Below are 57,051 nucleotides of genomic sequence, written 5' to 3'. Positions count from 1 at the left end.
AATGACCAGCAAAGCAATCGCGTCCATGCGCACTTTGCCCGTCGCAAACAAGATAACGGCAATCGCCAGTAAGGAGAGAACCCATATCAATTCACCGTTCACAACATATCCTTGTTAAATGAGAGGGATGGACTGATTCTGCCATAAAAAAGCCCCAACAATGCGGGGCTAAATCATGTTCAGGTATTTCTAAGAACGACCACGTTTCCGTTGGGCTGTTTGGTCACGGAAATGTGCTCAAGGCTGCTCAGGGCAAAATCGACGTCCGCAATGCGGGGCGTGTCCTCAGGCGCATTGACCGCAATGACATGACACCCGGCGGCCAGCCCGGAGAGAATCCCGGCAGGCGCGTCTTCCACCACCGCGCATTCCTGCGGCGAGAGGCCAAGCAGTTGGGCGCCCAGCAGATAGGCATCCGGTTCCGGTTTGCCGCGCTTCACGCGTTCAGCGGTAACAAACACCTCTGGCGCAGGAAGGCCGGCCGCCTGATGGCGCGCCCGCGCAACCGGCATCGAGCCTGAAGTAACGATAGCCCAGGGGATACCGGCTTTATTGAGATGGTTCAGCAATTCGACCGCGCCCGGCAACGCCACAATCCCTGCCGTATCCGTCGCTTCTATCTGTTCCAGACGGGTAAACTCTGCGGCGATCTCCTCTTCCGGCTTTCCCGCCATGAAGTGTCGCAGAGAGGTGATAGCCTGCTTGCCATGAATAAAGCTCAGCACTTCATCATGCGTGAGGCCAAAACGATCGGCCCAGTTGCACCATGTCCGCTCTACAACGGGTAAGGAGTCAACCAACGTTCCATCCAGATCAAACAGAAAGCCTTTGCACTGCACGCTCACCCCCTCAGGCATTGATAATCTGATTAATTTCGTTCGAGCTCAGGTGATACTGGCGCGGGCAGGAGTGCCAGACATTCAGCATACGCTGGTATTTTTCCCACATCGGCGTCTGGGCATTAAAGCCATGCGTACCGGCATCAAAGTGGGTATAGCGCCCTTCCACGTTCACCATAAAGCGAACGTAGCCCAGATAACGCGCTTCGGTTGCGGCATCAAACCCGAGGAACGTCACGCGACGCTCGTCAATGGTCTGCGCGTCTTTCAGGTTAGTCCAGGACACATGTAAGGCGTGATACATCTCCATGATATCGATAATCGTGCGGCAGGTTTCTTCCTTCAGTTCGCCAAACTCACGATCCAGCTCACGCATCTGCAAGCCGTAGCCGCGTTCAATGATCGTTTGCAGACGGCGATAACGCTCGGCGTTGGTCGGGTCGAGCATGGTCATCATTTTATACTGGTTAGACAAAATCAGACGTTGAGCGTTGGTCATTTCCATTTTGGGACTCCTGTATCACTCTACTGCGGTCAAAAAAAGAAGGCATTGGTATGCCTTCTTTTATATGCGTAATCAGGGGTCAATTACAAATCATCAAGGAAAGTTTTATCCAGTTGTTTGAAGGCGCGCTTAAGCGTGTCAGCTAATGCCTGGTAATCCGGCTTGCCTTCTACTGGCGACAACGCCTGCCCGGCTTCCTGCAATTTTCCCCGAACCTCATAGAACCAGTTCAGGATGGAAGGCGGGAGTGGCGTAACGGAGCGTTTTCCCAGCCACCACATGCCCTGCATCGGTAAACTGAGCGCAAACAGGGCTGTGGCAACCGCCGGGCCTAACTGACCGCCCAGCGCGATTTGCCAGCACAGCGTAAACACCGCGATCGGCGGCATAAAGCGAATGGCGTAACGCGTCATACGAATCACGCGGTTCTCAACAAAGACCGGCGCAAGGCGCTTTTCCATCGGCCACGTCTTTGCGTAGTGCTGCCCCCGGCGAAACAAACTAAAAAAATTCACGGAGCGATTATCCGGTGTCGACATGGCTTTACCTCAACTTCACATATAAAAATTCAAAAATTTGTGCAAAACAACAACTGCAAGGGACATCGTTCAAAACATTTTGTCATTGATACCCACTATCAGGTATCCTGTGTCGGCCTCTAAGGCCAGTAGTCCAAAATCATTGAGTCGTCAAATTTACATATAGTATGCCATTGGCTGAAAAATACGCAAAATGGCATAGACTCAAAGGTATTTCTTCCATCATGCCGAAAAAGATTATTGCGCATGATGTTAATCATAAACGTCAGCGTCATCATGCGTTACGCTCTATGGCTCACTGACGTTTTTTTAGCCACGTATCATAAATAGGTACTTCCATGTCGAGTAAGTTAGTACTGGTTCTGAACTGCGGTAGCTCCTCACTGAAATTTGCAATCATCGATGCAGCGAACGGTGAAGAATACCTTTCTGGTTTAGCCGAATGTTTCCATCTTCCTGAAGCACGTATCAAATGGAAAATGGACGGCAATAAACAAGAAGCGGCTTTAGGTGCAGGCGCCGCTCACAGTGAAGCGCTGAACTTTATTGTTAATACTATTCTGGCACAAAAACCAGAACTGTCTGCGCAGTTGACCGCAATTGGTCACCGTATCGTACACGGCGGCGAGAAGTATACCAGCTCCGTGGTCATTGATGACTCCGTTATCCAGGGCATCAAAGACGCTGCGCCGTTCGCTCCGCTGCACAACCCGGCTCACCTGATCGGGATTACTGAAGCGCTGAAATCCTTCCCGGAACTGAAAGAAAAGAACGTTGCCGTGTTCGACACCGCGTTCCATCAGACCATGCCGGAAGAGTCTTACCTGTATGCCCTGCCGTACAGCCTGTACAAAGAACACGGCGTACGTCGTTACGGTTTCCACGGCACCAGCCACTACTATGTGACTCAGGAAGCCGCAAAAATGCTGAACAAGCCGGTTGAAGAACTGAACATCATCACCTGCCATCTGGGCAACGGTGGTTCCGTTTCTGCAATCCGCAACGGCCAGTGCGTTGACACCTCTATGGGTCTGACCCCGCTGGAAGGTCTGGTGATGGGCACCCGTACCGGTGACATCGACCCGGCAATCATCTTCTTCCTGCATGACAACCTGGGCATGAACATCGATCAGATCAACAAAATGCTGACCAAAGAATCAGGTCTGTTGGGTCTGACCGAAGTCACCAGCGACTGCCGTTATGTTGAAGACAACTACACCGCTAAAGAAGATGCAAAACGTGCGATGGACGTATACTGCCACCGTCTGGCGAAATACATCGGCTCTTACACCGCGCTGATGGAAGGTCGTCTGGACGCAGTGGTCTTCACTGGCGGTATCGGTGAAAACGCGGCGATGGTGCGTGAGCTGTCTCTGGGCAAACTGGGCGTGCTGGGCTTTGAAGTCGATCACGAACGTAACCTGGCTGCCCGTTTCGGCAAATCTGGTTTCATCAACAAAGAAGGTACCCGTCCTGCGGTGGTTATCCCAACCAACGAAGAACTGGTTATCGCGCAAGACGCGAGCCGTCTGACTGCCTGATTTTACACCGCCAGCCTAGCTGGCGGTGCTGTTTTGTAACCCGCCTGAAACCGGCGGTAACGAAAGAGGATAAACCGTGTCCCGTATTATTATGCTGATCCCTACCGGAACCAGCGTCGGCCTGACCAGCGTCAGCCTTGGCGTCATCCGTGCTATGGAACGCAAAGGCGTTCGTCTGAGTGTCTTTAAGCCAATCGCTCAACCGCGCGCGGGTGGCAATGCGCCAGACCAGACTACCGCTATCGTTCGTGCAAACTCGTCTGTCCCGGCGGCTGAACCGCTGAAGATGAGCCACGTTGAATCTCTGCTGTCCAGCAATCAGAAAGATGTGCTGATGGAAGAGATCATCGCGAACTATCACGCGAACACCAAAGATGCGGAAGTGGTGCTGGTTGAAGGCCTGGTTCCGACGCGTAAACACCAGTTCGCTCAGTCTCTGAACTACGAAATCGCGAAAACGCTGAATGCGGAAATCGTCTTCGTGATGTCTCAGGGCACCGACACCCCGGAACAACTGAATGAGCGTATCGAACTGACTCGCAGCAGCTTCGGCGGCGCGAAAAACACCAACATCACCGGCGTTATTGTTAACAAACTGAACGCACCGGTTGATGAGCAGGGCCGTACCCGCCCGGATCTGTCTGAGATTTTCGACGACTCTTCCAAAGCGAAAGTGGTGAAAGTCGATCCGGCTAAACTCCAGGAATCCAGCCCGCTGCCGGTTCTGGGCGCGGTGCCGTGGAGCTTCGATCTGATTGCAACCCGTGCGATCGACATGGCGCGTCACCTGAACGCTACCGTTGTGAACGAAGGCGATATCAACACCCGTCGCGTGAAGTCTGTCACGTTCTGCGCGCGCAGCATTCCGCACATGCTGGAGCACTTCCGTGCGGGTTCTCTGCTGGTGACTTCTGCTGACCGTCCTGACGTACTGGTTGCGGCTTGCCTGGCGGCAATGAACGGCGTGGAAATCGGCGCTCTGCTGCTGACCGGCGGCTACGAAATGGACGCGCGCATCTCTAAACTGTGCGAACGTGCTTTCGCAACCGGCCTGCCGGTATTCATGGTGAACACCAACACCTGGCAGACCTCTCTGAGCCTACAGAGCTTCAACCTGGAAGTTCCGGTTGATGACCATGAGCGTATCGAAAAAGTTCAGGAATACGTTGCTAACTACATCAACGCTGACTGGATTGAATCCCTGACCGCGACCTCTGAGCGCAGCCGTCGTCTGTCTCCGCCTGCATTCCGCTACCAGCTGACCGAGCTGGCGCGTAAAGCCGGTAAACGCGTCGTTCTGCCGGAAGGCGACGAACCGCGTACCGTTAAAGCGGCAGCCATCTGTGCTGAACGTGGCATCGCGACTTGCGTCCTGCTGGGTAACCCGGAAGAGATCAACCGCGTTGCCGCCTCTCAGGGCGTAGAACTGGGCGCAGGCATTGAAATCGTCGACCCGGAAGTGGTTCGCGAAAGCTATGTCGCTCGTCTGGTTGAGCTGCGTAAGAGCAAAGGCATGACCGAAACCGTCGCCCGCGAGCAGCTGGAAGACAACGTGGTTCTCGGTACGCTGATGCTGGAACAGGATGAAGTTGACGGTCTGGTTTCCGGTGCGGTTCACACCACGGCAAACACCATTCGTCCGCCGCTACAGCTGATCAAAACAGCACCAGGCAGCTCTCTGGTCTCTTCCGTGTTCTTCATGCTGCTGCCGGAACAGGTTTACGTTTACGGCGACTGTGCGATCAACCCGGACCCGACGGCAGAACAGCTGGCTGAAATCGCCATCCAGTCTGCGGAATCCGCAATTGCCTTCGGCATCGAACCGCGCGTTGCGATGCTATCCTACTCCACCGGCACCTCTGGCGCAGGCAGCGACGTAGAGAAAGTGCGTGAAGCGACCCGTCTGGCGCAGGAAAAACGTCCTGACCTGATGATCGACGGCCCGCTGCAATACGACGCCGCAGTCATGGCTGATGTTGCGAAATCCAAAGCGCCGAACTCTCCGGTTGCAGGTCGCGCGACCGTGTTCATCTTCCCGGATCTGAACACCGGTAACACCACCTACAAAGCGGTACAGCGTTCTGCCGACCTGATCTCCATCGGGCCGATGCTACAGGGTATGCGCAAGCCGGTGAACGACCTGTCCCGTGGCGCGCTGGTAGATGATATCGTCTACACCATCGCTCTGACCGCGATTCAGTCTTCACAGCAACAGCAGTAATCTGCTTTGTGTGCCGGATAGCGACGCTAAGGCGTCCTTATCCGGCCAGCACTTCATACCTAAGGTCTGGAAATAGCGATTATTTCCAGATTTTTTATGCCCGCCGAACCGGCATGAACGAAATCCTATTTTCCTGCTTAGCTGCGCTGTATCAATGAATAACTATTCCTCTGTTCGCATAATTATCTCTTTGCCTTGCAACAGGGATAGTGTGTTATGTCCGCAGTAACAGAATCGCAATCGCGGTCTGCCAAAAAATGGGCGATGCCCGATACGCTGGTGATTATTTTTTTCGTCGCCATTCTGACCAGTCTTGCCACCTGGGTTGTTCCCGTCGGAATGTTCGACAGCCAGGAGGTGCAGTATCAGGTTGACGGGCAGACGAAAACCCGCAAAGTGGTCGATCCCCACTCTTTTCGTATTCTCACCAACGAAGCCGGTGAAGCGCAGTATCACCGCGTCCAGCTCTTTACAACCGGCGATGAAAGACCCGGCTTAATGAATTTCCCGTTCGAAGGATTAACCTCCGGTTCTAAATTCGGCACGGCTGTCGGCATCATCATGTTTATGCTGGTGATCGGCGGCGCGTTCGGCATCGTCATGCGCACAGGCACCATTGATAACGGTATTCTGGCTCTGATACGCCATACGCGCGGCAATGAGGTGCTGTTTATCCCGGTGCTGTTCATCCTCTTCTCACTGGGCGGCGCGGTTTTTGGTATGGGGGAAGAGGCCGTCGCCTTTGCGATTATTATCGCGCCGCTGATGGTACGCCTGGGCTATGACAGCATTACCACCGTACTGGTCACCTATATCGCTACCCAGATTGGTTTTGCCAGTTCATGGATGAACCCGTTTTGCGTCGTGGTCGCGCAGGGGATTGCGGGCGTACCGGTCCTTTCCGGCTCTGGCTTGCGCATTGTTGTGTGGTTCGTTTCCACACTGATTGGTCTTCTTTTTACCCTGACCTATGCCGCGCGGGTGAAAAAGAATCCCCATCTGTCGCGCGTCCATGAATCCGATCGCTATTTTCGTGAGAAGCAGGACGAAATCGCCCAACGTCCTTTCACCGCTGGCGACTGGCTGGTGCTGATTGTGCTGACCGGGGTGATGATTTGGGTTATCTGGGGAGTGATTGTTCACGCGTGGTTTATTCCTGAGATTGCCAGCCAGTTCTTCACGATGGGCGTGGTCATTGGCATCATTGGGGTTATTTTCCGTCTCAACGGTATGACGGTGAACATCATGGCCTCCTCGTTCACCGAAGGCGCCAGAATGATGATTGCCCCGGCCCTGCTGGTCGGCTTCGCCAAAGGTATTTTATTGCTCGTGGGCAACGGCGAGGCGGGCGACGCCAGCGTGTTAAATACCCTGTTGAACAGTATTGCTCACGGTATTAGCGGTCTGAACAACGCTGTCGCTGCATGGTTTATGCTGCTGTTTCAGGCCGTATTCAATTTCTTTGTTACCTCCGGTTCCGGTCAGGCGGCGTTAACGATGCCGCTTCTGGCTCCGTTAGGCGATCTGGTAGGCGTAAATCGTCAGGTTACGGTACTGGCCTTCCAGTTTGGCGATGGCTTCAGCCACATCATCTATCCAACGTCCGCATCGTTAATGGCGACATTAGGCGTGTGCCGGGTCGATTTTCGCAACTGGCTGAAGGTTGGCGCGACGCTGCTGGGATTGCTGTTTATCATGTCCAGCGTGGTGGTTATCGGCGCGCAGTTGATGGGATACCATTGATCACAAATGCCGGATGGCGACGCTGGCGCGTCTTATCCGGCCTACGAGTCAGGTTATTGTAGGCCGGATAAGCGGTAGCGCCATCCGGCAACAACACATCGTTATTACAGCAGCGTTTTCGCCGCTTCCACAATGGCCTCTGCGGTCAAACCATACTCCTTCTGCAAGAAATCCTGCGTCCCGACCTGACCATAACGTTAACTAGTGCGTCTTATCCGGCCTACGAGTCAGGTTATTGTAGGCCGGATAAGCGGCAGCGCCATCCGGCAACAATACATCGTTATTACAGCAGCGTTTTCGCCGCTTCCACAATAGCCTCTGCGGTCAAACCATACTCCTTCTGCAAGAAATCCTGCGTTCCGACCTGACCATAACGCTCTTTAACGCCGACGCGGCGCATGGGCACCGGGCACGTTTCAACCAGCACTTCAGCCACGGCCGACCCAAGTCCATTATGAATGCTGTGGTTTTCACAGGTGACGATTCGCCCGGTTTTCTCCGCGTAATTTTTCACCAGCATGCGGTCGATAGGCTTGAGGGTAAACATATCGATAACCGCCGCGTTCACGCCATCCTGCTCCAGCTGGCGCGCCGCCTCCAGCGCCTCGGCAACCATAATGCCGTTGGCAATCAGCGTGATATCACTGCCTTCACGCAGAACATTCCCTTTACCGATGGTGAACGTCGATCCCGGCGCATAAATGCTCGGGGCCTGTTTGCGGATGGTTCGAACCCAGTAAAAACCCTCAAGATCGATAAGCTGGCGCAAAATATCCTTAAACATGACGGCATCGGTCACTTCCAGCACGACCGAATGCGCCAGCCCGCGCACAATGCCCATATCTTCAAAAGACATATGGGTGCCGCCGTTATGGCAGGCAGTCACGCCGGCATCCGACGCGATCACCTTGACGTTGTTGCGCTGGTAATCAAGCGACATAAACAGCTGATCAAAACAGCGACGGCTGGCAAAGGCGGTGAAGGTATGGACAAACGGTTTGCGTCCGGTGAGCGATAGCCCTGCCGCAGTGCCGATCACATTGGCTTCCATAATGCCGCAGTTGATCACATGCTGAGGATAATCCCTCGCAACACCGTCCATCGCCATAGAACTCATGAGATCCGCTTCAAGTGCGATAATCTGGCTTCCGGCCTCTATCTGCTCCGCCACAAATCCGGCGTACACTTTACGCATTTCCATGCTCTCTTTTTGTCCCGCGGGTGCAACCTTAATCATGCGCGGCCTCCAGTTGGCGAATCGTCTCGTTAAGCGCCTTTTTCATCTCATCGGTCAGACGCAGGTGGTGGGAGTTGCTTAATTGCTCCAGGTAGGGCACGCCCTGTCCTTTAATACTGTCGAGGATCACCACGCGCGGACGGGCATCCGCCGCCGGAACCGGCTGAACGACCTCCAGCAGCCGGGCAATGTCATCGCCTTTCACGGTGACAACATCAAAACCGAAAGCGCGGAATTTCCCTTCCAGATCGAACGGGCAAATAATCTCATCCAGTTCGCCGTCCAGCTGCTGCTTGTTCCAGTCGATAAACACCGTCAGGTTGTTCAGGCGATGATGGGCGATAAACTGAAACGCTTCCCAGCACTGCCCTTCATTCAGCTCGCCGTCGCCGACGATACAAAATACCCGATTCGGGCGCCCGGCAAGTTTGTGCGACAGCGCCATCCCCCCGGCAATCGAGATCCCCTGCCCCAGTGAACCGGTCGTCGCATCCACGCCGCGCGTTTTTAACCTGTCTGGATGGCTCGGCAGACGGGTGCCGTTCTGATTAAGCGTGTTCAGTTCTTCTGTCGGAAAGTAACCTTTAATCGCCAGCGTGCTGTAGAGCGCCGGGCCAGCATGACCTTTAGACAGCACAAAGTAATCGCGCTCCGGCCAGTCGGGGTCGGCCGGGTCAATCTTCATCACCGCGCCGTACAGCACCGCCAGCGTCTCCACTACCGACATGCTGCCACCGTAGTGGCCAAAGCCAAGCTGCGTCAATGACTTAAGAGTGGCAACGCGAATATCGCGCGCCAGTTGAGTAACTTCATTCACATTCATAATTTGGCTCCGGTATTCTCCTGCGTGCTACCCCCCGCAGATTTGTTTTTCGCAAACACGTTGTACGCCACCAGCAGCACGAACAACGCCACAACAAGCCCTGTGATGGCAAGCGGCGACAGGTAGCGCGCCAGATTGCCCAGCACAATCCCCACTGCGCCGAAATCAGCGTCTGAGAAGGTCGTATTCGCAAAGCCGATCGCCCCCAGCACGGGCAGCAGCAGAACGGGCAGGAAGGTGATCAACAGACCGTTGGCAAATGCGCCGATCATCGCGCCGCGCCGCCCGCCAGTAGCATTACCAAATACACCAGCCGTCGCACCGGTAAAGAAGTGCGGCACCACGCCCGGCAGGATCAGCACCAGCTTCATCTGTCCGAGCAGGAACAGACCGACCAGGCCGCCAAGGAAGCTAAACAGGAAGCCAATCAGCACCGCGTTAGGCGCATACGGATAGACGACCGGGCAGTCCAGCGCCGGGCGGGCGTTCGGCACCAGTTTTTCTGAGAATCCGGTAAAGGCCGGTACGATTTCCGCCAGAATCAGACGTACGCCCTGTAGGATGATGAACACGCCCGCCGCAAAGGTGATCGCCATAATGATGGCGTAGACCAGGTAGTTCTGACCGCCGCTGAAGGTGCTCTCGACATATTCACGCCCCGCGCTTACCGCCATGATCAGATAGATAATCATCATGGTCAGAGAGATAGAGATCGAACTGTCGCGCAGGAAGCTTAAGTTTTTAGGCAGGTTCATCTCTTCGGTAGAGCGGGAACCTTTACCACAAAGGCTGCCGATCCAGCCGGACAGCACATAACCCAGCGTGCCGAAGTGACCAAACGCGATATCATCAGTGCCGGTGATACGCTTCATATAGCGCTGCGCCAGCGCCGGGAAAAAGGCCATCACCAGCCCCAGAATCAGCGATCCGGTAAAGACGAGACCAACGCCGTCAAAACCGGCAACCGTCAGGATTACGCCGATCATACAGGCCATATAAAACGTATGGTGTCCTGTCAGAAAGATGTATTTCAGACGGGTAAAACGGGCGACCACAATATTCGCCACCATGCCAAAGGCCATGATCAGCGCCGTAGACGCCCCGTATTTTTCCAGCGCAATGGAAACAATCGCTTCGTTATTTGGAATAATCCCCTGGATATTAAATGCATGTTCAAACATTCCGCCGAGTGGATTTAAAGACCCGACCAGTACCGTTGCGCCGCCGCCCAGTACAATAAAACCTAAAATAGTTTTAATCGTGCCTTTCACCACATCGGAAAACGCTTTTTTCTGCGCGACAAGGCCAATTAAGGCAATTAACCCCACCAGCACCGAGGGCACTTTTAAGATATCAACAACAAAATTCAGCGTTTCAAGGATAAACATATCCGCCTCGCTTGCAATAAGGTTATTGTTTGGCGAACCAGGCGCGCAGCTGCGCTTCAAGTTCATTAATATCGATAATGTTATTAATCACCACCAGCTGGCTTTCCGGCACGCTGGCGCTGGCGGCAATATCTTTCGCCATGACAAACAGATCCGCAGCGCCAGGCGTCGCCGAGGAGAGATCGGAATGCTCAACATCGGCATCAATTTCAAGCTTCCTGAGCACTTTTTTAATATTCATTTCGACCATAAAACTACTGCCCAGGCCAGAACCGCAAATAGCCATAATTTTCATTATCATCACCTTCTTTTAAGTAGAGTACGCCCGCATCACGCAGGCGCGTAATGTGTCAGGTAATTCGGAATGCGTAATTAAATTAGAAACGTGCGATTATTGTTTTTATTTCCTCCAGCGACTTCGCCTGATGTAATTTATCCATATCGTCATCGCTGGAAAATAACTCTGCCAGCGCCGAAATCATTTCAATATGGCTGTGTTTGTCGGGTGCCGCGAGCATCACGATGATATCCACCGGATCGAACTCGCCCGCCCCAAATGAGACCCCCTGCTCCAGCTTTAACAACGACAAGCCTAATCCCTTTGCTCCCTCTTCCGGTCGCGCATGCGGCATCGCCAGACCCGGCGCCAGAACGTAATACGCGCCCAGCTTATGATGCTGCTCAACAATCGCCGTCAGATATTCAGGTGTGATAACGCCAGCATCCAGCAGCGGTCTGGCGCATATTTCCAGCGCCTGCGGCCAGTTTTCCACCCTCGCCTGCCGCATGATGGTTGCATCCGTTAGCCAGTGATTGAGCACATATCCTCCTCGCGTGATTGCCAGATATGAGCAAACTTTATTCAAGCGCTGAAACCTTATCTGTGATCATATTCACAAAGATAGCGCTATCAAAAGTTATCAATCAGATATGTGATAGCGCTATCAAAATACAATCAACGCGTGAAATCACAGCCTTAAACCGGATTTAAGGCGTATACTGCTATTCCCGTGAAGCGATGAATGACAATAAAAAAAACATCTCAATACGTTGTAATTGCGCAGGAATCTGTATGTCTATAACTCGAAAACGGCGTAGTACTGGTAAGGTGACCATCGCCGATGTTGCTCAGCTTGCCGGTGTCGGCACCATGACCGTGTCCCGTGCGTTACGCACGCCTGAGCAAGTTTCCGATAAACTCCGGGAAAAAATCGAAGCCGCAGTGAATGAACTCGGTTACATGCCTAATCTTGCCGCAAGCGCGCTGGCTTCCGCCTCGTCACGGACCATCGCGATGGTCGTCCCGAACCTCACGGAAGCCGGTTGTTCAGAAATGTTTGCCGGACTTCAGCAAGTTTTACAGCCTGCGGGATACCAGATTATGCTGGCGGAGTCCCTTCACCATCTCGAACAGGAAGAGAAACTGCTGGAGACGCTGCTGGCCTCCAACATCGCCGCCGCCATCTTACTCAGCGTCGAGCACAGCGACACGGTGCGTCACTGGTTAAAAAACGCGTCGATTCCGGTGATGGAAATTGGCGCCATTCGTACCGATCCGATTGATATGAATATCGGTATTGATAACGTCGCGGCAATGTACGAACTGACCGAAATGCTCATTCAGCGCGGTTATCAGAATATTGGCCTGCTTTGCGCCAATCAGGAGCAGTGGATCTTTCAACAGCATTTGCAGGGCTGGTACAAGGCGATGTTGCGCCACCATATGTCGCCCAATCGCGTGATTAACGCCGCCCTGCCGCCAAACTTTTCCACCGGCGCCTCACAGCTTCCCGAATTTATTCTGGCGTGGCCCGAGCTGGACGCGCTGGTGTGCGTATCCGATGAGCTGGCTTGCGGTGCGTTATATGAGTGTCAGCGCAGACGGATCAAAGTCCCTGACGATCTGGCGGTGGTAGGATTCGGCGACAGCGATGTGAGCCGGGTTTGTCAGCCGCCGTTAACGACAATGGCCGTACCGCATCGTAAGATAGGACTTGAAGCCGGACGCGCGCTGCTGGAACGTCTGAAGGATGGCAACTGGAGCGATCGGAAACAGATCGCCTCCAGTTTATGCCTGCGGGATAGCTGTTAGAGACCTTATTCCGTCTCTTCTTGCTTCTCTTGCTTTGCCGATTCATTGTTGGCATTGCGGGTCATCCACAACGCCAGCGCTTTCAATGAGTCCGGGGTGAACTCATCGCAACGCGCCGTAATTTCTTCCGGCGTCAGCCAGCAGACTTCGCTGATCTCTTCTTCCTGAAGCGCGAATGGCCCATGAGAAACGCAGCTAAATAATCCGCCCCAGACACGGCAATTATCATCTTCAAAATAGAACTGACCGTGCTCAGCAAACGGCACGCCTGCGATACCCAGTTCTTCTTCCGCTTCACGTCGTGCAGACTCCAGCAGTTGCTCATCGGCCTGCACCACCCCACCTGCGGTGGCATCTAACATGCCGGGCAAAAAGTCTTTTGTCTCAGTACGGCGTTGAACCAGAATTTTGCCCATACCATCATGCACGACGATATACGTTGCACGATGACGTAAGCGCTGCGCTCGCATTTGCTCCCGGCTGGATTGCGCAATGACTTCGTTCTCTTCATTCACAATATCCACCCATTCAGTACTTGCCAAACGACGCTGTTCCACCATCAGGAAACCTTCTTTTTCTGGCGCTCTTACGGCGCATTTACAATTGTGGGGTAAATTACGGATTAATCGCGACCTGCGCAATGATACTTTGATCATTGAGTGCGATTACGCTCAAAACATTATCATCCAGAATGCCGTAGCTTGCTGCAAACCCACCTTTCGGGATGCTGACTGAGCCTGGATTAAAGTGATACAGCTCGCCGCGTTTTTCAGCGACCGGCAGATGAGTATGCCCATAAGCAAGAACGTCGCCCGCATTTAACGCGGGTACATTATCCGTCCCGAACAGGTGTCCGTGGGTCAGGAAGATGCGCCGGTTTTCCAGCAGCACTTGCTGCCACGGCGCGGTTATCGGGAAATGGAGCAGCATCTGATCCACTTCGCTGTCACAGTTTCCCCGTACCGCAATAATACGCGCCGCCTGCTCGTTCAGGCGTTCTGCCACCTGCGCCGGTGCGTAGCCTTCCGGCAGCGCGTTACGCGGCCCGTGATAAAGCACATCACCCAGTATCACCAGCCATTGCGCGCCACTTTGCGCAAACCGTTCAAGTACGCGCTCTGTCGCAGGTAACGAACCATGAATGTCCGATGCAAACATCAGTTTCATCACTCACTCCTCGTCATAAAAAACCGCTCTATGATACTGGATTATACGCGGATTATCAGCCGGAACGCTTTGCGGAAAGCGCAATAAAACGTTGAACGGAGGCGCGCTGCCACTGGAATGCTGCATATTCCGCCAGTGCCTCAGGAATCTCGTCGCCATTCAGTACGAGGCGGTTAAGCATGAGCGCCAAATCGGTATCCGCAATACACCATTCGCCAAATAAATTCGGCTTACCGTGAGCGAGCAAACCACTGGCCGTCGCCACCAGTTTTGCCGCGCTCTCTTTCCCCGCTTCGCTTAACGGGCCTTTCCTGGCCGCCGCAAAGACCACATCCGTCGAACGTTCCTCGCGAATGGGCATTAAATCACTGCGTAACCACGCCTGAATCTGGCGCGCGCGGGCGCGTTTTTGCAGATCGTGCGGGTAGATGCGCTCCCACTGCGGCGGCGCAAAGCGATCTTCCAGATACTCGGTAATCGCCGACGACTCGCTAAGCTCGAAGCCATCGATTTCCAGCACCGGGACGCGGCGCGTTAACGCGTAGCCCTGCCATGAGGGCTGCAAATGCTCGCCGCTGCTCAGGTCAACGGTTTTGAGGCTAAAAGGCAGTCCTTTCTCCTGCAAGGCAACATAAACGGATAAGACGTAAGGAGAGAAAAAGTTAGCGTCTGACCAAAGCGTAATCTCGGGTTTGCTCATAATGTCCTCTTCGTTCTTTGGGCTTTCTCTCAAAATATAGAGTCTTTCGCATACTGTCACCTGATGAAAACTCATACTGAGCCCGGCAACAGAACGCGCAAGACTGCGGCCTTAGCAGAAGCCTGAGAGTCAGAGCGAATAACGCGGCCGGGTTCTCGTGTATCATGCAAAGGTTCAACCATGGAGGACGCCTGCAATGTCACAACCTGACGCTATTATTCGTATAAAAAACCTTCGTCTGCGCACGTTTATCGGTATCAAAGAGGAAGAGATCCTCAACCGCCAGGATATCGTTATTAACGTTGCCATTCACTATCCGGCGGAAAAAGCCCGCGTAAGCGAGGACATCAACGACGCGCTGAATTACCGCACCATCACAAAAAACATTATTCAGCATGTGGAGAGCAACCGATTCTCGCTGTTAGAAAAATTAACTCAGGATGTGCTCGACATCGCACGCGAACATCACTGGGTCACTTATGCTGAAGTAGAGATCGACAAACTTCATGCGCTGCGTTATGCCGATTCCGTCTCCATGACGCTCAGCTGGCGACGTTAAGCGCTATCCGGGAGGAAACATGCAGATTCTGATTACCGGCGGTACTGGCCTGATAGGACGCCACCTGATTCCCCGTCTGCTGGAGCTGGGGCATCAGGTGACGGTCGTCACACGGAGTCCCGATAAGGCGCGTCAGCTTCTCGACTCCCGGGTTGCGCTGTGGAAAGGGCTGGAGGACAGGCAAAACCTCAACGACATAGACGCCGTGGTCAACCTTGCTGGCGAGCCTATCGCCGACAAACGCTGGACCGCGCAGCAAAAAGAGCGTTTGTGTCAAAGCCGCTGGTCCATCACGCAAAAGCTGGCGGATTTGATCAACGCCAGCGAGACGCCCCCGGCCGCGTTAATTTCCGGGTCTGCCGCAGGCTATTACGGCGATCTGGGCGAAGTTGTCGTAACGGAAGAAGAACCGCCGCATAACGAATTTACCCATAAGTTATGCGCGCGTTGGGAGCAGATTGCCTGTAGCGCGCAAAGTGATAAAACGCGCGTTTGTCTGCTACGCACCGGCGTCGTCCTGGCGCCGGAAGGCGGCATTCTGGCCAAAATGATCCCGCCGTTTCGCCTGGGGCTGGGAGGGCCAATTGGCAATGGGCGTCAGTATCTGGCCTGGATCCATATCGATGATATGGTAAACGGTATTCTCTGGCTGCTGGATAACGACCTGCGCGGCCCGTTCAATATGGTCTCGCCTTATCCGGTTCGTAATGAACAGTTCGCCCATGCGCTGGGCCATGCGCTGAACCGCCCCGCAATCCTGCGCGTTCCCGCGACCGTCATCCGCCTGTTAATGGGGGAATCATCGGTACTGGTGCTGGGCGGACAGCGCGCATTGCCAAAAAGACTGGAGGCGGCGGGGTTTTCATTTCGCTGGTACGATTTAGAAGAAGCGCTGGCCGATGTGATCCGTTAAACCATTCACCTGGTCACTGTAGCCATTCCGGTGGTAAGGTAGTATGCCTGACTTCTGGAATGGCGATTTTATGGCGATAATAACCACCTCCCGATTGACCCTCTCCCTTTTTCAACCTACTGACTGGTCCTTTTTTCTCGCACTGCGTGAAAACCCTGAAATCATGCGTTATATGGCTGATATCACGCCGGAAAAAGACACTCGCCTGCTGTTCGCCCGTCGCCTCGTCTCAAAGCATACCTTCGTCATCCGCCTGCATAACAGCGATAAGCCTTTGGGCGACATTGGCTTACAAATTAGCCACCATTATCCGCAGGAAGCCGATATCGGCTATACGGTGCTCCCGGAAGCGCAAGGGAGAGGGATCGCCACAGAAGCCTTATATGCCGTCTGCGATTACGCCTTTACGCATACCAGCGTGAAAGCGATAAACGCCTATGTGCTGGCAGAGAATCACGCGTCTGTGCGCGTGCTGGAAAAGCGTGGTTTTACGCGGACTCAGGTGCTGGAAAACGCCTATGAGGTGAACGGCATCCGGTATGACGAATGGGTATACCGTCTGGAAAGCGAGATGGGGCGATAATCGCCGGATGGCGGCGATGCCTTATCCGGCCTACGTGTCGGCCCGGTAAGCACAGCGCCACCGGGCAAAATTGTTTCTCTGAGCGACGGATAAACCGCTACTTCAGCGAGCCTTTCAGGAACTGTTGCAAACGCGGGCTTTGCGGGTTGCCGAATACCTGCTCTGGATCGCCTTCTTCTTCGATTTTCCCCTGATGCAGGAAAATCACATGGGTGGAAACATGGCGGGCAAACCCCATTTCATGCGTCACCACCACCATCGTTTTCCCCTCTTCCGCTAACTGCTGCATGATACGCAAGACTTCGCCTACCAGTTCGGGGTCAAGCGCCGATGTCGGCTCATCAAACAGCAGCACCTCAGGTTCCATCGCCAACGCGCGGGCAATTGAGACGCGCTGCTGCTGACCACCGGAGAGGTGTACCGGGTATTTTCCCTGCGCACGTTCATCAATACCGACTTTCGCCAGGTATTTCACCGCACGCTCGCGCGCTTCATGTTTGCTTAATCCCAGCACCTGAATCGGCGCTTCCATAACGTTCTCCAGCACCGTCATGTGGCTCCAGAGATTGAAGTGCTGAAATACCATCGTCAGGCGCGTACGCAGCAACCGCAGCTGGTTTTTATCGGCGACCTTGAGCTGACCGTCGTTATCACGCACCAGGGAAATATTCTGGCCGCTCACCACAATCGACCCTTCGCTCGGTTTTTCGAGGAAGTTAATACAGCGCAGAAAGGTACTCTTACCGGAGCCAGACGATCCGATAATACTGATCACATCTCCGGCGTTAGCCTGTAGCGATACCCCTTTCAGCACCTCATGTTCGCCGTAGCGCTTGTGCAAATCGATAACGTTTAATTTATTCTCAGACATCGTATTCTCAGTGCGTTGAAGAAGGTTTCACGTGCTGGAGCCAGCGCTTTTCCGCTTTACGGAACAGGCTAATCAGGACATACGAAATAATCAAATACAGCACAGCGGCAATGCCGAATGCGGTAAACGGTTGATAGGTTGCCGAGTTAATATCACGGGCGATTTTCAGCAAATCCGGCACCGTCGCGGTAAACGCCAGCGCGGTTGAGTGCAGCATCAGGATCACTTCGTTACTGTATGCTGGCAGCGCGATACGCAGCGCGGAAGGTAAAATAATACAGCGATACATTTTGAACGATGAGAAGCCATACGCCCGCGCCGCTTCAATTTCCCCGTGCGGTACTGAACGGATGGCGCCAGCGAAAATCTCCGTGGTATAGGCGCAGGTATTCAGCGTCAACGCCAGAACGGTACAGTTAAGACCGCTACGGAAAAACGCGTTGAGGAGATCGGTTCCTTTCACGATCTCCAGCGTGTACATCCCGGAATAGAACACCAGCAGTTGCACATACAGCGGCGTACCGCGAAAAACATAGGTAAACAACCAGATGGGGAACTGGATAAATTTGTTGCTGGAAACGCGGCCAATCGCCAAAAACAGCGCCAGAATGCCGCCCATCACCACCGAGGAGATCAGCAACCACAGCGTAATGGCCACGCCGGTAAAGCGATAACCATCGCTCCAGAGCAGGGATTTCCAGTACTCCTGAATAATCTCGATCACAGGTCAGCCCTCTTCACACCCACGGAGTAGCGGCGCTCGAGGAACAGCAGCACACCATTGGAAACCGTTGTAAATACCAGATAAATCAGCCCGCACACTACGGCGAAATAGAATGGCTCCCAGGTGCTCTTGCCGGCCAGCTGCGTGGCTTTGACCACATCTTCCAGCCCGAGCAGCGAAACCAGCGCCGTCGCTTTGAGGATAACCTGCCAGTTATTACCAATCCCCGGTAAGGCGTAGCGCATCATCGCCGGGAACATAATCCGCCGGAATATTTGCGAACCGGTGAAACCGAATGCCGTCGCCGCTTCAATATGCCCTTTGGGCACCGCCATAAACGCGCCACGGAAGGTTTCCGTAAAGTACGCGCCATAGATAAAACCCAGGGTGATAATACCGGCGACCATCGGATCAATATCAATCTGCCCTATTCCCACCGCGTCGGTCACCGCATTGAGCGCGATTTGCAACCCGTAGAAAATCAGCAGCATTAAAACCAGATCCGGCACCCCGCGAATCAGGGTGGTATAGCCTTCGAAAATAAGTCCCGTCACCCGGTTTTGCGAAAGTTTCGCGCCCGCGCCGACAAGACCGATCAGCACGGCCAGCACAACTGAGCTGAGGGCCAGCTCAAGCGTGACAAGCGCGCCCTGAAAAATAACACCTGAAAACCCGTACAACATGCTGCCTGTCCTGTCGTGTGTGGTGAGTAAGACGCCTCTTTTGATCTCAGTCGAGCCGTTAAATGCCGGATGGCGGCTTTGCCTTATCCGACCTACAAAATCTCTGTAGGCCTGATAAGCGCAGCGCCATCAGGCATAAAATCAGCGCGTCAAAAATCTGCGGGCGTTATCTGCACCAGCGGCGATTAACCGCCGTAAACATCAAAATCAAAGTACTTTTTCGCCAGCTTCTCGTAAGTACCGTCAGCACGCATTTCCGCAAATGCTTTGTTCAGGGCTTCGCGCAGTTCGTTATCCTCTTTGCGCAGCCCCATACCCGTACCCACACCGAACAGTTTCTCGTCTTTCACCGACGGGCCGCCGAATTTGTAATCTTTGCCTACAGGCTGCTTCAGGAAGCCTTCGCTGGCTGCGACTTCATCCTGGAAAGCGGCATCGATACGCCCTGCCGTCAGGTCGGAATAGATATTGTCCTGACCCTGGTAAGAGACGATTTCAATGCCTTTCGGCGCCCAGTGCTCATTACCAAACGTTTCCTGCGTGGTGCCCTGCAATACGCCAACACGCTTGCCTTTCAGGGACTCAACGGTCGGCTGAATATCAGAATCTTTGGCGACGACCAGGCGAGAGTCTGCTGCATAGAACTTGTCGGTAAACGCGATTTCCTGCTGACGCTTTTCGGTGATGGAAAGCGAGGACATGATGGCATCGATTTTCTTCGCTTTTAACGACGGGATCAGCGCATCCAGCGGGTTTTCCACGAAGGTACATTGTGTATTAATGCGTTTGCACAGCTCTTTGGCCAGATCGATATCAAAACCGACCAATTCACCCTGTGCATTTTTCGATTCAAAAGGGGCATAAGTCGGATCGGTACCGATACGAACTTTTTGCGGAATGGCTGCAAATGCTGCGGTAGCACTGGAGAAAGCCAGGACCAGAGAAAGAGACAACACCAGTTTTTTCATAACTATCCTCAACAGACTGTCTTTTATAGGGGATCTTTACAGGACCAGGTGCAGTTATCGTGCCATTAATCGGGCCGACAAGGCAAAGCATTCTACCCTGTCAGCCGGTTTATTTTGCATGAAAAGCGCTTAAGTATGCATTCATGCTCATTTTGACAGCGACAAGCGCACCATGATGGTGCAAATCTCTCATCACGCACCGTGATGGTTAACCAAAACGGTGCGCAACACTCCCCGCAGCAACCTGTCAGTCGCCGTAAACGTTAAAGTCAAAGTACTTTTTCGCCATCTTGTCGTAGGTGCCGTCAGCACGCAGATCGCTCAGCGCTTTATCAAACGCCGCTTTCAGCTCGGTATCGTCTTTACGCAAGCCAACCCCGGTGCCGTCGCCAAAGTACTTTTTATCTTTCACGGAAGGACCGGCAAACGCATAGTCCTTGCCCGCAGGCTGTTTGAGGAACCCTTCGCTGGCCGCAACTTCATCCTGCAATGCAGCATCAAGACGGCCCGCCGTCAGGTCGGAATAGATGAGATCCTGGTTCGCGTAGGCCACAACATCCACGCCTTTGCTGCGCCAGTTATCATTCGCATAGGCTTCCTGAGTGGAGCCTTGCAATACGCCAACGTGCTTGCCCTTCAGCGAGTCAATCGTCGGCTGGACAGATGAGCCTTTCGCGGCAATCAGGCGCGAGTCGGCGGCATACAGTTTGTCGGAGAAGGCAATCTCCTGCTGGCGTTTCTCGGTAATGGAGAGCGATGAAATGATGGCATCGATTTTCTTCGCTTTCAGGGAAGGAATCAGCGCGTCAAAATCGCTACCGACCCAGGTGCATTTGATCTGCATACGCTTGCACATCTCATTGCCCAGATCGATATCAAAACCGACAAAATCCCCTTTGGCATCTTTCGATGAGAAAGGCGCATATGTCGCGTCTGTACCAATACGAACCGTCTGCGGTAGCGCTGCGTAGCTGGCCGCCGTTGCGGAAAGTCCTACCAGCAAAGACAAAGCGAGAACTGTCTTCTTCATACATAACCCTCAAGTGGCGTAATTTTATTATGTTTTGCATTGTGTTGTGTGTTTGCAGACTTTTTCATGCAGGTCTTATGCCATTTTCACGTCGGCGTCCCTATTTGACGTTAAATATGTTAATAAAACGTTGCAATATTGTCCTGATGTTGAAGATAGCAGGTATGACGGTTGAACCGCAGCGTTTCGGTCGCTTTTAGCGAATTAAATGTTGAGGATATGATCGCGGTTACAAAATTGCCCTGAAACAGGGCAATTTGTGCAAAAACGCACTGTGAACGGGCAGCGTTATGCGCCCTGCCAACGGGTGAAAAGATCGTGCGGCAACGTGATATCAAACTGATCCAGAACACGATTAACCGTCTGATTAATCACATCATCCAGCGTTTGCGGGCAATGATAAAACGCGGGAACCGGTGGCATAATAACGGCGCCAATTTCAGCCGCCTGAGTCATGAGGCGCAGGTGTCCTAAATGCAGCGGCGTTTCCCGCACGCACAACACCAGCGGGCGGCGTTCTTTCAGGACAACATCCGCCGCACGGGTGAGAAGTCCGTCAGTATAGCTGTGCACAATACCGGAGAGCGTTTTGATCGAGCACGGTAAAATCACCATCCCCGCCGTCTGAAAGGAGCCAGAAGAGATACTGGCGGCAATATCGCGCGCATCATGGGTGACATCGGCCAGAGCCTGCACCTCCCGCAAGGAAAATTCAGTTTCCAGCGCAAGCGTCTGACGCGCAGCCGGACTCATCACCAGGTGGGTCTCCACATCCGCCACGTCACGCAGAACCTGCAACAAGCGCACGCCATAAATCGCGCCGCTGGCGCCGCTAATCCCTACAATGAGTCGTTTCATGATTTTTGCCCTTTCTTGCGTCTGGGCTGACTTTGCAGGATTTTACGGGGCGTTGCAAGCAAGGGCACGGATTGCGCGCCCTTGCCGGGAGGAGAGATTAACCTTCGTTATGCATTTCCAGGTTTTCCACTTCGTTCTGACGCTGCATCGCTTTGACGTCGTCATTACGCAGGGAATCCAGATAATCGAGATACTGCTGGTCAACGTCTTTCGTGACATACACGCCGTTAAAGACCGAACATTCAAACTGCTGAATATCCGGGTTCTCAGCGCGAACAGCTTCAATCAGATCGTCCAGATCCTGGAAGATAAGCCCATCAGCGCCGATGATCTGGCGAATTTCATCCACTTCACGACCGTGAGCAATCAGCTCATTTGCCGTTGGCATATCGATACCGTAAACGTTCGGGAAGCGAATTTCCGGCGCCGCAGAAGCCAGATAGACCTTCTTCGCGCCGGCTTCACGGGCCATCTCAATAATCTGTTCAGAGGTGGTGCCGCGCACGATGGAGTCATCCACCAGAAGGACGTTCTTATCGCGGAATTCAGCGCGGTTGGCGTTCAGCTTGCGACGCACAGACTTACGGCGCAACTGCTGGCCCGGCATGATAAACGTCCGGCCAACGTAACGGTTTTTCACAAAGCCCTGGCGGTACGGTTTACCCAGAATGCGGGCGATTTCCAGCGCGATATCGCAGGAGGTTTCTGGAATCGGGATCACCACGTCGATATCCAAATCTTCCCATTCACGGGCAATTTTTTCGCCCAGCTTCGTCCCCATATTCACGCGGGCGCTGTAGACGGAAATTTTATCGATGAACGAGTCCGGGCGCGCAAAGTAGACGTATTCGAACAGGCACGGATTGCTGACCGGGTTATCCGCGCACTGGCGGGTAAACAACTGGCCTTTTTCGGTGATGTACACCGCTTCGCCCGGCGCCACATCGCGCAGGAATTCGAAGCCCAGCGTATCAAGCGCCACGCTTTCGGACGCAACCATATATTCAGTGCGGCCATCGCCAATGTCGCGCTTGCCCAGCACCAGCGGGCGGATGCCGTTCGGATCGCGGAAAGCCACCATACCGTGCCCGATAATCATCGCCACGCAGGCATACGCGCCGCGAATCTGGCGGTTGGTCGCGGCAATGGCGGCAAAAATGTTATCGGCTTCCAGCGGGTAATGACGGAAGTTATCCAGCTCGCTGGCAAAAATATTGAGCAGGATTTCAGAATCTGACGTGGTGTTGATGTGACGACGTTTTTCTTCAAACAGCTTTTTACGCAGCTCATGCGCGTTGGTCAGGTTGCCGTTATGAGCAAGCGTGATGCCATACGGCGAGTTGACGTAAAAAGGTTGAGCTTCGGAGGCGCTGGAGCTGCCAGCCGTTGGGTAACGCACATGCCCGATGCCCATATTGCCCTGCATACGCTGCATATGGCGAGCTTCAAAAACATCGCTCACCAGTCCGTTTGCCTTACGCAAGCGGAAGCAGTTGTTGGCATCAATGGTGATGATGCCAGCGGCATCCTGACCACGATGCTGGAGCACCGTTAACGCGTCATAAATCGACTGGTTTACCGGCATAACACCGGCGATACCGACAATACCGCACATACGTCTTTTCCTCGTTAAGCCACATCTCAGAACCGTTACGTTCTGGGCAAGAAACTTGACGAGCTTTGCAGATAGTCAAAGAACCATCTGATGATGAAACTGAACTGCGGGATAAGCTGCGACTTGCTCCAGTCTTCGCTTTTCGACAGGCCGGTAAACGTATCGAGAAAGAACAGAATGGCGGCGACGATTAACGCTCCTCGCAGCGCGCCAAAACAGATCCCCAACACCCTGTCAGTACCCGACAGGCCGGTTTTCTCCACCAGCTGACCTATCACAAAGTTCACGATAGCGCCGACGATAAGCGTCGCGATAAACAGTATCGCGATAGCAATCCCATTTCGAACCAGTTCGTCTTCAAAGCCCGTAAACCAGACAGACAGGTAAGTGTAGTAATGGCTGGCGACAAAGAAAGCACAACCCCATGTCACCAACGATAACGCTTCACGAACAAAGCCACGGATCAGGCTAACCAGACAGGAAAAACCAATCACCGCGATAATGGCGTAATCAATCCAGACCATATGTGTCCCACGATTTTACGCCCTGTCGTCCTGTTCGGGGCGCATTCTAACAGAAAAAGAAAACGTTTGCGTAGGGATTTCCTTCCCGTGCGTAAATAAAAATGGCGCTGAAAAAATATTCAACGCCATCAAACTTTTTGCCTCTTCGGGCATTGCCGGATGGCGGTGCAAGCACCTTATCCGGCCTGGAAAACAGTACACCGTAGGCCTGATAAGACGCGCAGCGTCGCCATCAGGCAGCGGTGGCTTAGTTCGGGCTGTAACCCATCACCACGCCACTCAAACCGGAGATCTGCTGTAACTCGCCAAGAGAATTTTTCAGCTTGTCTCTTGAGGCGTCAGGCCCGACGAGGATACGGGTTATTTTACCCTGTACCGGCGTTGACGGAGAAGTATATACCCGGAAGCCCGCGCCACGAAGTTTACCCACTATCTCATTGACCTTATCGGCATTTTTCAACGCCCCCAACTGCACAACGTACGCTTTACCCGTTGGCGCGGGTTTTTCTTCAGCAGCAGGTTTCGGCTCAGGTGCCGGTGTCGGCGTTGCCGCTACCGGTTGCTGCGGCTTCGGCTGTGGTTTCGGCTTTTCAACCGGTTTCGGCTTCGGCGGCTCAACAGGTGCGGTGACAGGATCGAAACTGGCGTTGTTTTCCGCAGCAAAACGGGAAGGGTCCAGAGACGGCGCTGCCGCATCTCCGGCACGCACCTCCTCAGCAGCGCCTTCAGGCGGCTGGGTCGGCAACGCCTGTGTTGCGGCTGGCATCATATCAGGCTCATCGCGATCGCCAGGCTTTGGCACCAGCGGGATCGCCGCAAACTCATCCTGATAGTGTTTTTTCTGCCCGTCGAGCAACCCGGGAAGCACAATCACCCCGAGAGCGACCAGCACGATTGTGCCAACTAAACGATTCTGAAACTTACTCGCCACCGCTTCTCCCCGCGTCCATCACTTCCATGACATGTGCAACCGTGTGAAATGATCCACACACCAGCACGGTATCTTCTGGTTTCGCCTCTGCCAGCGCTGCATGCCACGCCAGCGCGACACTGTCATAGACAGTGCCTTTGCCCAGATGTTCCAGCAATTGCTCCGCCGTCGCGCCGCGCGGCCCTTCCAGCGGCGCGCAATACCAGTCGTCGACCACGCTTTTCAGCCAGGCTAACGTCCCTGCGATATCTTTATCATGTAGCATACCGATAACGGCAAGTATACGCCCGTTTTTCGGCAACATTTTCAGGCGTTCTGTCAGATATTCCGCAGCATGGGGATTATGTGCGACATCCAGAATCACCCGTGGCGATTCGCTCACTATCTGGAAACGACCGGGCAAAATCGCCCGGGCAATGCCGTCACGAATCGCCTGCTCGTTGATGTTCAGCCCGCTGGCGCGCAGTGCCGCCAGCGCGGTGGCGGCGTTAGGCTGAGGCACCTGCGGCAGCGGAAGATTCGCCAGCGTACCTTCGCCGTCCGTAAACGACCAGCCGTCGCCCGTCACATCATAATGCCAGTCCACGCCGCGACGCTGTAACTGCGCCCCGGTTTCCTGCGCCACATCGGCGATGGTATACGGCATTTCCGGTTCGCCGACGATAGCCGGTTTTTCCGCCCGGAAGATCCCCGCCTTCTCACGCCCAATACTTTCGCGATCCGGCCCCAGCCAGTCGGTATGATCCAGCGCAATACTGGTCACTACCGCAACATCCGCATCAACAATATTGGTCGCGTCCAGACGTCCGCCCAGCCCGACTTCCAGAATCACCACGTCAAGCTGAGCCTGCTTAAACAGCCACAGCGCCGACAGCGTGCCGTATTCAAAGTAGGTCAGAGAAATGTCTTCGCGCGCGGCCTCAATCTCGGCGAACGAGGCGGTATGAGCAGACTCCGGCAACTCGTTCCCCTGCACGCGAACGCGCTCGGTATAGCGCACCAGATGCGGAGAACTGTAGACGCCCACTTTATAGCCCGCCGCCGTCAGCACAGACTCCAGCGTGCGGCAGGTTGTTCCTTTACCGTTAGTGCCCGCCACCGTAAAGACAAACGGCGCGGGTTTCAGCACGCCCAGACGCGCCGCAACCCGGCTTACGCGTTCCAGACCCAAATCGATAGTTTTACTGTGCAGGTTTTCCAGATAAGAAAGCCACGCTGCCAGGGGCGACGCGACTTGGGGAATGCGTTTATTGTCCATGATGCCTGTAAATTTATTACGTTGAGAAAAGCAAAAGGCAGCGCCAGCTGGCCCTGCCCTTTTGTACTCGTCGTCTTTCAAGCTGCAGGTGTGTTGGCTGCTCTCGCTCACCCGAATCACTTGCCTGTGCAAGCTCATCGGGATTCGCTCTCTTGCCGCCTTCCTGCAACTCGAAATCCATAGAGTAAATTATCAGGCCTCGGGTTCCTGATCGGGTACCGGCACCACCACCTCGCCTTCGCGCGGCGCATCCGGGTTCGGCGCCGGAAGATTCATCAGCTTCGCCAGAACGCTTGCCAGTTTCAGGCGCATTTCCGGGCGGCGGACGATCATATCGATAGCGCCTTTTTCAATCAGAAACTCACTGCGCTGGAATCCCGGCGGCAGTTTCTCACGTACGGTTTGTTCAATAACACGCGGGCCCGCAAAACCGATTAACGCTTTCGGTTCTGCAATGTTGAGATCGCCGAGCATCGCAAAACTTGCGGAAACGCCGCCCATTGTCGGATCGGTCAACACGGAGATATACGGCAGACCACGCTCCTGCATTTTCGCCAGCGCAGCGGAGGTTTTCGCCATCTGCATCAGCGACATCAGCGCTTCCTGCATACGCGCGCCGCCGGAAGCGGAGAAGCAGATCAGCGGGCAGTTATCTTCCAGCGCCTGCTCAACGGCACGGACAAAACGCGCGCCGACCACAGACCCCATAGAACCGCCCATAAAGGAGAACTCAAACGCCGCCGCGACAATCGGCATATCGTGGAGCGTACCTTTCATCACCACCAGCGCGTCTTTCTCGCCGGTTTCCTTCTGCGCGGAAGCCAGACGATCTTTATACTTCTTGGAGTCACGGAACTTCAGCACATCTTTCGGCTCAAGTTCGCTGCCCAGTTCCACAAGGCTTCCTTCATCTAACAGGCTATGCAGGCGATTGCGCGCCGACATGCGCATATGATGGTCACACTTCGGACAGACCTCAAGATTACGTTCCAGCTCAGCACGGTATAAAACCTGACCGCAGCTATCACACTTGGTCCACACCCCTTCAGGAATGCTTGCCTTGCGGGTGGGAGTAATGTTGCTTTTAATTCGTTCAATCCAGCTCATTAGTGACCTTTCTGCCTGAACCTTAGTCGTCAGCTTTGTTATCAGGAGCGCATAATGCCATTTTTGCCCCCAACAGACTATGAATGTTGCACATTAAAACATAACAGCCCGAAACTTTGGATAAAAAAGTGGTCGAACCGCTGAGTTACTTTCTATTTTGCGGCACGCGACGCAGCGCGCTTATGACGAATGATTTCAACCACGCCTGGCAATATCGACACCACAATAATCCCTACGATCAGTAACTTAAGGTTATCCTGAATCATAGGAATCGTACCGAAGAAATACCCCGCATATGTGAAGAGCAGCACCCATAAAAGCGCGCCAATAACGTTATACGCGGCAAAATGGCGATAAGACATATGTCCCATACCCGCAACAAACGGCGCAAAGGTTCTGACAATCGGGACAAAACGGGCCAGAATAATGGTTTTCCCGCCATGCTTCTCATAAAACTGGTGCGTCTTATCAAGGTAACTGCGACGGAAAATTTTTGAATTCGGGTTACTGAATAACCGTTCGCCAAACAATCTGCCGATCGTGTAGTTCACCGCGTCGCCGACAATCGCAGCGATCAGCATTAACATCACCATAATATGTACGTTGAGATCGTTGGTTTCCAGCGACGCCAACGCGCCCGCCACAAACAGCAACGAATCCCCCGGCAGAAACGGCGTCACCACCAGTCCAGTTTCACAAAACAGGATCAGGAACAGAATGGCATATACCCAGACGCCGTATTCCGCGACCAGCTCCGCCAGGTGCACGTCAATGTGCAGGATAAAATCAATCAGAAAATAAATCAGGTCCATATTGATGCCTTATACGACTCAAATTAGTCCGCCAGAAACAGCGGGCCCAGTGGCGTTTTGGGAAGGTCAAACCGTTCCGGGTAATCAACCGCAACCAGGTACAACCCTTCCGCTTTCGCCGTTGCTGCTGAAAGCCGCCTGTCCTTCGCCGCCAGCAACTCTGCTATCCAGCTCTCCGGCTGGTTGTGGGCGCCTACTTCCATCAGGCTACCGACAATATTCCTGACCATATGATGTACAAAGGCATTGGCTTTGATATCGACCACCACATATGCACCGTGACGCGTCACGTTAATGTGCATCACGTTTCGCCACGGCGTACGCGACTGGCACTGTACCGCGCGAAACGAGGTAAAATCATTTTCACCAATCAGACACTGCGCCGCCCGGTGCATACGTTCCGCGTCCAGCGGCTCATAAAAGTGCGTAACCCCATGACCTAAAATCGCCGGGCGCAACCGATGATTGTAGATGATGTAGCGATAACGGCGAGCCGTTGCGCTAAACCGGGCGTGAAAATCCTCAGGTACAGCTTTAACCCAACGAACCGCAATGTCACCAGGTAAATTCGCATTTACACCCAGCGTCCACGCCGCGTCTTTACGCAACGCGGTGGTTTCAAAATGCACCACCTGCCCCGTTCCGTGTACGCCAGCGTCTGTCCGCCCGGCGCAAAACACGTTAACAGGTTCGTTGGCAACCTGAGAAAGCGCTTTTTCCAGCTTTTCCTGAACGCTGCGCACTTCGTTCTGGCGTTGCCAGCCATAATATTTGCTGCCGTCGTACTCAATGCCCAGCGCAATTTTATAAACTGGCGGTTGTTCCACTGCTGACATCAGTACAGGTACTCCTGTACCAGTTTTTCCGCGGTTTTGACCGCCATCAGCGCGCCGCCAAAGCGAACGTTATCGGCCACCGACCAGAACTGAACCTGCTCCGGCATGCCATAGTCGTTACGCACACAGCCGACAGAAAGCTGCGGATTGCCTGACGCATCGCCCACCTGAGTCGGGAAGTCAGTTTCTTCAGACAGCACAATATCTTCACCGCGAGAAAAAGCATCGCGCGCCTCTTCCGCCGCCAGCGGGCGCAGCGCTTCAAAACTGACCATTTGCGCATGGCCATAAAATACCGGCGACTGAATGCAACTGGCGGAAATCATCAGCCCGTCGTCCTGCAAAATCTTACGCACTTCATCAACGATACGGCGCTCTTCGCGCACGCTGCCTTCACTGTCCGGCAGGAGCGGCAGCATGTTAAACGCCAGTTGACGACCAAAGAAATCATCTTCGTCGATAGGGATACCGTTGAGCAGTTTCGCGCTCTGACCGGCCAGCGCATCCACCGCTTTTTTCCCGTGCGCCGAGGCAGAAAGCAGGCTGGTGACGCTAATGCGCGACAGACCGCCTTCATCAATCAGCGGCTTCAGCGAGGCCAGCAACTGGCTGGTCAGGCTGTTGGCTACGGCGATCACATTGCGGTTGCGGTAATCAGCCAGCACAGACGGGTTCACTTCCGGCACCACTAATGGCACATCCGGTTCCAGGGCAAACAGGCCGCTGCTGTCGATCACCAGACAGCCCGCATTGGTGGCTTCCTCAACCCATGCGGCAGAGGCTTCAGCGCCAGCGACAAAAAACGCCAGTTGCGCCTGCGTCCAGTCAAAATCAGCGACATCCTGCACAATGATCGACTTGCCGCTATAGCGCAGATGTTCGCCCGCACTTTCATTACGCGCCAGCGCATAAATCTCACCGACCGGGAACTGACGTTCAGCCAGCGTTTCGAGCAGGGCTTCGCCTACGGCGCCTGTTGCGCCCAGGATGGCAATGTTCCAGCCTTCAGACATGGTGGTTTACTCCAGAAATAGCAAAGCTCCCCGCGCTATGCAGGGAGCGACAAAAAGAATGTTAATGGGCCGGATGATGAACGGCGTTGAAACCGAGCTTATGCAGCAGCGTGGCGGCACTGGCATCGTCGCACATCACGTACAAGGAAGACCATTCACGGCGCTCAAGGTAATTCTTACGCAGCTTATCAAACTCGCCCGGAATTCCAGCGACTTTACGCAGTGGCGCATCATCGCGGCGCACATCATACACCAAATGCACCAGCCTTTTCAGCGTCGGCTGATCCAGCGGGCCATGCAGCGTAATACGCCCAAACTCCGGCGCGGGTAGCAGCGTATCCAGCGCCACTTTTTGCCCCCGTCCGATAAACGTACTATAGGCTTCAAAGACCTGCGTGGTGCCGCGCGCCTTCCCTTCCAGGGTATAACCGGCAATGTGCGATGTGCCGATATCAATTTTTTCCAGCAGCGCCACGTTGAGATCGGGCTCCCCTTCCCAGACATCAAGCACCACGCTCAGCGACTGCCCGGCATTCAGGCGCGCCAGCAGCGCGGTGTTATCCACCACCGGGCCGCGACAGGCGTTAATCAGAATCGTCCCCGGCTTCAGCCGCCCGATCAGCGCCTCATCCGCCAGGTGCAGCGTCTTGTAAGGCCCCTCTTTATACAATGGCGTGTGGAACGTCAGAATATCCGCTTCCTGGACCAGCTCATCCAGCGAGCGGAAATCACCTTCATCGCCCCGGTCCGCACGCGGCGGATCGCACAGCAAAGTGCGAATGCCCAACGCTTCCAGCCTCGCCTGCAAGCGAGCGCCAACATTACCTACGCCGACAATCCCCACGGTGCGGTCGCTTAAAGCAAAACCGTCACGCTCCGCCAGCATCAGTAAAGCGGAAAAAACATATTCAACAACAGCGATAGCATTGCAGCCAGGCGCCGCTGAAAACCCCACGCCAGCCTGCTTAAGCCACGCCTCATCCACATGATCGGTTCCGGCGGTTGCGGTGCCGACAAATTTGATGGATTTCCCCCCAAGCAGCGCTTCATTCACTTTGGTGACTGAACGCACCATTAACGCATCCGCATCATCAAGTTCTGCAACGGGAATGGGGCGACCGGGAACCGCTTTGACCTCGCCCAGACGGCTAAATAATTCGCGGGCATAAGGCATATTTTCATCAACGAGGATTTTCACGTCTGCGTACCTGTTTGAGAACGAGAGTTAACCGGGCAAGTGTGCCATAATCTGGCCGCCAGGCATACTTTGCTAAGATTTATGGTTTAAGGATAAGTGATGATGCAACCCATTTCCGGTACTCCCGCACGCCCTCCCGGTGAAGGTCAGACTGCGCCTTCCGTTGCCGGAGAACAGCCGCTATCCACCCAGCAGCGCACGGTGCTGGAACGCCTGATTACGCGTCTGATTTCGCTGACGCAACAGCAAAGTGCGGAAGTCTGGGCCGGAATGAAACACGATCTGGGCGTAAAAAGCGACACGCCGTTACTGTCGCGTCACTTCCCCGCCGCAGAACAAAATCTCACGCAACGCCTGAGCGTCGCTCAGCAGAACCACGCGAATCGTCAGGTGCTCTCGCAGTTGACGGAATTATTGAGCCAGGGGAACAACCGTCAGGCCGTCAGCGATTTTATTCGCCAACAGTACGGTCAGACGGCGCTCAGCCAGTTAACGCCCGAGCAGTTAAAGAATGTGCTGACGCTACTGCAACAGGGGCAACTTTCCATTCCTCAGCCTCAACAACGTCCGCCAACCGACAGACCGTTATTGCCTGCCGAGCATAATACGCTCAACCAACTGGTGACGAAGCTGGCCGCCGCGACGGGCGAATCGGGCAAACTTATCTGGCAGTCCATGCTGGAACTTTCCGGTGTGAAAAGCGGCGAGCTGATCCCTGCAAAACAGTTCACGCACCTGGTCACCTGGCTGCAAGCGCGCCAGACCCTCAGCAACCAGAGCGCGCCCACCCTACAGACGCTACAGGCGGCGCTAAAACTGCCGCTGGAGCCGAATGAATTCACGGCGTTAAGAGATTACGCCCAGCAGACATATCAGGCGTTGCCGCATACAATTCTGACAACCGCTCAGGTTCAGGATCTGCTGAACCAGGTCTTCCTGCGCCGCGTTGCGCGCGAAAGAGAGTTAACCGAGCCGCATCACATTCAGCCGATATACAGCCCGTTCGCCCCGATGATTGAAACCATCAAATCCGTAACGGCGCGACCGGGGCTGATCTTTATCGCACTGGCGGTTGCCTTCATTCTGTTCTGGCTGGTGTCTTAACCCCGGCGAAACGACAGCAGCGTCACCACAATCCCCACGACGGCAGAAATCGCCCCGGCGAGGAACACGGAAGAGTAGCCGCATGAGGTGGCTAACAGCCCGGCCAGCGGGCCGGTAATGCCGTAGGAGATGTCCTGAAACGCGGCATAGCCGCCAAGTGCCGTACCGCGTACCTGAGAAGGTACGCGCTTCACCACTTCAACGCCCAGCGCCGGGAAGATGAGCGAGCACCCAGCCCCGGTTAACGCCGCACCCAATAGCGCAATCCAGGCCACTGGTGCCAGCCAAAGCAGCACCAGCCCTGCCGTTTCGACCAACAGGGACGCAACCGCCACCTTCACACCGCCAAAGCGATCCGGCATCCAGCCAAACAACACGCGCATCAGCACGAAAGCGCCGCCAAACGCGGTCAACGTAAAACCGGCCATCGCCCAGCCTTTACTGGCGAAATAGAGTGAAATGAAGGTGCCGATAACGGCGAAGCCAACCCCCTGTAGCGCCAGCCCCAGGCCCGGCTTCCAGATGAGGCCGACGACGCTCCACAGCGACGGACGTTCGCCCGCGTGCGCAGGTACTTTACGCACGGTGCCATTAAATGCCCAGGCCAGCAGCGGCAGCGCCATTGTTGTTCCTGCCAGCGCCGCAAAACCGTAATGGCTGTGAATCAGTAAACCAAGCGGCGCACCGGCAGCCAGCGCGCCGTAAATCGCCATGCCGTTCCACGACATCACTTTACCGGAGCGCGAAGGCCCTACCAGCCCCATCCCCCAGGTCAGAGTTCCGGTCAGTAGCTGGCTTTCGCCAAAACCCAGGATCAGTCGCCCGACGATCAGCAACGCGAATTTTACAGGTACAGAAACAGGTAACAACGCCGCCAACAGCCACGCGCCCCCCGCCAGCGCGCAGGCCAACATCCCCTGTAGCGCGGAACGTTTGGCGCCATATTGATCGGCAAGTCGCCCGGCGTAACCACGGGTCAATACCGTTGCAAGGAATTGAATGCCCACCGCGATGCCGACCATCGTGTTGCCATAGCCCAGCTCATGGTGAACAAAAAGAGGGATTACAGGTAACGGTAAACCGACCGTCATATAGGTCAGAAAAACCGCAAAAGCGATACGAAAAAGCGAAAAATTCGCAGAAGGTGTTTTTTCTTTTTGGGATACAGCTGTCATGCGTTACTCCAGAATGCAGAGTAAGGCGAGGAAATGCCACGCCCCCTCCACCTGACCATCAGGATTAAGGTGCGTTGGATAACGTTAAACGCTTACGCATTATCATGGGGATAATGTTGAGCGTGAAGTCTGCCTGTGAGTCGCTAAACTTGTCAACCTTGAAGTCTCAGGAAGTTGTATCAAAACGAAGACTTGTCATCGAACAGAAAGGGAAAGACGGCATCGATTCCCTTTGTCCTGAACAGCCCGGTCACCTGTATACGTTGCCCCGGCGTCAGTAGCCTGAATATCATATCCCAGATCTCTTTGGGTTCCACTTCCTGGTCGAAGGTATTCTCCAGCGTTAGCACTGCTTCATTTTCGTTCAAATAAGGACGGAGGTAGAGAGGAAAAACAGAAATATGGTACTCCTCAGCTTTCGATTTAGCACGCTTACGTTTGACACTCTCTTTCCCCTCACTGTACTTATTCAAACGTTCACGAACCGCAGGCACACTTCCTGGAAACCCCGGTAATGCAAGACACTCCTTAACCGTGAACCACTCTTTTGCCATCAGTTTCTTTCCTTTTCCCTGATGAAATAAAAATATTTTTTCTTTTGCGCGAAACTTCAGGTTTATTCTGGCAATATTCTTATAATGAAAAAGAAAGTAACGTTCTTTTTGTCGCGCTAATTTATAGCCTGAAAAATATCGGCGCCGATAACACATCTTCTTAGGATTACAGAATGGAACACAAAAGCCAAGACTGGCATCGTGCAGATATTAAAAGTGCACTGGAAAAAAGAGGAATTACGCTCAGAGATCTTTCACGAGCAGCTGGATTATCTCCCGACTCGTTACGCAATGTATTTACCCGCCATTGGCCCAGAGCAGAGCTGATCATTGCGGTGGCGCTGGAGACCACACCAGATGTGATTTGGCCTTCGCGCTACATTTCTGGTCATGAGGAACCACATCAGCGTTCAGAAGAATAAAACACTATAAATCCAGAAGTATTTTTCAGGTCAATATTATTTGGCATATTAAATACAATCACATTATTTATAATACTTTTTTATAGCACATATTACCTATATAGCCCATTATTACAGTGATAATTAATTAACGGATCACGTAATAACACCCAAAGGATATAATATGGTCTGGGATATAAGAACAGCAGCAAACTATGCAAAGCATCACGCTCATACACACTCAATCAAAAAATGTGCTGAATATACACGAAAGGCAATCCGTGCCGGAGGCATAGATATAGGGAACACTGGGCACGCCAAAGATTATGGTTCTCTTTTAATGCACGCGGGTTTCAGACCCGTCTCTCCTTATGAGTCCCCGCGAGCAGGTGATGTTGTCATTTTGCAACCGTATGAGGGAGGAAACCCAAGCGGTCATATGGCTATATTTGATGGACAAGACTGGTATTCCGATTTCAAACAACGTGATATGTGGGCAGGTCCTGGTTACAGAGCAGCAAAACCACAATATACGATATACAGGAGGAACTAATGCGGTTTATTCTCCCATTAATCCTTTTACTGTTATCCGCATGTAATGTTCACAATGATACAAGTAGTCGTAACATGGTGAGTCAATTCTACCCCCAGTACATGGCAATATACGCCAGCGATAACGATAAGAGCCTTATCAATTACACCAATCCTATTTATGAAAAATATGTTTCAACTGAAATTATTCGCAGATTAAAGAAAATTGACGATTATTATGAGCAGGAAATCGTGGCGTCAGACTACTTTATGTACGTGCAGGACTACGCGCCGGAATGGATCGCTAAATTCCACGCAGGAACAGCCAGTGCTTTTTTGGGAGGTGAAAAAGTGGATGTATGGCTTGGCGATTCCGATACCCGCCTTATCCATTTAATGGTGTACACTCGCCGGGAAAATGGTCAATGGAAAATTTATCGGGTACGCGATCTTACCCACCAGTTTGAACACCCGATCTACGATGCAGGCGCCATTGCCCGCGCCAGGGCATGGTCTGCAAAAATCGCGCAGGAATACGAAAACAAGCAATAAAAAAGGGAGCCATTATCGGCTCCCCTGTAGGCCTGATAAGCGAAGCGCCATCAGGCAAACGTTGATGTCGGATAGCGGCGTAAACGCCTTATCCGCCCAACGTCTTCAGATTTACGCTTTCAGCTTACGCATAACCAGCGTCGCGTTGGTGCCGCCAAAGCCGAAGCTGTTGGACATGACGGTCGTCAGTTCGCGATCGGTGGCTTCGGTTACGATGTTCAGACCTGCCGCTTGCTCGTCCATCTCTTCAATGTTGATGCTCGGCGCGATAAAGCCGTGTTCCAGCATCAGCAGCGAATAGATAGCTTCCTGCACGCCAGCCGCACCCAGAGAGTGACCGGTCATCGCTTTGGTCGCGGAGATAGCCGGGCTCTTATCGCCAAAGACTTCACGAATTGCGCCCAGCTCTTTCACGTCGCCTACCGGCGTAGACGTACCGTGGGAGTTCAGGTAGTCAATCGGAGTGTCAACACCGTGCATCGCCATCTGCATGCAGCGCACTGCGCCTTCGCCTGACGGTGCAACCATGTCAGCGCCATCGGACGTTGCGCCGTAACCGACAATTTCCGCATAGATGTGCGCGCCGCGTGCCAGAGCGTGTTCCAGTTCTTCAACCACAACCATACCGCCGCCGCCCGCGATAACGAAACCATCACGGTTCGCATCATAGGTACGAGAAGCTTTAGACGGATCGTCGTTGTATTTGGTGGACAGTGCGCCCATCGCATCGAATTCACACGCCATTTCCCAGCACAGCTCTTCACCGCCGCCGGCAAAGACGATGTCCTGTTTGCCCAGTTGAATCTGTTCAACCGCGTTGCCGATGCAGTGCGCAGAGGTCGCGCAAGCAGAGCTGATGGAGTAGTTCACGCCGTGGATTTTAAACGGCGTAGCGAGGCAGGCAGAAACGCCGGAGGCCATCGCTTTGGTCACTACATACGGGCCAACGGCTTTCAGACCACGCGGGCTACGCATGGCATCTGCGCCAAAGACCTGGAATTTCGGGGAGCCGCCGCCGGAACCTGCAATCAGGCCAACGCGCGGGTTATTCTGGTAAGTTTCTACAGAGAGACCCGCATCAGCAATCGCCTGTTCCATAGAAAGGTAAGCATAGATGGATGCGTCGCTCATAAAGCGCACTACTTTGCGGTCAATGAGGCCAGTGGTATCCAGTTTGACGTTACCCCAAACATGGCTACGCATGCCGGAGTCCTTCAGCTCCTGAGAGAAAGTGATCCCTGAACGTCCTTCACGCAGAGATGCCAGGACTTCCTGCTGGTTATTACCGATGCTGGAAACGATGCCCAGGCCAGTAATCACTGCACGTTTCATTCAATACCTCTGTAAGTCGCACTATTTTAAGATTCGACTCGCACAATAGCGTACACTTGTACGCCGAACAAGTCCGATCAGCCAATTAATATGGAAATTTGCGCCTCCGGGCGCACATCGCTAAGATCGTGACACTGCCTGTCAGACGAGTAACTTACGTGAAACAATACGCTATACAACCTGCCAACCTTGAATTCAACGCTGAGGGTACACCTGTTTCCCGAGATTTCGATGACGTCTACTTTTCCAATGATAATGGGCTGGAAGAGACGCGTTATGTTTTTCTCGGCGGCAATCAGCTTGAGGAGCGTTTTCCTCTGCACCCTCGCCCATTATTCGTGGTGGCAGAGAGCGGTTTCGGCACTGGCCTTAACTTCCTGACGCTCTGGCAGGCGTTCTCGCAGTTTCGCGACGCTCACCCTGAGGCTACGCTACAAAGATTACATTTTATCAGTTTTGAAAAATTTCCCCTGACGCAGGCCGACCTCGCTTTAGCCCATCAACACTGGCCAGAGCTTGCCCCCTGGGCACAGCAGCTACACGCACAGTGGCCGCTGCCGCTGGCCGGGTGCCATCGCCTGATTCTTGATGACGGTCGTGTGACGCTGGATCTCTGGTTCGGCGATATTAATGAACTGACGGGGAAACTGGATGAATCCCTGAACCAGAAAGTGGACGCCTGGTTTCTGGATGGTTTTGCCCCTGCGAAAAACCCTGACATGTGGACGCAGAATCTGTTTTCCACCATGGCGCGACTGGCTCGCCCCGGCGGAACGCTGGCGACGTTTACCTCTGCGGGATTCGTGCGCCGGGGGTTGCAGGAGGCAGGGTTCACGATGCAAAAACGCAAAGGTTTTGGCCGCAAGCGTGAAATGCTTTGCGGCGTCATGGCGCACACGCTGACGTCCCCCTCCCCGACGCCGTGGTTCACCCGCAGCGGCAGCGCCAAACGAGACGTCGCAATCATCGGCGGCGGCATCGCCAGCGCGCTGCTGTCGCTGGCGCTTCTGCGCCGCGGCTGGCAGGTAACGCTCTATTGTTCAGATGAACAGCCCGCGCAAGGCGCATCCGGCAATCGCCAGGGGGCGCTTTATCCCCTGCTCAGCAAACACGATGCGGCGATTAACCTCTTTTTCCCGAGCGCGTTTACGTTCGCGCGGCGTCTGTATGACGCGTTGCCGGTGACTTTCGACCATGACTGGTGCGGCGTCACGCAACTGGGCTGGGACGAAAAGAGCCAGCATAAAATCGATCAGATGCTGTCGCTGGCGTTGCCCGATGCGCTCGCAGTGGCTGTAGATCCAGACCAGGCGCAGCAGGAAACAGGCGTGGCGACACACTGTCGCGGAATAACGTATCCGGCTGGCGGCTGGCTGTGCCCCGCACAATTAACCGCTGCGGTGCTGGCGCTGGCGGCCACACAAGGGCTGCGGAGGCATTATACACACACGCTCACCGCCCTTTCGCACCAGGCCACAGGCTGGCAGTTGCAATTTGCAGAGGGTAAGGCAGTTGAACATGAGGTGGTCGTGCTGGCAAACGGGCATCAGATTAACCACGTTGACCAGACGCTTCCGTTACCGGTCTATTCGGTGGCTGGTCAGGTAAGCCATATCCCGACGACGCCTGCGCTTTCCGCATTACGCCAGGTGCTGTGCTACGACGGATACCTCACGCCGCAAAACCCTGCCACTCATCAGCACTGCATTGGCGCCAGTTACCATCGCGGCAGTGAGGGAACTGCCTATCGTGAAGACGATCAGCAGCAGAATCGCCAGCGCTTGATCGACTGCTTCCCGAATGCCGCATGGGCAAAAGAGGTTGATGTCAGCGAAAAAGCAGCGCGCTGTGGCGTACGCTGCGCCACGCGCGATCATCTGCCGATGGTCGGAAATGTGCCGGACTATGATGCAACGCTCGCACAATACGCCGCTCTTGCCAGACAGAAAGACGCCGCCGAACGCGCGCCGGTTTATCCTGATTTGTTTATGCTGGGAGCGCTCGGATCGCGCGGGTTGTGTTCAGCCCCGCTCTGTGCGGAAATTCTCGCGGCGCAAATGAGTGAAGAGCCCATTCCGATGGATGCTGACACGCTGGCGGCGTTAAACCCGAATCGTCTGTGGGTACGGAAGTTATTGAAGGGAAAAGCGGTGAAATAAGTCCATCCGTTGGATGAACGTTAACGCCACCCGGCAAGGTGAAAATGCCGGATGGCGACGCATCCGGCCTACGCGTTAATGGCCTTCTGGAACAGGTTATCCCACATTTCTTTCACTAACGCCTGGTCACGCGGCGACAACTCGCCTGCGCCAATCGCTTTTTCCAGGCTGCTGGTGACGTTGGCATACACCGCTTCTGCGGAATGGTCATCACCGCCTTCCAGTTCTGCAACTGCTAACGTCAGGTGGCCACGCAGATATCCGCTGGCAAACAGCTCGTCATCGCTTGCGTGCTCTACCATATCGTCGATTAATGCCAGAATGCGTGATTCAAACTCCGCGATCATCTTCTTTCCTCATTGTAAACGTGGCGTCGGCCTCAGTTGAGCGCTTCCGGCCACGGGAACTGTTCCGCCGTAATGTCAGGCGTGTGATAATAATTCTGTAACGCTTTAATAAACCGGGCCGGGCGTTCAGGAATGCCTTTTTCCAGGTACTCCATCACCTGGGCATGAACCCGGCGCTGAAATACCACGCGATCCGGTTCGAAGTCCCCTTCCAGATTGTCGCAACTGACGTTAAACGGATAACCCGCCGCCACGCAAAACAACCAGTCAAAGGCCTGCGGTTTCACTTCCACGTCTTCAAACTGGCTTTGGGTTTGCGCATCACGCCCATCCGGGCAATACCAGTAACCAAAATCCACCAGCTCGCGACGCGCCTTTCCGGCAATACACCAGTGCGAAATCTCATGCAGCGCGCTGGCGTAAAAGCCGTGCGCAAAAACAATCCGGTGGTACGGCACGTCCACATCAGCAGGAAGATAGACTGGTTCGTCATCGCCTTTAATCAGACGGGTATTAAAATCGTCGGCAAAGCAGCCGTTAAAAATATCAATTAGCTGTTGGTAATGATGCGTACTGTTCATTAGTTCATCCCCAGCAAGTGGAGAATCTCCCGTCCGTGGTTATCATAAAGTAGTTTGGCGCTCATCACCGCAGAGACGATGACAATCATCGGGCGAATGAGCTTCTGTCCTTTGCTTAACACCAGTCGCGAGCCCATACGAGCGCCCAGAAACTGGCCAATCAGCATCACGAAACCTGTCGCCCAAATGACTTTACCGCCAATGGCAAACAGCAACAGGCCGCCAATATTCGAGGTGGCATTCAACACTTTGGCATGGGCGGTGGATTTCGCCAGGTTGTACCCGCACAGCGTCACAAACGCCAGCGCGTAAAACGATCCGGCAGCCGGGCCGAAGAAGCCATCGTAGAATCCGACGCAGCCCCCGGCGACCAGCGCGAAAGGCAGGCCATAAAGCCGACGCTGACGATCCTCTTCGCCGAGTTTCGGCATCAACAGGAAATAAAGGCCAATACAAATAACCAGCACCGGTAAAATCTGCCGCAAAATGCTCGCCTGGACATATTGCACCAGTAACGCGCCGCTCATTGAGCCAATGAACGTCATCAGAATATTGAGTTTCTGATCGGCAAGATTGACCACTTTGCGACGAATGAAATAGATTGACGCGGAGAGTGAGCCGCCGCAGGCCTGCAATTTATTGGTCGCCAGCGCCTGTGCTGGCGACATGCCTGCCGCCATTAATGCAGGGATCGTTAATAAGCCGCCTCCCCCCGCCAGCGAATCAATAAATCCAGCCAGCATTGCCACGAAAAAAAGAACAATCAATAACAGCGGGGACACCATAAACAGATTTAAAAAATTGTCCATTAGAGTACATGCTCATCCAGTAGCGCCTGGCAGGAAGGCGGCAACGGTGGCGGTGTCTTCTTCTCAGGCTTTGTTGTTCCAGGTTCAGGAGGTTCAAACCAACTTTGTAGTTCTGCGCCGCATCCATCGCCAGGCGGAGGCAAAGGCTGATCTTCGCACTCCAGGCTGTCGGCAGGGCAACGTAATCGTACATGCATATGCGCACGATGCTGGAACCAGGGTCGCACTTTACGCAACCAGTCACGATCGGTTCCGGCATCCAGGCATAACTGCTGTTTAATGGCAGGATTAACAAAAATACGCGTGACGTCGTTATCTTCCGCCGCCAGTTTGATCAGGCTGGAGATTTCCGGCTTCCACAGCGAAGGCACCACATGTTTGCCGTCGCGGGAGACCAGGTCAATTGCCTGAGGTCGCAGTAGCTGCGCCTGCGTCCAGCGTGTTTTCGGCAGTTGCAGAAAAATATCAACATCGAGCCCGGTCTGGTGGCTGGCATGTCCGCCGTTGAACCGCCCGCCCGCAGGCATCCCCATATCGCCGATCAACACCGTTCCAAATCCAAGGTTGCTGACCTGAGTGCTCAGTCGTTGAATAAACATCACGAGATCGGGATGACCAAAATAGCGGCGCTGATCGGTACGCATCACCTGATAGTGTTCGGACTGCACGGGAAGCGTGTCTGCCCCAACAATGCAGCCATTCGAAAAGCCGCCGATGGATTGCGCACTTCCGGGAACAGGATGCGTAATTTTCTGCCAGGGCGTTGCCGCCAGGCTGGCGCTGCTGACCAGAAGAGCCAGCAACGCGAGTGCCGTTTTTTTCATTGATTACCAGCGTGGAATATCAGTCTTTACATCCGCATTTTGCGCGCGCTGACGCAGAAGGTGATCCATCAGCACGATCGCCAGCATGGCCTCAGCGATCGGCACGGCGCGGATCCCAACGCACGGATCGTGACGCCCTTTGGTGATCATCTCGACTTCTTCACCAAAGCGGTTAATCGTACGTCCCGGCACCGTAATACTGGAAGTGGGTTTCAGCGCCATATGTGCAACAATTTGTTGCCCGCTGCTGATACCGCCGAGAATACCGCCCGCATGGTTGCTCAGGAAGCCCTCTTTGGTAATTTCATCGCGATTCTGGCTGCCTCGCAACGCGACCACATCAAACCCATCGCCAATCTCCACGCCTTTTACCGCGTTGATGCTCATCAGCGCATGAGCGATGTCCGCATCCAGACGGTCAAAGACCGGTTCGCCAAGCCCTGCCGGAACGCCGTTTGCCACGACGGTCACTTTTGCCCCAATCGAATCGCCCTCTTTCTTCAGGGCGCGCATCAGTTCATCCAGCGCGTCGATTTTATCTGGATCAGGACAGAAAAACGGGTTTTGTTCAACTTGCTGCCAGTCTTTGATTTCAAGCGGAATATCGCCCATCTGGGTCAGACACCCCTGAATGACGATGCCGTGTTTCTCCGCCAGATATTTTTTAGCAATCGCGCCAGCCGCGACGCGCATCGCCGTTTCACGGGCGGAAGAACGACCGCCGCCACGGTAATCGCGCAGACCGTATTTCTGCTCGTAGGTATAGTCGGCATGGCCCGGGCGGAAAACGTCCTTAATGGCGCTGTAATCCTGTGAACGCTGATCGGTATTTTCAATCAACAGGCCAATGCTGGTGCCCGTCGTCACGCCTTCAAAGACGCCGGAGAGAATTTTCACCTGGTCCGGTTCACGACGCTGGGTCGTGTAACGCGAGGTTCCCGGACGGCGTCTGTCGAGATCGTGTTGCAGGTCGGCTTCCGTTAGCGGAATGCCCGGCGGAACGCCATCAACGATACAACCGAGCGCCAGCCCGTGTGATTCACCAAAAGTCGTTACGCGAAAGAGTTGTCCAAGTGTATTTCCTGCCATCACGGCTCCGTTATCGTTGTTGTGTTGTTGACCGTTGATTAATCTTTATAGATGCTGAAATGCTCGCGAGCCGCAATGAGCTGCGCTTTCGTCAGCATAAAGACGCCGTCGCCGCCGTTATCGAACTCCAGCCAGGTAAACGGTACATCGGGATATTGTTCTATCAGATGTACCATGCTGTTTCCGACTTCACAAATCAGAATACCGTCATCGGACAAGTAGTCCGGCGCGTTGCCCAGAATACGGCGGGTCAGTTTTAAACCGTCAGTGCCGGACGCCAGGCCCAGTTCAGGTTCATGACGATATTCATTCGGCAGATCGGACATATCTTCCGCATCAACGTACGGCGGGTTCGTCACAATCAGGTCATACTGCACTTTCGGCAGATCGCGGAACAGATCGGAGCGAATCGGCGTGACATGGTTGAGCAGACCGTGCTCTTCAATGTTGTGTTCAGTTACGGCTAACGCGTCGCTGGAGATATCAACGGCATCCACTTCCGCCTCCGGGAAAGCATAAGCACAGGCGATAGCGATACATCCGCTGCCGGTACACATATCCAGAATGTGGTGCGGCTGCTCGCTGATAAGCCCCGCGAAGCGGTTGTTGATCAGCTCGCCAATCGGCGAACGTGGCACTAATACGCGTTCATCAACATAGAATTCATGGCCGCAGAACCAGGCTTTATTGGTCAGGTAGGCCACCGGAATACGTTCGTTGACACGGCGAATGACCCGTTCAACAATGCGGTGACGTTCGCTGGACGTCAGGCGCGCGGTGCGCATGTCTTCTGGAATATCCAGCGGCAGATAAAGTGACGGCAGTACCAGCTGTACGGCCTCATCCCACGGGTTGTCCGTGCCGTGACCATACCAGATATTCGCCGCGCTAAACCGGCTTACCGCCCAGCGCAACATGTCCTGAATGGTATGCAGCTCACTCACTGCTTCATCGACGAAAATTTTATCCACGTATTCCTCCAGGGCATGCTCGCATTAAATTCGGCGGCTAGTTTGCCACGAAGACGGCGATAAATCAGCACTCACGCGGCGCCAGAGCGTGAAAATTGCGTTTTGGCTGAACGAATGTCCCCTGAGTCGGGTAAACTAACGCAAAATAAAAGATGAGACGTTCGAATGAAAAAGAAAACATCGCTCAGCGAGGAGGACCAGGCGTTGTTCCGGCAGTTAATGACCGGCACCCGCCAGATTAAGCAGGACACCATTGTCCACCGACCGCAACGTAAAAAAATCACAGAAGTCCCGGTCAAGCGTCTGATACAGGAGCAGGCTGATGCCAGCCACTATTTCTCCGATGAATTTCAACCGTTATTGAATACCGACGGCCCGGTGAAATATGTACGTGCCGACGTCAGCCATTTTGAGCTGAAGAAAATGCGTCGGGGCGACTATTCGCCGGAGTTGTTCCTGGATTTGCACGGTCTGACGCAACAGCAGGCCAAACAAGAGCTGGGGGCGCTGATTGCCGCCTGTCGCCGCGAGCATGTCTTTTGCGCCTGTGTGATGCACGGCCACGGAAAGCATATTCTTAAGCAACAAACGCCGTTATGGCTGGCGCAACATCCGCACGTTATGGCCTTCCATCAGGCGCCAAAAGAGTACGGCGGGGACGCTGCGCTGTTGGTATTGATTGAAGTAGAAGAGTGGTTGCCGCCGGAGCTTCCCTGACAATGCCGATTGCCGGATGGCGGCGCAAGCGCCTTATCCGGCCTACGGGGTCAGTGCAGGCTGTAGGCCTGATAAGCGAAGCGCTATCAGGCGCCTTATCCGGCCTGCGGGTTCAGTGCAGACTGTAGGCCTGATAAGCGAAGCGCTATCAGGCGCCTTATCCGGCCTGCGGGTTCAGTGCAGACTGTAGGCCTGATAAGCGAAGCGCCATCAGGCACAGTATCCAACCGACGATAATAACGTTAAATCGCTTTTGCCATTTTCAGATTACACGGGCTCATCTGCCAGTTGAAAATCCCTTTGCCGCTTTCATCAAGCGTTACGCTGGCAATCGCAGATGTGGTGAACATTGGCGGCGTCTCGCCAGGACAGAGTTCAGACACCAGATATCCCACCAAAGGCAGGTGAGAGATCACTAACACCGATGCGACGCCTTCATTCGCCAGCGTCTGTAACCAGGCGCTGACCATACCGACATCGCCGCAAGGAGTAAGCTCCGGCAAAACGTCCACATTACCAGGCAGGTTCATACACTCCCCTACCACATCCAACGTTTGTTCGGCTCGTAGAAACGGGCTCACCAGAACACGTTCGATATCCACTTTTTGACCTTTCAGCCAGTTCGCCATAAGGCGGGATTCGTCACAACCACACGAGGTTAAGGGACGAACCGAATCACTGGCGGCATCGAGGGCCGCGTCGCCGTGACGCATGATAAAAACTTGCATATTGCACCGCTTTTGTTAACCAGAATCACCCACATTCTTAGCAAAAACCCTGACGGGTATGATAAAAATGCGGTGGCCGGCATTGTGCCTTATCCATTCACCGAATGAAACGCTGTTTTTTACCTCAATGGCGTAAGTATAGTCAATCTTTGTTTACAAATTGACCACCACACAGTCATTCGGTGCGGTCTCGTCCTGATATGACCTTATTCCTTCAGGTCTGTTTCCCCACTGTTCCAGAAACGTTCACCGCGTTCAGCCATCCGCAATAAGCGCTCGCACGGGGTAAACCGGTCGCCATACTGCGTAGCCAGTCGTTGCAGAACCGCAACCACTTCACCCGCGCCGAGAGTGTCCATATAACGGAACGGGCCGCCAAGAAACGGCGGAAAACCAATACCAAATACCGCGCCGATGTCGCCATCACGCGCGCTGCGGATCACCTTCTCATCAAAGCAGCGCGCCGCTTCGTTGAGCATTAACATCACGCACCGCTCAGCCATTTGCTGCGCAGAAAGTCGGCTCTGCCCTTGCATACCAATAAGCCTATAAATTGCAGGGTCGACCTGTTTTTTGCTTTTACGCCCTTTCACGCCATAAAGATAGAAACCGCGACCATTTTTTCTGCCTTTGCGATCGTCATTCAAAATTGAGGCAACAACGTTTGCAGGCGCGCTAAAACGTTCGCCGTAAGCGGCTTCCAGTACAGGTATAATTTTAGTGCCTGTATCGATGCCAACCTCATCCAAAAGTTGGATTGGCCCGACCGGAAAACCAAACTTGACCAGCGCGGCGTCGATCGCTTCAACGCGTTCGCCTTCGGTCAGCAACCGTATTGCTTCGTTGATATACGGGGCAAGAATACGATTAACGTAGAACCCGGCTTTATCGCTGACCACAATCGGCGTTTTGCCCTGTTTTTTCGCCAGCTTAACGGTCGTGGCGATCGTCTGCGCGGAGGTTGTCGCATGAGGAATGACCTCCACCAACGGCATTTTTTCTACCGGGCTAAAGAAGTGCAAACCAATCACCTGCTCAGGCCTGGCCGCGTTAGCCGCGATGTCGCCGATGGGTAAAGATGAGGTGTTGGAGGCAAAAATGGTGTGAGGAGCGCAGTTTTGCTCGACTTCCGCCACCATCTGCTGTTTTAACGCCAGATCTTCAAACACCGCTTCAATAACCAGATCCCGATGCGAGAAGCCGCGGTAATCCGTTGAGCCGGAGATTAGCGCCAGCTGTTTGTCGCGTTCGCCCGCTTTGATATGGCGGCGGCGAACTTTGGTTTCAAGCTGATCCCAGCTGTACTTCAGCGCGTGGTTGATGCCTTTGGCATTAATATCTTTGATGCGAACCGGCAAGCCGCCTTTACAGGCCGTCACGTAAGCAATACCGCCGCCCATCAGACCTCCGCCCAGCACGCCTACGCTGGCTAACGGACCAGGCTGCGCGTCGCTCCCCGGATCTTTTTTCACTTCGGTGCTGGCAAAAAAGATATTCCGCAACGCCTGCGACTGCGGCGTCATCGCCAGTTCGCCAAACGCCCGCGCTTCCGCGTCGTATCCGCTACTGCTTCCCTGCGCCAGCCCGGTTTCAATCACCTCAAGGATTCGCTCTGTCGCCGGGTAATTACCCTGCGTTTTCTGCCCGGTTTTTTTACTGACCATGCGAAACAGCAGCGTGCGCCCAAGCGGCCCGGCCAGAATACGTTCACGCACCGGTAAATTCCGCTGAGCGGAACGCCCTTTAATCGCCAGTTCCACGGCGGCCTCAAGCAAAATGGCGTGCGGCACGACTTCGTCCACCAGACCAACCCTGAGCGCTTGTTTTGGCCGTAACTGCTTACCGGTGAGGATCATGTCCAGCGCCGTACTCACCCCAACCAGGCGCGGTAATCGCTGCGTACCGCCAGACCCTGGCAGCAGCCCCAGTTGCACTTCCGGCAGACCCAGCACGGTTTTCGCATCATCAGTACAAATGCGCCGATGGCAAGCCAGCGCCATCTCTAACCCACCGCCGAGACACGCGCCGTGAATGGCGGCGACAACCGGAACAGACAACGCCTGAATTTCAGCCATTATCTGCTGGCCCTGACGCGCCAGCGTTTCAGCTTCCTGCGCGCTTTTGCAGTTGCCGATCATGTTGATATCCGCCCCCGCGATAAAGTTATCCGGCTTCGCAGAAATAAAAACCACACCGCGCAGCGCCTTGTTTTCCCGAATCTGTTTCAGGATGGCGCGAACCTGCGTCGCGAACTCCGCCTTCAGGGTATTCATTTTCTCACCGGGGACATCAATAGAGACGACCGCGACGTTATCCAGACGCACGTTAAGCGTGAAAGCCGATGTCATGTCCATTATTCCGCCTCCAGAACCATTGCCGCCCCTAAACCCCCCGCTGCGCACGCGGTCACCAGGCCAAAACCGCCTCCCCGACGGCGTAGCTCATGCAGGGTTTGCGTGATCATCCGCGCCCCCGTCGCAGCAAACGGATGTCCATAGGCAATCGACCCGCCGAGGACGTTAAACTTGCTGTCATCCACTTCCCCGGTCGCATGCGCCCTGCCCAGCACGTCGCGGGCAAAACGCTCGCTGCCAAGCAGTTGAATGTTAGCCAGCGTCTGAGCGGCAAAGGCTTCATGCATATCAATTAACGAGAGATCGGCCAGCGTTAATCCGGCCCGCTCCAGCGCCAGCGGCGTCGACCAGGCCGGGCCCAGCAGCATGTCCTGCCAGACGTCAATTGCGGTAAACGCATAGCTACGCAGATAGCCCAACGGCGCCAGGCCAAGTTCTTTAGCGCGAGACTCCGTCATCAGGATGACGGCTGCCGCGCCATCCGTCAGCGGCGTACTGTTCGCCGCCGTGACCGTCCCATGTTGTCGATCAAACGCGGGGCGCAGCTTCGCATAATCAGCCAGAGTAGAGTTGCCACGAATATTATTGTCTTCAGAGAAAGGCTCTTTATACGGCGGCGCATATGTTGTCATCACCTCATCCGCCAGTTTACCTTCGGCCCAGGCCTCCGCGGCTCGTTGATGAGAACGATGCGCCAGCGCATCCTGCTGCTCACGCGTAATGCCATAGGTTTTCGCCATTTGCTCGGCCGTATCGCCCATCCGCAGCCCGGTGGAATATTCAGCGACCGCGGGCGGAACAGGCATCAGGTCTCGCAGACGCAGGCGGGAAAAGAGTTTGAGTTTTTGCCCGGTCGTGCGGGCTTTATTGACGTCCACCAGTATACGCGCCAGCTTTTTGCTGACGCCAATAGGTAATACGGAGGAGGAATCCGCGCCGCCAGCAATCCCCGCGCGAATCGTCCCCGCCATCAGGCTTTCCGCAACATTCGCTACCGCCTGAAAACTGGTCGCGCACGCCCGGCTTACGCTGTAGGCATCGGTGTGAACATTCATCCCCGTACCCAGCACAATTTCCCGGGCGATGTTGGGGGCTTCAGGCATTTGCACCACCTGGCCAAAAACCAGTTGTTCAATAACCTCGGCAGGTATTTCACTGCGCGCCAGCAATTCCCCAACCACCATTTTTCCCAACTCAACAGCAGGAATGCCATGAAAAGCGGTGGCCTGACGAGCAAACGGCGTACGTAATCCGCTTACAATGGCGATACGCTCGCCCTGGCGGGTAACCAGTGGTAAAGCCTGACTCATAACATTCCCCTGTAAAAAAATAAAATAAGTGGTCTGACCTGATCACAGTCTTAACCAATTTTTTACATTTCGCCAAGCGGAGACGCCAGAAAGTGAGAGCTAAGACACAGAGGATAGTAACAGAGGGTTACGAAAATGCCCCTGCCAGAATTTGACAGGGGCATTCAAAGAAGGGGATTAACGCAGACCCAGCTGGAAGATCAGCGTTTCAGCTTCGCAGGCGAAGACAAAGTCGATGTCCAGACGCACGCCTTCAGCTTCTTCGGTAAAGGTGGATGTAATCTGGCAAGGTTCAGACTCCACGCCACGCGCTTTTTCTGTCAGAGCCGCCAGCGTTTCTTCGGCCTGCTCGCGGTTTTCAAACACACGGCTGTAGGACGCGGTGCAATCGGAGTTGTCCATAATGGTGCCAACATCCATACAGCAGCAAACCGGGGTTTCATCAGCACTGCATTTACTCATTGTAGATTTCCTCTGTATTTGCACTCAAGGTGCCAGATAAATATTGAGGATATTTTACGCTCGTGGAAAAAGGCTCTCCAGTCGTTAATGATGCAAAATGGGATAAGTGACCGAAATCACACTTAAAAATGATCTAAAACAAAAATCGCCCAATCGAGTGAGTGCGCCAGGCCTCAAATTTGCCAGCTGGATCGCGTTTCTACGATCACAATTGAAAAATATTATAAACATACTTGCAACATTCCAGCTGGTCAGACCTATACTCACGCCACTGGTCTGATTTCTCTGTCGTACCTCAGACCCTACACTTCGCGCTCCTGTTACGGCATGTAACATAGTTTGTATAAAAATAAATCGATGAGGTTATGGTCATGAGCCAGAAAACCCTGTTTACAAAGTCTGCTCTCGCAGTCGCAGTGGCAATCGTCTCCACACAGGCCTGGTCTGCAGGCTTTCAGTTAAACGAATTTTCTTCCTCTGGCCTTGGCCGGGCTTATTCGGGTGAAGGCGCTATCGCAGATGATGCCGGTAACGTTAGCCGCAACCCGGCGTTAATTATGATGTTCGATCGCCCCACCTTCTCTGCGGGTGCGGTGTATATCGATCCAGATGTCAATGTGACCGGCCGCTCTAACTTAACCGGGCAAAATGCCAACGCGAATAATATTGCGCCAACAGCGTGGGTTCCTAACCTACACTTCGTTGCGCCGATCAACGATCAGTTCGGTTGGGGGGCATCCATTACCTCCAACTACGGCCTCGCCACCGAATTCAATAAAGATTATTCAGCCGGTATCTATGGCGGTAAAACAGACCTGCAAACGGTGAACCTGAACCTCAGCGGCGCCTATCGCCTGAATAATAGCTGGAGCTTCGGGGTTGGTTTTGATGCGGTTTACGCGAAGGCTAAAATTGAGCGCTATGCGGGTTCCCTCGGTCCGGTGCTTTCACAACAGCTGGTTGGACAAGGCGTACCCTCTCAGTGGACGGATGGCATTAACTCCCCTGACTCCCAGATCGCCCACCTGAAGGGTGATGAGTGGGGATTCGGCTGGAACGCAGGTATCCTGTATGAACTCGACAAGGATAACCGTTGGGGTCTGACCTACCGCTCTGAAGTGAAAATCGACTTCGAAGGCGATTACAAAAGCTCCATTAACCCAAATCTGAACAATATTTTCGCCAGTATGGGGCTTTCAAGCCTGCCATACGGCACTGGCGGCGCAACACAGAATGGTTCCTTAACCCTGAACCTGCCTGAAATGTGGGAAATCTCCGGTTATAACCGCGTCGCGCCGCAATGGGCTATCCACTATAGCCTGACTTATACCAGCTGGAGCCAGTTCCAGGAGTTAAAAGCCAAAGGCGACGACGGCCAGACGCTCTTCTATAAAGATGAAAGCTTTAAGGATGCGTACCGTATCGCGTTGGGTACGACCTACTACTACGATAAGAACTGGACTTTCCGTACCGGTATCGCGTATGACGATAGCCCGGTTCCGGCAAACAAACGTTCCATTTCTATTCCCGATCAGGACCGTCTGTGGCTGAGCGCGGGTGCAACTTACGCCTTCAATGAAGATGCTTCTATTGACGTTGGCGCATCCTATATGCACGGTCAGAACGTGAAATTCACCGAAGGGGAAGGCCCGGCAGCTTACTCCTTCAAGTCTGACGGTAAAGCCTGGCTGTTCGGTACGAACTTTAACTACGCGTTCTGATTTTCATCAGACGTAAAAAAAGGTGAGTCTTTTGACTCACCTTTTTTATTGGCCTCGTGTGGTTATTCAGAATCAATCTCTTTAAGATCGTCCTGAATCGCCTGGGCATTCGGGTTTTCCTGCGGTTTAAGCTTCCCGCCGTTAGCGATGAAGTCATGACGCTGGAAGTATGCTTCACGCACCAGAATATACGGGTCGGAAGACTGACGCAGCAGACCATCGGAATCCAGCAGTTGCGCGCGGGTTTCAATTCCTTCAATGGTCCATTTACCGATCGACATCGGCCAGGTGAGCCAGGAGAGAACCGGATAAAGGGTATCGGCCATATCACCGCCATCTTCACGCAGCGTGAAGCTGCCATAGAACGGAAGTTGCACGTAGGGGCCATACCCCACGCCGTAATGGCCTAACGTACTGCCGAAACGGTGCGGTTCAACACGCTGTAGTTTTGGATTCGCCATCCCCGCAACATCAATAAAGCCCCCCATCCCCAAAATACTATTCAGGAAGAAGCGGGTGAAGTGCACCATGCCCTGATAGGGATCGCCCTGCAGGAAATAGTTCACCATAATCGCAGGCTCTTCGAGGTTGCTGGTAAAATTACTCAAACCATTTCTGGCAGGCTGCGGAACATAATCACGCCAGGCGACAGCGACCGGTCGAACGACATACGGGTCCAACACGTTAAAGTTGAAGTTGTACATAGTGCGGTTAAATCCTTCGAGCGGATCTGAACGCCCCTGCTGTTCTGTACCGGAGCTTGCACATCCCACCAGCAGTGTGCTCCCCAGCGCAAGCGCCGACAGGCGAAGCTTCATAAATGTCTCCCTGTTGATTATGGCTATCGCTGATTGCCATCCATGACGGAACGAGACCGTATCCGCCTGTTTAGGTGTGAGCGATTGTAACAGCACGTCAAATGATGTCTATATACTGATTCTTGTTGATTTGATCATAGCCTGTAACTCTGGCTCATGGCGGGTTTCATTCTAACCGGGCGGGTAAAAACGCGCGTCGCCTTTTTTGCGATTTCAGAGTTTGCCCTGCCTTCAGTCGGATAAAAGCCACTACGCTTTAGACAAATGTGTTCATCACGAGGTCTCACAATGGATAAATTCAGCGAAGAGAAAATTGATCAACACAGTGACGAACTCGAAGTCGAAAGCGAAGAAAAACAACGCGGGAAAAAGATAGAGGTCGACGAGGATCGCCTCCCCTCACGCGCGATGGCGATTCACGAACATATCCGCCAGGACGGCGAAAAAGAGCTGGAGCGTGACGCTATGGCGCTGCTGTGGTCAGCCATTGCCGCAGGGCTCTCAATGGGCGCCTCGCTACTGGCGAAAGGTATTTTTCACGTACAGCTGGACGGCGTCCCCGGCAGTTTTTTACTTGAGAATCTGGGTTATACCTTTGGTTTTATCATCGTCATCATGGCGCGCCAGCAGTTGTTTACTGAAAATACCGTCACCGCCGTTCTGCCGGTGATGCAAAACCCGACGATGGGCAACGCGGGTCTGCTGATGCGGCTCTGGAGCGTGGTGTTACTGGGCAACGTAGTCGGTACTGGCATCGCCGCATGGGCTTTTGAATATATGCCTATATTTGACGAAGAAACGCGTGATGCGTTTGTCAAAATCGGCATGGATGTGATGAAAAACAGCCCTGGCGAGATGTTTGCCAATGCCATTATTTCCGGCTGGATCATTGCCACAATGGTATGGATGTTTCCTGCTGCCGGCGCCGCAAAAATCGTGGTGATCATTCTGATGACCTGGCTTATCGCCCTCGCTGACACGACTCATATCGTCGTGGGTTCGGTTGAAATCCTCTATCTGGTGTTTAACGGCACGCTGCACTGGAGCGACTTTTTCTGGCCCTTTGCTTTGCCCACGCTGGCGGGGAATATCTGCGGCGGTACATTCATCTTCGCGCTTATGAGCCATGCGCAGATCCGTAATGATATGAGCGCCAGACGCAAAGAAGAGGCCAGGCTGCGTGCCGGAAAGAAAGCAGAAAAGCAGAAAAAACAGTCCTGAATGGCGACAGTTTGAGCAGTCAGGCGGCGATATACTTACTGTGCAGGGTAAAAAACGCTATACTCGTGCCGCCTCGTCTCCTTAGTTAAATGGATATAACGAGCCCCTCCTAAGGGCTAGTTGCAGGTTCGATTCCTGCAGGGGACACCATACATATCTCTCCTGACATCTGCCGGGTTCAGTAAAACCACCACAATCAGCCATCGTCTTGTGATTTTGCATTTCTACATTGCCACGCGGCAGACAGGATGATGCGTGATTCAGTCCTGCCGCCCCACAACGTTCTATTATTCACCAGACGGTATAAGCTGAACGCTTATTTTTATTCCTCTTGTATGACAAAGGATTCCGCTACACTCGCAGAAAAATAGTGTGTTGCTTTTTTATTCAGAATGACGTCATCCAGCTGCTGCTGTATTTGTCTGTCATCGACAGTCGCTCTGTCGTGCTGACGCAGATGTTCAGCCAATGACGACACCATGAATGTTTCAATAAATTCATTGGATTTCTCAGGAACTACAAACAGTCCCCAGGCGTAACCGCCATCCCTTAACCGGATATTTTTTAACTTTTTCATCAAACTGATAAATTGGCCATTCTTTTCAGCATCGACATGATAATAAACAGACACCAGCATCGGGCCGGTATGGCCGGTAATATCATTAAGACCATCCTCAGCAAGGCTAAAGTGGTCTGAATGCTGCAAGTTAATATTGTCATGGTTAATTTTTACCTTTAATACGCATAACCAGACAACGACAATACCGATTGCGGCAGAAAGTAATGCTGTGGTTACTGACGTATGCGAGGCAATTTGTCCCCAGACCAGAGAACCGAATGCCATTGACCCGGAAAATACGGTCAGGTACAAGGCCAGCCCTCTTGCGCGAACCCAGTCCGGGAGCGCTGTCTGGGCTGATATCATGAGCGTTGACAAGGTAATAATCCAGCTGAAACCAGCCACAATACTGGCGAAAATAGCGGCATATTGAGATGCTGCTCCGGCGAATATCAGTAATACGGCAGCAGTACCGAATGTTCCTGAGGTAATAAGAGCGCCGGCACTGAGTCGCTTACGCAACGCAGGCAAACTGAATGCGCCACAGACAGCGCCGATCCCGATACTGGTTGTTAACACGCCATATAATGTTGCATCTCCCTGAAGTGAGAGTCTCACCACCAACGGGAGCATTGCCCAATACGCGCTGGCAAAAACAAAGAAGCTGGCAGCCTTTATTATTGTTCTCATTAATTCCGGGCTGTAACGGGCATAACGCAAACCTGAAACCATTGCGGCAACAACAGATTCAGCCGGAAGACTCCCGTTCGTTTTTTCTTCTCCTTTCCACCACCATACCGCAGCAATAATCGCAATAAAACTCAACGCATTCAGAAGAAAAGGAAGATAAAGACCGACCTGTGAAATCAAAATACCGGCCAGCGCGGGCCCGATCGCCCGGCTGATGTTAATACCCATACTGTTTAACGCAATCCCGGATTTTAATTCATGAGGTTCAACAATAGCAGGTACAATGGCCTGCCATGCCGGGCCTAAAAACGCGGCGCCGGATCCGAGAATAAACGTGATGAATAATAACCATCCGATACTGACAACATTAAAATAGACGATAATTGCGAGCAGAGACGCGGCACACAGCATCATAATATTAACAAGAATAAGTAATTTTCTCTTGTCGAAAATATCCGCAATAGCCCCCGCCGGTAACGCCAGCAAGAATACGGGCAGCGTGGTCATTGCCTGAATAGCGGCAATCATAACAGGGTCCGGGCTTAAATTGGTCATCAACCAACCAGCGCCAACATCATTCATCCAGGTCCCGATATTGGAAAAGAGTGTGGCTATCCATAACATGAAGAAAACACGGTTACGTAAAGGTGACCATGCTGATGAATGTTGTTCTGCCATATAAATATGCCCTCCAGCTTAAGATGACCGGTAATCATTTACTTGTCACAGGTATCAACGATATCGTAATCAAAATACAAAACAGGAAAAGAAGATTTATGGGGAATATTTAGATACAGTCCCTTATCTCATGACATTACCTTTTATAAAAACAAATAACAAGAATTAAAATCCGCGTTCAGACAATACCATCTCCGGTAGAAATGTGCCTGATAATCCTTAAATAAAGTGTTATCACTGAAAAATAGAGATTATTCATGGACATCACTCTCATTATAGAACACAACCACATAATCCAGTGGGTGAAAATCAACATTAACAACACATGTCGGACAGTGAATTTCAAAAAATGAGACAATAAATTCATATCGCGATATTGTGAGAAGCCAACAAATGAACCTCTAACAACTGCCAGAGAAAACATTCAGTACAAACAATACGTTAAACAACACCCCAATGCCGACACACCCAAGCCGACTTATTCCACCTTATCGCAACAGATTCATTTTTAATAAATTATCGGCTTCTGGCGCAACTTGACAAATTACCTTTAAAGGACAATAGTTGTTACATCTTCGAAAATTTCGACATTCGTCGAAACTATTTATCATATACAGGAACACAATGATGAATAATAAAATAAAGCGCATCAGTCAGGCTGTTACGTTAGCCCTTGCCATGTCTGGCGTTAGTTATGCCGCAACCTCATCACAGGCCGCAAATTCAAAACAAACCGAGATACAAGCCTCAGAACCTTTTTCCGCGCATGTCCTCATTAGCGGGCTTGATGCCCCGTGGGATATGGTGTGGGGGCCGGATGATTATTTATGGGTAACCGAACGTAAAGCCGCTTCTATCGATCGTATCAACCCGAAAACCGGTGAGAAAAAAGTCGCCATTACGCTGAGCGGGGTTCATACCGGGCCGCAGCATGAAGGCGTTCTGGGCCTGGCGTTGTCACCGAACTTCATGAAACCGGGTGGCGATAATTATGTTTATACGGCCTATACCTATATGAACGGCGACAAGGAACACGCCAAAATCGTTCGCCTGGAATATGACGAAAAAACCCAGAAGCTGGGTAATGAAAAAGAGATCCTGGCTGGATTCCCGGCGGGCAATGACCATAACGGTGGACGCCTGCGCTTTGGCCCGGACGGGAAGTTGTATTATACCATCGGTGAACAAGGGCATAACCAGGGCGCGAATTTCTGTAAACCTATCGAAGCTCAGCGTATTCCCACTGAGGATGAACTGAAGAATAAAGACTATGCCGCCTATGCCGGTAAAGTGCTGCGTCTGAATACCGATGGCTCTATTCCAGATGATAACCCCGTTATTAAAGGCATCAAAAGCCACCTGTTTACTTACGGACACCGTAACCCTCAGGGACTGGTATTTATTGGCGATACCCTTTACGCATCCGAACAAGGGCCATCCTCCGATGATGAGCTGAATATCCTCGAACCCGGCGGCAACTATGGCTGGCCACACGTTGCCGGTTTCCAGGACGATCAGGCTTACGTTTATGCCAACTACTCTGAAGCGGCGAATTGCCCGTCTCTGACCTGGGACCCTAACCATATTCCGGCAGGCGTTCCGGTCCAGAAAGAAACAGAGTGGAAAGCCGCAGACTTTAAAGCGCCAATTAAAACGTTCTTTACGGTCAAAGAAGGCTTTACCTATAACGACGCCAGCTGCGGCCCGGATTCTTCATATATCTGCTGGCCGACAATTGCGCCATCCAGCGTGGCATACTACCCGGAAAACGGCGTAATTAAAGGCTGGCGAAACTCGGTGATTATCAGCTCCATGAAAAATGGCGCGCTATACCGTGTTCTGCTGAATGCCGATAAGAAAGATGTTCAGGGTGACGTCGCGAAATATTTCCACACGGCAAACCGTTACCGCATGGTGCTGGTCAGCCCGGACACCCGTAAAATCTACGTGGCGACGGATAACTTTGGTAATGTGATGGATGAATCCAACCATCCAACGCATAATCTGAGTAACCCGGGTTCTATTATCGTCTTTGAATACACGGGCAAATAATTCAATAACCGGCGAATACGAATAAGGTATTCGC

At 53.4% G+C, this 57,051-nt stretch carries 57 protein-coding genes, 1 tRNA gene and 1 pseudogene (1 of these 59 only partly in view); 17 read left to right on the top strand and 42 right to left on the bottom strand.

Features of this window, described 5'->3' with window-relative positions:
* The 4 genes from OGV83_RS11340 to yfbV all read right to left on the bottom strand — a co-directional run.
* Window positions 1-102, bottom strand: partial view of an SLC13 family permease gene (locus OGV83_RS11340; protein ID WP_012131485.1) — the beginning only. It extends 1,731 nt beyond the left edge of the window; only the first 102 of its 1,833 coding nucleotides appear in the window; the start codon lies at window positions 100-102; its stop codon lies beyond the left edge, outside the window.
* A gap of 77 nt (window positions 103-179) precedes the next feature.
* Window positions 180-857, bottom strand: a complete 678-nt coding sequence (locus OGV83_RS11335; protein ID WP_012131484.1) for a sugar phosphatase — start codon at window positions 855-857, stop codon at window positions 180-182.
* A complete protein-coding gene (locus OGV83_RS11330; RefSeq protein ID WP_012131483.1) occupies window positions 850-1,344 on the bottom strand; it encodes a YfbU family protein in 495 nt (164 codons plus the stop codon). The genes OGV83_RS11335 and OGV83_RS11330 overlap by 8 nt, the downstream gene beginning before the upstream one ends.
* A gap of 83 nt (window positions 1,345-1,427) precedes the next feature.
* On the bottom strand, window positions 1,428-1,883 hold the full coding sequence (gene yfbV / locus OGV83_RS11325; protein WP_003028087.1) for a terminus macrodomain insulation protein YfbV: 456 nt from the start codon (window positions 1,881-1,883) through the stop codon (window positions 1,428-1,430).
* 338 nt (window positions 1,884-2,221) lie between these two features.
* Here yfbV and ackA point away from each other — a divergent pair, with 338 nt between their 5' ends.
* From ackA to yfcC, 3 genes are all read left to right on the top strand, one after another.
* Complete coding sequence (ackA, locus tag OGV83_RS11320; RefSeq protein WP_012131481.1) at window positions 2,222-3,424, top strand: acetate kinase; 1,203 nt, start codon at window positions 2,222-2,224, stop codon at window positions 3,422-3,424.
* Between the two features lie 76 nt (window positions 3,425-3,500).
* A complete protein-coding gene (gene pta / locus OGV83_RS11315) occupies window positions 3,501-5,645 on the top strand; it encodes a phosphate acetyltransferase (protein WP_024130156.1) in 2,145 nt (714 codons plus the stop codon).
* A 216-nt stretch (window positions 5,646-5,861) separates the two neighbouring features.
* Entirely contained in the window at window positions 5,862-7,388 is a 1,527-nt protein-coding gene (gene yfcC, locus OGV83_RS11310) for a putative basic amino acid antiporter YfcC (RefSeq protein WP_286463604.1), read from the top strand.
* 283 nt (window positions 7,389-7,671) lie between these two features.
* Here the strand turns inward: yfcC and OGV83_RS11305 are convergent, their stop codons facing one another.
* The 5 genes from OGV83_RS11305 to OGV83_RS11285 form a co-directional block, all read right to left on the bottom strand.
* Window positions 7,672-8,625, bottom strand: a complete 954-nt coding sequence (locus OGV83_RS11305) for a transketolase family protein (RefSeq protein WP_047462336.1) — start codon at window positions 8,623-8,625, stop codon at window positions 7,672-7,674.
* On the bottom strand, window positions 8,618-9,448 hold the full coding sequence (locus OGV83_RS11300; protein WP_049008599.1) for a transketolase: 831 nt from the start codon (window positions 9,446-9,448) through the stop codon (window positions 8,618-8,620). The genes OGV83_RS11305 and OGV83_RS11300 overlap by 8 nt, the downstream gene beginning before the upstream one ends.
* A complete protein-coding gene (locus tag OGV83_RS11295; protein ID WP_286463602.1) occupies window positions 9,445-10,836 on the bottom strand; it encodes a PTS ascorbate transporter subunit IIC in 1,392 nt (463 codons plus the stop codon). Before OGV83_RS11295 ends, OGV83_RS11300 begins: the two co-directional genes overlap by 4 nt.
* A gap of 22 nt (window positions 10,837-10,858) precedes the next feature.
* Entirely contained in the window at window positions 10,859-11,131 is a 273-nt protein-coding gene (locus tag OGV83_RS11290; protein WP_024130155.1) for a PTS sugar transporter subunit IIB, read from the bottom strand.
* Window positions 11,132-11,213: 82 nt separating this feature from the next.
* A complete protein-coding gene (locus OGV83_RS11285) occupies window positions 11,214-11,657 on the bottom strand; it encodes a PTS sugar transporter subunit IIA (protein WP_134769200.1) in 444 nt (147 codons plus the stop codon).
* A 251-nt stretch (window positions 11,658-11,908) separates the two neighbouring features.
* On the opposite strand from OGV83_RS11285, the gene OGV83_RS11280 reads away from it, so the two are divergent.
* A complete protein-coding gene (locus OGV83_RS11280; RefSeq protein ID WP_012131471.1) occupies window positions 11,909-12,928 on the top strand; it encodes a LacI family DNA-binding transcriptional regulator in 1,020 nt (339 codons plus the stop codon).
* Window positions 12,929-12,933: 5 nt separating this feature from the next.
* Here OGV83_RS11280 and yfcD read toward each other — a convergent pair whose 3' ends face one another.
* The 3 genes from yfcD to yfcF are packed head-to-tail and all read right to left on the bottom strand — an operon-like array spanning window position 12,934 to window position 14,795.
* Window positions 12,934-13,488, bottom strand: a complete 555-nt coding sequence (gene yfcD / locus OGV83_RS11275) for an NUDIX hydrolase YfcD (RefSeq protein ID WP_012131470.1) — start codon at window positions 13,486-13,488, stop codon at window positions 12,934-12,936.
* A 55-nt stretch (window positions 13,489-13,543) separates the two neighbouring features.
* On the bottom strand, window positions 13,544-14,095 hold the full coding sequence (yfcE, locus tag OGV83_RS11270) for a phosphodiesterase (RefSeq protein WP_115614655.1): 552 nt from the start codon (window positions 14,093-14,095) through the stop codon (window positions 13,544-13,546).
* A 55-nt stretch (window positions 14,096-14,150) separates the two neighbouring features.
* Complete coding sequence (yfcF, locus tag OGV83_RS11265) at window positions 14,151-14,795, bottom strand: glutathione transferase (protein ID WP_047462323.1); 645 nt, start codon at window positions 14,793-14,795, stop codon at window positions 14,151-14,153.
* Window positions 14,796-14,991: 196 nt separating this feature from the next.
* Here yfcF and folX point away from each other — a divergent pair, with 196 nt between their 5' ends.
* The 3 genes from folX to OGV83_RS11250 all read left to right on the top strand — a co-directional run bounded on the left by folX (window position 14,992) and on the right by OGV83_RS11250 (window position 16,850).
* A complete protein-coding gene (folX, locus tag OGV83_RS11260) occupies window positions 14,992-15,354 on the top strand; it encodes a dihydroneopterin triphosphate 2'-epimerase (RefSeq protein ID WP_012131467.1) in 363 nt (120 codons plus the stop codon).
* 19 nt (window positions 15,355-15,373) lie between these two features.
* Window positions 15,374-16,267 (top strand): TIGR01777 family oxidoreductase, encoded by an 894-nt coding sequence (locus tag OGV83_RS11255; RefSeq protein WP_047462321.1) that lies wholly within the window; start codon window positions 15,374-15,376, stop codon window positions 16,265-16,267.
* A gap of 70 nt (window positions 16,268-16,337) precedes the next feature.
* Window positions 16,338-16,850 (top strand): GNAT family N-acetyltransferase, encoded by a 513-nt coding sequence (locus tag OGV83_RS11250; RefSeq protein WP_049008706.1) that lies wholly within the window; start codon window positions 16,338-16,340, stop codon window positions 16,848-16,850.
* 97 nt (window positions 16,851-16,947) lie between these two features.
* On the opposite strand, the gene hisP is transcribed toward OGV83_RS11250, so the two are convergent.
* The 15 genes and pseudogenes from hisP to pdxB form a co-directional block, all read right to left on the bottom strand.
* On the bottom strand, window positions 16,948-17,721 hold the full coding sequence (hisP, locus tag OGV83_RS11245) for a histidine ABC transporter ATP-binding protein HisP (protein ID WP_012131464.1): 774 nt from the start codon (window positions 17,719-17,721) through the stop codon (window positions 16,948-16,950).
* Window positions 17,722-17,728: 7 nt separating this feature from the next.
* The gene (gene hisM / locus OGV83_RS11240) at window positions 17,729-18,445 is read right to left on the bottom strand and encodes a histidine ABC transporter permease HisM (RefSeq protein ID WP_012131463.1); all 717 of its coding nucleotides are present in this window, start codon (window positions 18,443-18,445) and stop codon (window positions 17,729-17,731) included.
* Complete coding sequence (locus tag OGV83_RS11235; protein WP_134769199.1) at window positions 18,442-19,128, bottom strand: histidine ABC transporter permease HisQ; 687 nt, start codon at window positions 19,126-19,128, stop codon at window positions 18,442-18,444. The genes hisM and OGV83_RS11235 overlap by 4 nt, the downstream gene beginning before the upstream one ends.
* A gap of 185 nt (window positions 19,129-19,313) precedes the next feature.
* Window positions 19,314-20,096 (bottom strand): histidine ABC transporter substrate-binding protein HisJ, encoded by a 783-nt coding sequence (gene hisJ, locus OGV83_RS11230; protein ID WP_012131461.1) that lies wholly within the window; start codon window positions 20,094-20,096, stop codon window positions 19,314-19,316.
* 247 nt (window positions 20,097-20,343) lie between these two features.
* Window positions 20,344-21,126, bottom strand: coding sequence for a lysine/arginine/ornithine ABC transporter substrate-binding protein ArgT (argT, locus tag OGV83_RS11225; RefSeq protein WP_012131460.1), 783 nt, complete (start codon window positions 21,124-21,126; stop codon window positions 20,344-20,346).
* Between the two features lie 288 nt (window positions 21,127-21,414).
* Window positions 21,415-21,990, bottom strand: a pseudogene (locus tag OGV83_RS11220) (UbiX family flavin prenyltransferase); the annotation flags it as partial.
* A 91-nt stretch (window positions 21,991-22,081) separates the two neighbouring features.
* Entirely contained in the window at window positions 22,082-23,599 is a 1,518-nt protein-coding gene (gene purF / locus OGV83_RS11215) for an amidophosphoribosyltransferase (protein WP_012131457.1), read from the bottom strand.
* Window positions 23,600-23,634: 35 nt separating this feature from the next.
* Window positions 23,635-24,123, bottom strand: coding sequence for a colicin V production protein (gene cvpA, locus OGV83_RS11210; RefSeq protein ID WP_012131456.1), 489 nt, complete (start codon window positions 24,121-24,123; stop codon window positions 23,635-23,637).
* A gap of 247 nt (window positions 24,124-24,370) precedes the next feature.
* Entirely contained in the window at window positions 24,371-25,054 is a 684-nt protein-coding gene (gene dedD, locus OGV83_RS11205) for a cell division protein DedD (RefSeq protein WP_104868403.1), read from the bottom strand.
* Window positions 25,044-26,312, bottom strand: a complete 1,269-nt coding sequence (gene folC / locus OGV83_RS11200) for a bifunctional tetrahydrofolate synthase/dihydrofolate synthase (protein WP_286463596.1) — start codon at window positions 26,310-26,312, stop codon at window positions 25,044-25,046. The genes dedD and folC overlap by 11 nt, the downstream gene beginning before the upstream one ends.
* 192 nt (window positions 26,313-26,504) lie before the next feature.
* Complete coding sequence (gene accD, locus OGV83_RS11195; RefSeq protein ID WP_286463594.1) at window positions 26,505-27,419, bottom strand: acetyl-CoA carboxylase, carboxyltransferase subunit beta; 915 nt, start codon at window positions 27,417-27,419, stop codon at window positions 26,505-26,507.
* Window positions 27,420-27,571: 152 nt separating this feature from the next.
* Window positions 27,572-28,231, bottom strand: coding sequence for a DedA family protein (locus OGV83_RS11190; protein WP_012131452.1), 660 nt, complete (start codon window positions 28,229-28,231; stop codon window positions 27,572-27,574).
* Window positions 28,232-28,254: 23 nt separating this feature from the next.
* Window positions 28,255-29,067, bottom strand: coding sequence for a tRNA pseudouridine(38-40) synthase TruA (gene truA, locus OGV83_RS11185; protein ID WP_012131451.1), 813 nt, complete (start codon window positions 29,065-29,067; stop codon window positions 28,255-28,257).
* Window positions 29,067-30,080 (bottom strand): aspartate-semialdehyde dehydrogenase, encoded by a 1,014-nt coding sequence (locus tag OGV83_RS11180; RefSeq protein ID WP_110493997.1) that lies wholly within the window; start codon window positions 30,078-30,080, stop codon window positions 29,067-29,069. Before OGV83_RS11180 ends, truA begins: the two co-directional genes overlap by 1 nt.
* Window positions 30,081-30,141: 61 nt before the next feature.
* Complete coding sequence (gene pdxB / locus OGV83_RS11175) at window positions 30,142-31,278, bottom strand: 4-phosphoerythronate dehydrogenase PdxB (protein WP_115625760.1); 1,137 nt, start codon at window positions 31,276-31,278, stop codon at window positions 30,142-30,144.
* 102 nt (window positions 31,279-31,380) lie between these two features.
* Between pdxB and flk the strand changes: the two genes are divergently transcribed.
* A complete protein-coding gene (gene flk, locus OGV83_RS11170) occupies window positions 31,381-32,382 on the top strand; it encodes a flagella biosynthesis regulator Flk (protein WP_049008705.1) in 1,002 nt (333 codons plus the stop codon).
* Here the strand turns inward: flk and OGV83_RS11165 are convergent.
* A complete protein-coding gene (locus tag OGV83_RS11165) occupies window positions 32,379-33,557 on the bottom strand; it encodes an MFS transporter (RefSeq protein WP_047462305.1) in 1,179 nt (392 codons plus the stop codon). The genes flk and OGV83_RS11165 overlap by 4 nt on opposite strands.
* 179 nt (window positions 33,558-33,736) lie before the next feature.
* The gene (locus OGV83_RS11160) at window positions 33,737-34,111 is read right to left on the bottom strand and encodes a MerR family transcriptional regulator (RefSeq protein ID WP_047462303.1); all 375 of its coding nucleotides are present in this window, start codon (window positions 34,109-34,111) and stop codon (window positions 33,737-33,739) included.
* Between the two features lie 173 nt (window positions 34,112-34,284).
* On the opposite strand from OGV83_RS11160, the gene OGV83_RS11155 reads away from it, so the two are divergent.
* The 3 genes from OGV83_RS11155 (at window position 34,285) to OGV83_RS11145 (ending at window position 35,595) form a co-directional block, all read left to right on the top strand.
* Window positions 34,285-34,533, top strand: a complete 249-nt coding sequence (locus OGV83_RS11155) for a helix-turn-helix domain-containing protein (RefSeq protein WP_047462299.1) — start codon at window positions 34,285-34,287, stop codon at window positions 34,531-34,533.
* 163 nt (window positions 34,534-34,696) lie between these two features.
* Entirely contained in the window at window positions 34,697-35,065 is a 369-nt protein-coding gene (locus OGV83_RS11150) for a hypothetical protein (RefSeq protein ID WP_286463593.1), read from the top strand.
* A complete protein-coding gene (locus OGV83_RS11145) occupies window positions 35,065-35,595 on the top strand; it encodes a YqhG/Tai3 family protein (protein WP_115181361.1) in 531 nt (176 codons plus the stop codon). The genes OGV83_RS11150 and OGV83_RS11145 overlap by 1 nt, the downstream gene beginning before the upstream one ends.
* Window positions 35,596-35,706: 111 nt before the next feature.
* On the opposite strand, the gene fabB is transcribed toward OGV83_RS11145, so the two are convergent.
* Complete coding sequence (gene fabB / locus OGV83_RS11140) at window positions 35,707-36,927, bottom strand: beta-ketoacyl-ACP synthase I (RefSeq protein ID WP_047462293.1); 1,221 nt, start codon at window positions 36,925-36,927, stop codon at window positions 35,707-35,709.
* 158 nt (window positions 36,928-37,085) lie between these two features.
* Here fabB and mnmC point away from each other — a divergent pair, with 158 nt between their 5' ends.
* Window positions 37,086-39,086, top strand: coding sequence for a bifunctional tRNA (5-methylaminomethyl-2-thiouridine)(34)-methyltransferase MnmC2/FAD-dependent 5-carboxymethylaminomethyl-2-thiouridine(34) oxidoreductase MnmC1 (gene mnmC, locus OGV83_RS11135; protein ID WP_286463592.1), 2,001 nt, complete (start codon window positions 37,086-37,088; stop codon window positions 39,084-39,086).
* Window positions 39,087-39,154: 68 nt separating this feature from the next.
* Here the strand turns inward: mnmC and OGV83_RS11130 are convergent, their stop codons facing one another.
* The 6 genes from OGV83_RS11130 to prmB are packed head-to-tail and all read right to left on the bottom strand — an operon-like array spanning window position 39,155 to window position 43,707.
* Complete coding sequence (locus OGV83_RS11130; RefSeq protein ID WP_012131443.1) at window positions 39,155-39,433, bottom strand: YfcL family protein; 279 nt, start codon at window positions 39,431-39,433, stop codon at window positions 39,155-39,157.
* A 32-nt stretch (window positions 39,434-39,465) separates the two neighbouring features.
* The gene (locus tag OGV83_RS11125) at window positions 39,466-40,014 is read right to left on the bottom strand and encodes an elongation factor P hydroxylase (RefSeq protein ID WP_199971647.1); all 549 of its coding nucleotides are present in this window, start codon (window positions 40,012-40,014) and stop codon (window positions 39,466-39,468) included.
* Complete coding sequence (locus tag OGV83_RS11120; protein WP_286463591.1) at window positions 40,014-40,823, bottom strand: sulfite exporter TauE/SafE family protein; 810 nt, start codon at window positions 40,821-40,823, stop codon at window positions 40,014-40,016. Before OGV83_RS11120 ends, OGV83_RS11125 begins: the two co-directional genes overlap by 1 nt.
* Window positions 40,823-41,647 carry a penicillin-insensitive murein endopeptidase gene (gene mepA / locus OGV83_RS11115; RefSeq protein ID WP_012131440.1) on the bottom strand — a complete coding sequence of 275 codons (825 nt, stop codon included), beginning with the start codon at window positions 41,645-41,647 and terminating at the stop codon, window positions 40,823-40,825. The genes OGV83_RS11120 and mepA overlap by 1 nt, the downstream gene beginning before the upstream one ends.
* Before the next feature lie 3 nt (window positions 41,648-41,650).
* Window positions 41,651-42,736, bottom strand: a complete 1,086-nt coding sequence (gene aroC, locus OGV83_RS11110) for a chorismate synthase (protein WP_012131439.1) — start codon at window positions 42,734-42,736, stop codon at window positions 41,651-41,653.
* Between the two features lie 38 nt (window positions 42,737-42,774).
* Window positions 42,775-43,707 carry a 50S ribosomal protein L3 N(5)-glutamine methyltransferase gene (prmB, locus tag OGV83_RS11105; protein ID WP_012131438.1) on the bottom strand — a complete coding sequence of 311 codons (933 nt, stop codon included), beginning with the start codon at window positions 43,705-43,707 and terminating at the stop codon, window positions 42,775-42,777.
* A gap of 165 nt (window positions 43,708-43,872) precedes the next feature.
* Between prmB and smrB the strand changes: the two genes are divergently transcribed.
* Complete coding sequence (gene smrB, locus OGV83_RS11100; RefSeq protein WP_012131437.1) at window positions 43,873-44,424, top strand: endonuclease SmrB; 552 nt, start codon at window positions 43,873-43,875, stop codon at window positions 44,422-44,424.
* Window positions 44,425-44,666: 242 nt separating this feature from the next.
* Here smrB and sixA read toward each other — a convergent pair whose 3' ends face one another.
* The 4 genes from sixA to OGV83_RS11080 all read right to left on the bottom strand — a co-directional run bounded on the left by sixA (window position 44,667) and on the right by OGV83_RS11080 (window position 49,278).
* Entirely contained in the window at window positions 44,667-45,152 is a 486-nt protein-coding gene (sixA, locus tag OGV83_RS11095) for a phosphohistidine phosphatase SixA (RefSeq protein ID WP_047462281.1), read from the bottom strand.
* Window positions 45,153-45,358: 206 nt separating this feature from the next.
* Complete coding sequence (gene fadJ, locus OGV83_RS11090) at window positions 45,359-47,506, bottom strand: fatty acid oxidation complex subunit alpha FadJ (protein ID WP_286463589.1); 2,148 nt, start codon at window positions 47,504-47,506, stop codon at window positions 45,359-45,361.
* Window positions 47,506-48,816, bottom strand: coding sequence for an acetyl-CoA C-acyltransferase FadI (gene fadI / locus OGV83_RS11085; RefSeq protein WP_286463587.1), 1,311 nt, complete (start codon window positions 48,814-48,816; stop codon window positions 47,506-47,508). Before fadI ends, fadJ begins: the two co-directional genes overlap by 1 nt.
* A 177-nt stretch (window positions 48,817-48,993) precedes the next feature.
* Window positions 48,994-49,278, bottom strand: coding sequence for a YfcZ/YiiS family protein (locus tag OGV83_RS11080; RefSeq protein ID WP_134769192.1), 285 nt, complete (start codon window positions 49,276-49,278; stop codon window positions 48,994-48,996).
* A 371-nt stretch (window positions 49,279-49,649) separates the two neighbouring features.
* Here OGV83_RS11080 and fadL point away from each other — a divergent pair, with 371 nt between their 5' ends.
* Window positions 49,650-50,999, top strand: coding sequence for a long-chain fatty acid transporter FadL (gene fadL / locus OGV83_RS11075; protein WP_024130146.1), 1,350 nt, complete (start codon window positions 49,650-49,652; stop codon window positions 50,997-50,999).
* Between the two features lie 62 nt (window positions 51,000-51,061).
* On the opposite strand, the gene mlaA is transcribed toward fadL, so the two are convergent.
* Window positions 51,062-51,817 carry a phospholipid-binding lipoprotein MlaA gene (gene mlaA, locus OGV83_RS11070; protein ID WP_024130145.1) on the bottom strand — a complete coding sequence of 252 codons (756 nt, stop codon included), beginning with the start codon at window positions 51,815-51,817 and terminating at the stop codon, window positions 51,062-51,064.
* Window positions 51,818-52,105: 288 nt separating this feature from the next.
* On the opposite strand from mlaA, the gene OGV83_RS11065 reads away from it, so the two are divergent.
* A complete protein-coding gene (locus tag OGV83_RS11065) occupies window positions 52,106-53,038 on the top strand; it encodes a formate/nitrite transporter family protein (protein ID WP_012131426.1) in 933 nt (310 codons plus the stop codon).
* Window positions 53,039-53,113: 75 nt separating this feature from the next.
* Window positions 53,114-53,188 (top strand) — tRNA-Arg (locus OGV83_RS11060).
* Between the two features lie 172 nt (window positions 53,189-53,360).
* On the opposite strand, the gene OGV83_RS11055 is transcribed toward OGV83_RS11060, so the two are convergent.
* Window positions 53,361-54,965, bottom strand: a complete 1,605-nt coding sequence (locus OGV83_RS11055) for an MFS transporter (protein ID WP_248622924.1) — start codon at window positions 54,963-54,965, stop codon at window positions 53,361-53,363.
* 627 nt (window positions 54,966-55,592) lie between these two features.
* Here OGV83_RS11055 and OGV83_RS11050 point away from each other — a divergent pair.
* Window positions 55,593-57,017: a glucose/sorbosone family PQQ-dependent dehydrogenase gene (locus tag OGV83_RS11050; protein ID WP_200004874.1), complete on the top strand. Its 1,425-nt coding sequence runs from the start codon at window positions 55,593-55,595 to the stop codon at window positions 57,015-57,017.
* The last annotated feature ends 34 nt before the right edge of the window (window positions 57,018-57,051 follow it).

Origin of the sequence: Citrobacter sp. CK189 (assembly GCF_030333505.1) — a bacterium.
Lineage (GTDB): Bacteria > Pseudomonadota > Gammaproteobacteria > Enterobacterales > Enterobacteriaceae > Citrobacter_B > Citrobacter_B koseri.
The sequence above is the reverse complement of the archived record's forward strand: the minus strand, read 5'-3'. Positions and strand labels throughout refer to the sequence as shown.

Coding starts and splice junctions, on each gene's coding strand:
- folX (WP_012131467.1), top strand. CDS start 14,992: ATGTCACAACCTGACGCTATTATTCGTATAAAAAACCTTCGTCTGCGC.
- mlaA (WP_024130145.1), bottom strand. CDS start 51,817: ATGAAGCTTCGCCTGTCGGCGCTTGCGCTGGGGAGCACACTGCTGGTG.
- folC (WP_286463596.1), bottom strand. CDS start 26,312: ATGGACAATAAACGCATTCCCCAAGTCGCGTCGCCCCTGGCAGCGTGG.
- OGV83_RS11120 (WP_286463591.1), bottom strand. CDS start 40,823: ATGGACAATTTTTTAAATCTGTTTATGGTGTCCCCGCTGTTATTGATT.
- flk (WP_049008705.1), top strand. CDS start 31,381: ATGCAACCCATTTCCGGTACTCCCGCACGCCCTCCCGGTGAAGGTCAG.
- smrB (WP_012131437.1), top strand. CDS start 43,873: ATGAAAAAGAAAACATCGCTCAGCGAGGAGGACCAGGCGTTGTTCCGG.
- OGV83_RS11130 (WP_012131443.1), bottom strand. CDS start 39,433: ATGATCGCGGAGTTTGAATCACGCATTCTGGCATTAATCGACGATATG.
- OGV83_RS11280 (WP_012131471.1), top strand. CDS start 11,909: ATGTCTATAACTCGAAAACGGCGTAGTACTGGTAAGGTGACCATCGCC.
- OGV83_RS11145 (WP_115181361.1), top strand. CDS start 35,065: ATGCGGTTTATTCTCCCATTAATCCTTTTACTGTTATCCGCATGTAAT.
- hisJ (WP_012131461.1), bottom strand. CDS start 20,096: ATGAAAAAACTGGTGTTGTCTCTTTCTCTGGTCCTGGCTTTCTCCAGT.
- purF (WP_012131457.1), bottom strand. CDS start 23,599: ATGTGCGGTATTGTCGGTATCGCCGGTGTTATGCCGGTAAACCAGTCG.
- OGV83_RS11250 (WP_049008706.1), top strand. CDS start 16,338: ATGGCGATAATAACCACCTCCCGATTGACCCTCTCCCTTTTTCAACCT.
- fadL (WP_024130146.1), top strand. CDS start 49,650: ATGAGCCAGAAAACCCTGTTTACAAAGTCTGCTCTCGCAGTCGCAGTG.
- OGV83_RS11165 (WP_047462305.1), bottom strand. CDS start 33,557: ATGACAGCTGTATCCCAAAAAGAAAAAACACCTTCTGCGAATTTTTCG.
- OGV83_RS11300 (WP_049008599.1), bottom strand. CDS start 9,448: ATGAATGTGAATGAAGTTACTCAACTGGCGCGCGATATTCGCGTTGCC.
- yfcD (WP_012131470.1), bottom strand. CDS start 13,488: ATGGTGGAACAGCGTCGTTTGGCAAGTACTGAATGGGTGGATATTGTG.
- OGV83_RS11295 (WP_286463602.1), bottom strand. CDS start 10,836: ATGTTTATCCTTGAAACGCTGAATTTTGTTGTTGATATCTTAAAAGTG.
- sixA (WP_047462281.1), bottom strand. CDS start 45,152: ATGCAAGTTTTTATCATGCGTCACGGCGACGCGGCCCTCGATGCCGCC.
- OGV83_RS11305 (WP_047462336.1), bottom strand. CDS start 8,625: ATGATTAAGGTTGCACCCGCGGGACAAAAAGAGAGCATGGAAATGCGT.
- OGV83_RS11050 (WP_200004874.1), top strand. CDS start 55,593: ATGAATAATAAAATAAAGCGCATCAGTCAGGCTGTTACGTTAGCCCTT.
- OGV83_RS11235 (WP_134769199.1), bottom strand. CDS start 19,128: ATGTTGTACGGGTTTTCAGGTGTTATTTTTCAGGGCGCGCTTGTCACG.
- OGV83_RS11290 (WP_024130155.1), bottom strand. CDS start 11,131: ATGAAAATTATGGCTATTTGCGGTTCTGGCCTGGGCAGTAGTTTTATG.
- OGV83_RS11330 (WP_012131483.1), bottom strand. CDS start 1,344: ATGGAAATGACCAACGCTCAACGTCTGATTTTGTCTAACCAGTATAAA.
- yfcE (WP_115614655.1), bottom strand. CDS start 14,095: ATGAAACTGATGTTTGCATCGGACATTCATGGTTCGTTACCTGCGACA.
- OGV83_RS11255 (WP_047462321.1), top strand. CDS start 15,374: ATGCAGATTCTGATTACCGGCGGTACTGGCCTGATAGGACGCCACCTG.
- accD (WP_286463594.1), bottom strand. CDS start 27,419: ATGAGCTGGATTGAACGAATTAAAAGCAACATTACTCCCACCCGCAAG.
- hisP (WP_012131464.1), bottom strand. CDS start 17,721: ATGTCTGAGAATAAATTAAACGTTATCGATTTGCACAAGCGCTACGGC.
- OGV83_RS11080 (WP_134769192.1), bottom strand. CDS start 49,278: ATGAGTAAATGCAGTGCTGATGAAACCCCGGTTTGCTGCTGTATGGAT.
- mepA (WP_012131440.1), bottom strand. CDS start 41,647: ATGAAAAAAACGGCACTCGCGTTGCTGGCTCTTCTGGTCAGCAGCGCC.
- OGV83_RS11125 (WP_199971647.1), bottom strand. CDS start 40,014: ATGAACAGTACGCATCATTACCAACAGCTAATTGATATTTTTAACGGC.
- OGV83_RS11180 (WP_110493997.1), bottom strand. CDS start 30,080: ATGTCTGAAGGCTGGAACATTGCCATCCTGGGCGCAACAGGCGCCGTA.
- OGV83_RS11160 (WP_047462303.1), bottom strand. CDS start 34,111: ATGGCAAAAGAGTGGTTCACGGTTAAGGAGTGTCTTGCATTACCGGGG.
- fadI (WP_286463587.1), bottom strand. CDS start 48,816: ATGAGTCAGGCTTTACCACTGGTTACCCGCCAGGGCGAGCGTATCGCC.
- truA (WP_012131451.1), bottom strand. CDS start 29,067: ATGTCAGCAGTGGAACAACCGCCAGTTTATAAAATTGCGCTGGGCATT.
- cvpA (WP_012131456.1), bottom strand. CDS start 24,123: ATGGTCTGGATTGATTACGCCATTATCGCGGTGATTGGTTTTTCCTGT.
- ackA (WP_012131481.1), top strand. CDS start 2,222: ATGTCGAGTAAGTTAGTACTGGTTCTGAACTGCGGTAGCTCCTCACTG.
- OGV83_RS11150 (WP_286463593.1), top strand. CDS start 34,697: ATGGTCTGGGATATAAGAACAGCAGCAAACTATGCAAAGCATCACGCT.
- yfcF (WP_047462323.1), bottom strand. CDS start 14,795: ATGAGCAAACCCGAGATTACGCTTTGGTCAGACGCTAACTTTTTCTCT.
- OGV83_RS11065 (WP_012131426.1), top strand. CDS start 52,106: ATGGATAAATTCAGCGAAGAGAAAATTGATCAACACAGTGACGAACTC.
- OGV83_RS11055 (WP_248622924.1), bottom strand. CDS start 54,965: ATGGCAGAACAACATTCATCAGCATGGTCACCTTTACGTAACCGTGTT.
- fadJ (WP_286463589.1), bottom strand. CDS start 47,506: ATGGACATGACATCGGCTTTCACGCTTAACGTGCGTCTGGATAACGTC.
- yfbV (WP_003028087.1), bottom strand. CDS start 1,883: ATGTCGACACCGGATAATCGCTCCGTGAATTTTTTTAGTTTGTTTCGC.
- argT (WP_012131460.1), bottom strand. CDS start 21,126: ATGAAGAAGACAGTTCTCGCTTTGTCTTTGCTGGTAGGACTTTCCGCA.
- yfcC (WP_286463604.1), top strand. CDS start 5,862: ATGTCCGCAGTAACAGAATCGCAATCGCGGTCTGCCAAAAAATGGGCG.
- OGV83_RS11335 (WP_012131484.1), bottom strand. CDS start 857: ATGCCTGAGGGGGTGAGCGTGCAGTGCAAAGGCTTTCTGTTTGATCTG.
- fabB (WP_047462293.1), bottom strand. CDS start 36,927: ATGAAACGTGCAGTGATTACTGGCCTGGGCATCGTTTCCAGCATCGGT.
- aroC (WP_012131439.1), bottom strand. CDS start 42,736: ATGGCAGGAAATACACTTGGACAACTCTTTCGCGTAACGACTTTTGGT.
- OGV83_RS11155 (WP_047462299.1), top strand. CDS start 34,285: ATGGAACACAAAAGCCAAGACTGGCATCGTGCAGATATTAAAAGTGCA.
- OGV83_RS11190 (WP_012131452.1), bottom strand. CDS start 28,231: ATGGACCTGATTTATTTTCTGATTGATTTTATCCTGCACATTGACGTG.